The organism is Neisseria sp. HMSC067H09 (assembly GCF_001814135.1).
Lineage (GTDB): Bacteria > Pseudomonadota > Gammaproteobacteria > Burkholderiales > Neisseriaceae > Neisseria.
The window spans coordinates 38,101-79,690 of sequence record NZ_KV814863.1 but is presented as its reverse complement, the minus strand read 5'-3'; the positions used below and the strand labels follow the sequence as shown (position 1 = coordinate 79,690).

At 52.0% G+C, this 41,590-nt stretch carries 39 protein-coding genes, 3 tRNA genes and 1 pseudogene; 19 read left to right on the top strand and 24 right to left on the bottom strand.

What is annotated here, in order from left to right:
• Positions 1-102 precede the first annotated feature (102 nt).
• The 4 genes from HMPREF2954_RS02080 to HMPREF2954_RS02065 all read right to left on the bottom strand — a co-directional run bounded on the left by HMPREF2954_RS02080 (position 103) and on the right by HMPREF2954_RS02065 (position 6,111).
• The gene (locus HMPREF2954_RS02080) at positions 103-918 is read right to left on the bottom strand and encodes an alpha/beta hydrolase (protein WP_045073910.1); all 816 of its coding nucleotides are present in this window, start codon (positions 916-918) and stop codon (positions 103-105) included.
• 328 nt (positions 919-1,246) lie between these two features.
• Complete coding sequence (locus HMPREF2954_RS02075; RefSeq protein ID WP_045073908.1) at positions 1,247-3,355, bottom strand: TonB-dependent siderophore receptor; 2,109 nt, start codon at positions 3,353-3,355, stop codon at positions 1,247-1,249.
• A 167-nt stretch (positions 3,356-3,522) separates the two neighbouring features.
• Positions 3,523-4,854, bottom strand: a complete 1,332-nt coding sequence (locus tag HMPREF2954_RS02070) for an MFS transporter (RefSeq protein WP_039407636.1) — start codon at positions 4,852-4,854, stop codon at positions 3,523-3,525.
• Positions 4,855-5,073: 219 nt separating this feature from the next.
• Positions 5,074-6,111 (bottom strand): LacI family DNA-binding transcriptional regulator, encoded by a 1,038-nt coding sequence (locus HMPREF2954_RS02065; RefSeq protein WP_016686965.1) that lies wholly within the window; start codon positions 6,109-6,111, stop codon positions 5,074-5,076.
• 297 nt (positions 6,112-6,408) lie between these two features.
• Between HMPREF2954_RS02065 and pgi the strand changes: the two genes are divergently transcribed.
• Positions 6,409-8,037, top strand: coding sequence for a glucose-6-phosphate isomerase (pgi, locus tag HMPREF2954_RS02060; protein ID WP_045073905.1), 1,629 nt, complete (start codon positions 6,409-6,411; stop codon positions 8,035-8,037).
• A 124-nt stretch (positions 8,038-8,161) separates the two neighbouring features.
• Here pgi and HMPREF2954_RS02055 read toward each other — a convergent pair whose 3' ends face one another.
• The 3 genes from HMPREF2954_RS02055 to HMPREF2954_RS12815 all read right to left on the bottom strand — a co-directional run bounded on the left by HMPREF2954_RS02055 (position 8,162) and on the right by HMPREF2954_RS12815 (position 11,515).
• Positions 8,162-8,524 (bottom strand): SH3 domain-containing protein, encoded by a 363-nt coding sequence (locus tag HMPREF2954_RS02055; protein WP_052673332.1) that lies wholly within the window; start codon positions 8,522-8,524, stop codon positions 8,162-8,164.
• A 52-nt stretch (positions 8,525-8,576) separates the two neighbouring features.
• Entirely contained in the window at positions 8,577-11,267 is a 2,691-nt protein-coding gene (gene glnE / locus HMPREF2954_RS02050) for a bifunctional [glutamate--ammonia ligase]-adenylyl-L-tyrosine phosphorylase/[glutamate--ammonia-ligase] adenylyltransferase (RefSeq protein WP_045073903.1), read from the bottom strand.
• 98 nt (positions 11,268-11,365) lie between these two features.
• Positions 11,366-11,515 (bottom strand): hypothetical protein, encoded by a 150-nt coding sequence (locus HMPREF2954_RS12815; RefSeq protein ID WP_168165206.1) that lies wholly within the window; start codon positions 11,513-11,515, stop codon positions 11,366-11,368.
• A gap of 11 nt (positions 11,516-11,526) precedes the next feature.
• On the opposite strand from HMPREF2954_RS12815, the gene dapD reads away from it, so the two are divergent.
• From dapD to HMPREF2954_RS02035, 3 genes are all read left to right on the top strand, one after another.
• A complete protein-coding gene (gene dapD / locus HMPREF2954_RS02045; protein WP_036491649.1) occupies positions 11,527-12,348 on the top strand; it encodes a 2,3,4,5-tetrahydropyridine-2,6-dicarboxylate N-succinyltransferase in 822 nt (273 codons plus the stop codon).
• Between the two features lie 322 nt (positions 12,349-12,670).
• The gene (locus HMPREF2954_RS02040) at positions 12,671-13,276 is read left to right on the top strand and encodes a glutathione S-transferase N-terminal domain-containing protein (protein ID WP_016686519.1); all 606 of its coding nucleotides are present in this window, start codon (positions 12,671-12,673) and stop codon (positions 13,274-13,276) included.
• 19 nt (positions 13,277-13,295) lie between these two features.
• The gene (locus tag HMPREF2954_RS02035; protein ID WP_045073898.1) at positions 13,296-13,712 is read left to right on the top strand and encodes a ClpXP protease specificity-enhancing factor; all 417 of its coding nucleotides are present in this window, start codon (positions 13,296-13,298) and stop codon (positions 13,710-13,712) included.
• A gap of 83 nt (positions 13,713-13,795) precedes the next feature.
• Here the strand turns inward: HMPREF2954_RS02035 and HMPREF2954_RS02030 are convergent, their stop codons facing one another.
• Both HMPREF2954_RS02030 and HMPREF2954_RS02025 read right to left on the bottom strand, forming a co-directional pair.
• Positions 13,796-14,293, bottom strand: coding sequence for a GNAT family N-acetyltransferase (locus tag HMPREF2954_RS02030; RefSeq protein ID WP_045073896.1), 498 nt, complete (start codon positions 14,291-14,293; stop codon positions 13,796-13,798).
• Between the two features lie 18 nt (positions 14,294-14,311).
• Entirely contained in the window at positions 14,312-14,845 is a 534-nt protein-coding gene (locus tag HMPREF2954_RS02025; RefSeq protein ID WP_039408444.1) for an isochorismatase family protein, read from the bottom strand.
• A gap of 202 nt (positions 14,846-15,047) precedes the next feature.
• Here HMPREF2954_RS02025 and HMPREF2954_RS02020 point away from each other — a divergent pair, with 202 nt between their 5' ends.
• Both HMPREF2954_RS02020 and HMPREF2954_RS12810 read left to right on the top strand, forming a co-directional pair.
• Positions 15,048-15,296 (top strand): GlsB/YeaQ/YmgE family stress response membrane protein, encoded by a 249-nt coding sequence (locus HMPREF2954_RS02020; protein ID WP_039408441.1) that lies wholly within the window; start codon positions 15,048-15,050, stop codon positions 15,294-15,296.
• Positions 15,297-15,415: 119 nt separating this feature from the next.
• A pseudogene (locus tag HMPREF2954_RS12810) lies at positions 15,416-15,532 on the top strand (IS5/IS1182 family transposase); the annotation flags it as partial.
• A gap of 79 nt (positions 15,533-15,611) precedes the next feature.
• Here HMPREF2954_RS12810 and HMPREF2954_RS02015 read toward each other — a convergent pair.
• The 3 genes from HMPREF2954_RS02015 to HMPREF2954_RS02005 form a co-directional block, all read right to left on the bottom strand.
• Positions 15,612-15,687, bottom strand: a tRNA-His gene (locus HMPREF2954_RS02015).
• Positions 15,688-15,703: 16 nt separating this feature from the next.
• Positions 15,704-15,780: transfer RNA gene (locus tag HMPREF2954_RS02010), tRNA-Arg, on the bottom strand.
• Positions 15,781-15,807: 27 nt separating this feature from the next.
• A tRNA-Pro gene (locus HMPREF2954_RS02005) sits at positions 15,808-15,885 on the bottom strand.
• 240 nt (positions 15,886-16,125) lie between these two features.
• On the opposite strand from HMPREF2954_RS02005, the gene folD reads away from it, so the two are divergent.
• The gene (folD, locus tag HMPREF2954_RS02000) at positions 16,126-16,977 is read left to right on the top strand and encodes a bifunctional methylenetetrahydrofolate dehydrogenase/methenyltetrahydrofolate cyclohydrolase FolD (RefSeq protein WP_039856158.1); all 852 of its coding nucleotides are present in this window, start codon (positions 16,126-16,128) and stop codon (positions 16,975-16,977) included.
• Between the two features lie 154 nt (positions 16,978-17,131).
• On the opposite strand, the gene rfbA is transcribed toward folD, so the two are convergent.
• Positions 17,132-17,998, bottom strand: coding sequence for a glucose-1-phosphate thymidylyltransferase RfbA (rfbA, locus tag HMPREF2954_RS01995; RefSeq protein WP_045075668.1), 867 nt, complete (start codon positions 17,996-17,998; stop codon positions 17,132-17,134).
• 71 nt (positions 17,999-18,069) lie between these two features.
• Complete coding sequence (gene rffG, locus HMPREF2954_RS01990; protein ID WP_045075670.1) at positions 18,070-19,137, bottom strand: dTDP-glucose 4,6-dehydratase; 1,068 nt, start codon at positions 19,135-19,137, stop codon at positions 18,070-18,072.
• 383 nt (positions 19,138-19,520) lie between these two features.
• Here rffG and HMPREF2954_RS01985 point away from each other — a divergent pair, with 383 nt between their 5' ends.
• On the top strand, positions 19,521-20,123 hold the full coding sequence (locus HMPREF2954_RS01985) for a DUF4112 domain-containing protein (RefSeq protein WP_045075672.1): 603 nt from the start codon (positions 19,521-19,523) through the stop codon (positions 20,121-20,123).
• Between the two features lie 230 nt (positions 20,124-20,353).
• Here the strand turns inward: HMPREF2954_RS01985 and HMPREF2954_RS01980 are convergent, their stop codons facing one another.
• The 4 genes from HMPREF2954_RS01980 to HMPREF2954_RS01965 all read right to left on the bottom strand — a co-directional run bounded on the left by HMPREF2954_RS01980 (position 20,354) and on the right by HMPREF2954_RS01965 (position 26,751).
• Positions 20,354-21,958: a sigma-54-dependent transcriptional regulator gene (locus tag HMPREF2954_RS01980; protein WP_045075674.1), complete on the bottom strand. Its 1,605-nt coding sequence runs from the start codon at positions 21,956-21,958 to the stop codon at positions 20,354-20,356.
• Complete coding sequence (locus tag HMPREF2954_RS01975) at positions 21,951-23,540, bottom strand: sensor histidine kinase (RefSeq protein WP_003765319.1); 1,590 nt, start codon at positions 23,538-23,540, stop codon at positions 21,951-21,953. The genes HMPREF2954_RS01980 and HMPREF2954_RS01975 overlap by 8 nt, the downstream gene beginning before the upstream one ends.
• A 163-nt stretch (positions 23,541-23,703) precedes the next feature.
• Positions 23,704-26,013, bottom strand: a complete 2,310-nt coding sequence (parC, locus tag HMPREF2954_RS01970) for a DNA topoisomerase IV subunit A (RefSeq protein WP_045075676.1) — start codon at positions 26,011-26,013, stop codon at positions 23,704-23,706.
• Between the two features lie 459 nt (positions 26,014-26,472).
• Positions 26,473-26,751 carry a hypothetical protein gene (locus HMPREF2954_RS01965; protein ID WP_039408258.1) on the bottom strand — a complete coding sequence of 93 codons (279 nt, stop codon included), beginning with the start codon at positions 26,749-26,751 and terminating at the stop codon, positions 26,473-26,475.
• A 294-nt stretch (positions 26,752-27,045) separates the two neighbouring features.
• On the opposite strand from HMPREF2954_RS01965, the gene HMPREF2954_RS01960 reads away from it, so the two are divergent.
• The 4 genes from HMPREF2954_RS01960 to HMPREF2954_RS01945 all read left to right on the top strand — a co-directional run bounded on the left by HMPREF2954_RS01960 (position 27,046) and on the right by HMPREF2954_RS01945 (position 30,321).
• Complete coding sequence (locus tag HMPREF2954_RS01960) at positions 27,046-27,738, top strand: S24 family peptidase (protein WP_039408255.1); 693 nt, start codon at positions 27,046-27,048, stop codon at positions 27,736-27,738.
• Positions 27,739-27,946: 208 nt separating this feature from the next.
• Positions 27,947-28,285 (top strand): iron-sulfur cluster insertion protein ErpA, encoded by a 339-nt coding sequence (gene erpA / locus HMPREF2954_RS01955; protein ID WP_003680162.1) that lies wholly within the window; start codon positions 27,947-27,949, stop codon positions 28,283-28,285.
• Between the two features lie 332 nt (positions 28,286-28,617).
• Complete coding sequence (locus HMPREF2954_RS01950; RefSeq protein ID WP_039408245.1) at positions 28,618-29,286, top strand: hypothetical protein; 669 nt, start codon at positions 28,618-28,620, stop codon at positions 29,284-29,286.
• A 192-nt stretch (positions 29,287-29,478) separates the two neighbouring features.
• Entirely contained in the window at positions 29,479-30,321 is an 843-nt protein-coding gene (locus tag HMPREF2954_RS01945) for a class II glutamine amidotransferase (RefSeq protein WP_045072472.1), read from the top strand.
• Between the two features lie 53 nt (positions 30,322-30,374).
• On the opposite strand, the gene HMPREF2954_RS01940 is transcribed toward HMPREF2954_RS01945, so the two are convergent.
• The 4 genes from HMPREF2954_RS01940 to tldD all read right to left on the bottom strand — a co-directional run bounded on the left by HMPREF2954_RS01940 (position 30,375) and on the right by tldD (position 35,990).
• Positions 30,375-30,716, bottom strand: coding sequence for a hypothetical protein (locus HMPREF2954_RS01940; protein WP_045072473.1), 342 nt, complete (start codon positions 30,714-30,716; stop codon positions 30,375-30,377).
• Positions 30,717-30,845: 129 nt separating this feature from the next.
• Positions 30,846-31,913 (bottom strand): Fic family protein, encoded by a 1,068-nt coding sequence (locus HMPREF2954_RS01935; protein WP_045072474.1) that lies wholly within the window; start codon positions 31,911-31,913, stop codon positions 30,846-30,848.
• Positions 31,914-32,058: 145 nt separating this feature from the next.
• Entirely contained in the window at positions 32,059-34,329 is a 2,271-nt protein-coding gene (locus tag HMPREF2954_RS01930) for a Tex family protein (protein WP_070688977.1), read from the bottom strand.
• Positions 34,330-34,493: 164 nt separating this feature from the next.
• A complete protein-coding gene (gene tldD / locus HMPREF2954_RS01925) occupies positions 34,494-35,990 on the bottom strand; it encodes a metalloprotease TldD (RefSeq protein ID WP_197067771.1) in 1,497 nt (498 codons plus the stop codon).
• Between the two features lie 190 nt (positions 35,991-36,180).
• On the opposite strand from tldD, the gene HMPREF2954_RS01920 reads away from it, so the two are divergent.
• From HMPREF2954_RS01920 to HMPREF2954_RS01900, 5 genes are all read left to right on the top strand, one after another.
• Complete coding sequence (locus HMPREF2954_RS01920) at positions 36,181-36,681, top strand: hypothetical protein (RefSeq protein ID WP_045072476.1); 501 nt, start codon at positions 36,181-36,183, stop codon at positions 36,679-36,681.
• A 26-nt stretch (positions 36,682-36,707) separates the two neighbouring features.
• Positions 36,708-37,274 carry a hypothetical protein gene (locus HMPREF2954_RS01915; protein WP_045072477.1) on the top strand — a complete coding sequence of 189 codons (567 nt, stop codon included), beginning with the start codon at positions 36,708-36,710 and terminating at the stop codon, positions 37,272-37,274.
• Between the two features lie 123 nt (positions 37,275-37,397).
• Positions 37,398-38,189, top strand: a complete 792-nt coding sequence (locus tag HMPREF2954_RS01910; RefSeq protein ID WP_231574601.1) for a hypothetical protein — start codon at positions 37,398-37,400, stop codon at positions 38,187-38,189.
• Positions 38,190-38,231: 42 nt separating this feature from the next.
• Entirely contained in the window at positions 38,232-38,894 is a 663-nt protein-coding gene (locus HMPREF2954_RS01905) for a PspA/IM30 family protein (protein WP_045072481.1), read from the top strand.
• A 114-nt stretch (positions 38,895-39,008) separates the two neighbouring features.
• A complete protein-coding gene (locus HMPREF2954_RS01900) occupies positions 39,009-39,536 on the top strand; it encodes a hypothetical protein (protein ID WP_045072483.1) in 528 nt (175 codons plus the stop codon).
• Positions 39,537-39,658: 122 nt separating this feature from the next.
• Here HMPREF2954_RS01900 and HMPREF2954_RS01895 read toward each other — a convergent pair whose 3' ends face one another.
• Both HMPREF2954_RS01895 and HMPREF2954_RS01890 read right to left on the bottom strand, forming a co-directional pair.
• Positions 39,659-40,084, bottom strand: coding sequence for a PepSY domain-containing protein (locus HMPREF2954_RS01895; RefSeq protein ID WP_009312449.1), 426 nt, complete (start codon positions 40,082-40,084; stop codon positions 39,659-39,661).
• Positions 40,085-40,243: 159 nt separating this feature from the next.
• Positions 40,244-40,588 carry a hypothetical protein gene (locus HMPREF2954_RS01890; protein WP_070688976.1) on the bottom strand — a complete coding sequence of 115 codons (345 nt, stop codon included), beginning with the start codon at positions 40,586-40,588 and terminating at the stop codon, positions 40,244-40,246.
• 132 nt (positions 40,589-40,720) lie between these two features.
• Between HMPREF2954_RS01890 and HMPREF2954_RS01885 the strand changes: the two genes are divergently transcribed.
• Both HMPREF2954_RS01885 and HMPREF2954_RS01880 read left to right on the top strand, forming a co-directional pair.
• Positions 40,721-40,948 carry a hypothetical protein gene (locus tag HMPREF2954_RS01885; protein ID WP_045072485.1) on the top strand — a complete coding sequence of 76 codons (228 nt, stop codon included), beginning with the start codon at positions 40,721-40,723 and terminating at the stop codon, positions 40,946-40,948.
• A 68-nt stretch (positions 40,949-41,016) separates the two neighbouring features.
• The gene (locus HMPREF2954_RS01880) at positions 41,017-41,499 is read left to right on the top strand and encodes an OsmC family protein (protein WP_045072486.1); all 483 of its coding nucleotides are present in this window, start codon (positions 41,017-41,019) and stop codon (positions 41,497-41,499) included.
• Positions 41,500-41,590 lie beyond the last annotated feature (91 nt).

The window sequence follows — 41,590 nt, the reverse complement described above, 5'->3', positions numbered from 1 at the left end:
GAGGGGATGTCCAACTTTTGGGGTGCAGTTCAAAGCCCCTAACCTCCACCACTCAGGCCGTATTCCTCTTTGTTTGGAATACGGCTTGTCGTTTCTGCCGGTTTATTTCTTCTGCCACGCTTGGCGGAGGTATTCGATGTGGTCGGGGAGGGCGTAGAAGGGGGTGTTGCCGTGGTTGGCGTTGGGGTAGAGGGTAAATTGTGCGTCTGCGCCGAGGTGTTGGAGGGTGCCGGCAAGCAGTTTGGCTTGGGCGACCATTTCCCTGCTGATTTGTTCGGGGCGGTTGCTGCGGCCTTCGTGTTCGCCGACGCTGATGCGGACGGCGGTGTCGGCGGGAAGGGCGGACGGGAGGAAGTCGAGGACGCGGCGGTTGTGCCACCAGACGGAGGGGGAGGCGAGCAGGTTGTGTTTGAAGCGGTCGGGGGCGGTGAAGAGGGAATAGAGTCCGAACAATGCGCCGAAGGAGTGTCCGAACAGGGCTTGTTCTTTGAGGTTGACGGGGTATTTGGCGGCAAGGGTCGGGGCGAGTTCGCGGTCGAGGAAGGCGGCGAAGCGGTCTGCTTGTCCGTATTGGCGGCGGTCTGCTTCGGTGGCGGTTTCGGGCAGGGGCGGGGTGTAGTCGAGGGCGCGTTGGGTCAGGTCGCGGACTTCGCCGTTGGGGTAGCCGATGCTGACGATGAGGCAGGCGGCGCGGCTTCGGGTCATGGGGTTGATGAGCAGGGATTGCGCCATGCTGAGGGCGGCGGGAAAGAAGGCGTCGCCGTCGAGGATATGGAGGACGGGATAGCCTTGCGGGGGCGGGTCGCCGACGGCGGCGGTTTGGATGCGGTAGCTGCGGCCAGTGTGCTCGGAGCGGATATGGGTTTCTTCGGCTTGCAGCAGGCGAGCGGCTTGCCAGTGTACGGTGCGTGAGGTCATGGCGGGGTTGTCGGTTGTGTTGGTGGGGTGTGTTGTGTGTGTTATCGGGTTGTCGGATGTTTCAGACGACCTTTGGGCTATATCTGCTGTTTCTCTATGTCAAACATGAACATATAGTGGATTAAATTTAAATCAGGACAAGACGACGAAACCGCAGACAGTACAGACAGTACGGCAAAGCGAGGCAACGCCGTACTGGTTTAAAGTTAATCCACTATAAATGATAAAACCGGACAGGTGGTGTTCCCTGCCTGTCCGGTCTGTTTCCGTAATGTGTTGGTCTTCTGGTTTTTGGCGGTGATTTGTTTTCCTTTTGCTTTTCCCGTTTTTAGAAGTCGTAGCGGAGGTTTGCCATCAGGCTGCGCTCCGAGCCGGGAATGTTGAAGGTGTTTGCGCTGCCGACGCGGGCGTAGTAGTGGCGGTTGAAGATGTTGTCGGCGTTGATTTGCAGCTTCAGTTTAGGCGTGAAGCGGTATGCTGCCATGGCGTCGAATGTGGCGTAGCCGCCTGCACGCAGCCCTGCAGCCGAGGAGATGCTGCTCATCGCGTTCACGCCGCCGCCGAGGGTCAGCTTGGGCGTAACTTCATAAGTTGTCCACAGGTTTGCGCTGTGTTTGGGCATCAGCAGGAAGATGCCGTCGTCGCGCGAGTTGGCGGCGGTTTTGATTTGGCTGTGCAGATAGCTGTAACCTGCGTGGATTTGCCATTTCGGTGTAATCGCGCCGCTGATTTCGGTCTCAACGCCTTCCATCACGCGTTTGCCCAAGGCGGCGTAACGGGTGTTGCGGTTGTTCGGGTTCAGCGGTGCGGCGGCGTTTTTGTCTTTCAGGCGGTAGAGGGAGACGCGGGTGTTGAGGCGGTCATCCATGTAGCTGCCTTTGTAGCCGACTTCAAACTGGTTGCCTTCGCGCGCTTTAAGCAGGTTGCCGTCGGTGCCGAGGCTGGTTTGCGGCGTGTAGAGTTGGGAGAAGCTGGCGTAGAGGCTGTTGTTGTCGTTCAGGTCGTAAACCGCGCCTGCGTAGCCGGTGAACTTGGTTTTGCTGGCTTTGTGCAACTCGTCGCCGTCGCCCGCTTCGATTTTGTAGTGTCCCAAACGCCAGCCGCCGATGAGCGACAGTCTGTCGACCGGATGGAAGACGGATTTGCCGTAAATGCCGAATTCGTCAAGGTTTTCGGTAGCGACGGTATGGCTGTAACCGCGCGCGCCGGCACGGGCGTTCTGCATCAGGTTGACATAGGGAACGGAGTGGAAATCGCCCAAGGCAACATTACGCGCAACAGCGGCACGGCCTTGCTCGTTGGTGCTGCGCAAGCGGTTGTAGTCCGCACCGACGACGAGTTCGTTTGCGGTGTTGCCCAAGGCAAACGGACGGCTGTAGCTTGCGTCAACCGCGAAGGCTTTTTGTTTGATTTCCGTGCCTAAGCCGACGACGTTTGCCTTATTGTCGGCAGAAAGTTTGTTGGCGGCGAAGGTGTAGTTGGAGTCGGCATCGCGGTCGGAATAGCGCATACCGATTTTGCCGTAGCCGCCGTCGTCAAAATAATGTTTCAAATCGGCGAACACGTCATGGCTGTTCATTTTGAATTTGTTCCAATCCGCGCCGACAAAAGTGTGGTTGGGCAGGGACAGCAAATTGCCACTGCTGCCGACGGGCAGGCCGTTGTACGGCGCGAGGTGGCGTTGCTGGTAGAGATAGCCTACGCCCAAAGTCGTGTCGGGGTTGATGTCCCAATCCGCCGCCGCATAGAAGGTTTCGTGGTGGTTGTTTTTCTCGGCAGGACGGGGAGACGCACCTGAAGTTTGCGCCATCACACGGGCGCGGACGCTGCCGTCGGCGTTCAGAGGACCTGAAACGTCGGCTTCGGCTTTATATTGTTTGTGCGTACCGAACCCTGCTGATGCATGGCCCTGGAACTCTTTGGTCGGGCGTTTGCGCACCAAATTCACAATACCGCCCATCTCGCCGCTGCTGTCGAACAAGCCGCTCGGGCCGCGCATCACTTCGACGCGGTCGAAAGCAAACAGGTTGGGCAGCGTGCCGTTGATACTCTGCATCTGCGCAGGCAGACCGTCGATGTTGTATTCGCTGTATTCGTAACCGCGCGCATAAACTGACGAGCGTCCGTCGTCATTGCTCAACACGCGCAGGCCCGGCGTTTTGCGCGCCAACTGGTCAAAGGTATCGACGTTGCGGTCTTTTACCTGTTGGTTGGTGATGATGCTGACGGATTGCGGAATTTCGCGTAAAGATGCGGGGATTTTTGTGCCGACGGTGGCGGCAAACGAGCTGTAATCGCCGTTTTTCTCGGTGGAAATCGCGTTATACGAACGCTGCCCCTGAACATGGACAGTATCCAGATCGGCCGTTTCGGCGGCAAATACAGTGGAAGATAAAGCGGCCACAACGGCGGCAGCGGTCAAGTTGGGACGGAACATCAATTTCTCCGGTCTTTTACAAATGAGAATTGTTGTATTTTATATTTTTGATGGCTGACATTGTGGAAAAAAACTATCGTTTTCCCGACAATCTTTTGTGAATATGCGACAAGGTCGTCTGAAAACCTCAATTTGGGTTTCAGACGACCTTGTCGCAACTGCTTGAATCAGCTTGCCGATTCTACGCCATAAGGTTTGTTTGACGTTTTGATGGTCAGGGTCAGTACGGCGGCGATGGCGAGGAAGACGCCGGCGAAGGTCATGGCGTTGGACGGGTTTGCACCGAGGAAGGTGTCATAGATCCAACCGAAGGTAACGGTTTCAATCAGCATCGGAATCACAATCATCATGTTGACGATGCCCATATACACGCCGTAGCGTTCTTTCGGGATGGAGTGTACGACAATCATAAACGGCACGCCCATCATACTTGCCCAGCCGATACCGAAGCCGATCATCGGGGCGAACATCAGGTATTTGTTGGTGATGTGCGGGATGGTTAAGAGGGCGAGCGATGCCAGGATAACGGCAAAGGCGTGGACATATTTCGCGGCATATTTACGCGCCATCCACATCAGTCCGAAGGCGGAAACAAAGGTTACGACATTGTAAAAACCGTTGACCAAACCGGTCCATGCCACTGCCTGTTCATAGGCAGCCTGGTCGGCAGATGTCGAACCCCAGACGGATTTGACGATACTGTGGGAGATGTATTGCCAGTAGATGAAGAGGGCGTACCATTGGAAGAGGTAAACCGAGGCGAGCTGCCACAGAGGGGTGGGCATTTCCTTAATGGCTGTGCCGATGTCTTTGACGGCGTGGACGGGGCCTCTGGGTTGGGCTTTGATTGCCGCCATTTCTTCGGGAGAAGGTTCGTGTTCGGGCGTGGACAATACGGTTACTAAAACAGAGCCGATGGAGCAGACGGCGCCGATATAGAACGAGCCGAATACCCAGTAGGGGATACCTGCTTCAGAGGTTTGTTGCAGCCAGCCGATTTGTTGGAAGATGTAGAGCGATACGTTGGCAAGGGTAATGCCCAAGCCGGTGAACACGGACTGCATCAGGAAGCCGGTGGATTGTTGGTGTTCGGGGACGGTATCGGCGATGAAGGCGCGGAAGGGTTCCATGGCGGTGTTGTTGCTGATGTCCAAGAGCCACAGCAGCAATACGGCAACCCACAATGCGGTAACGTGCGGATAGATGAAGAGGCAGAGGCTGCAACCGATGGCTCCGATTAAGAAATACGGGCGGCGGCGTCCCAAGCCGGGAATCCAAGTGCGGTCGCTCATGGCGCCGATAAGGGGCTGAACGAGCAAGCCTGTAATCGGACCTGCCATATTCAGAATAGGCAGTTGGCCGGGGTCGGCATGTAAGAAACTGAAAATCGGGTTGATGGCGGTTTGCTGCAAACCGAAGCTGTATTGGATGCCGAAGAAGCCGAAGTTCATCAGCATAATCTGGCGAAGCGTCATCGATACTTGTGGGGAAATCTTCATTTTGAAGCGACTCCTGGACTTTGTAAGAAGAAAACATGGAACAACAAACTGCGGGAAACACTGCATAGTCGAAGCGGTTGGGCCGCTTTCTTTATTCTTTGGCGTATCGTATTGATACGTTGCAAATAGGTAGAGTGATGCGTTGTTTGTGTTTTCAGACGACCTTTTGTTGTCGTATTGTGTCTGCCTCATAAAGCAGACGTCGTCTGAAATAATGTTTTACTTCAATGCTGTAACCGACTGCCGCCAAATCGTTTCCCCTACAACCCGAACGGGCGGACGGACGGTTTCTTTGGTCTCGATAATGTCGAACAGGATTTCCGCCGCCAGCGCGCCCATGCGCATATAGGGCAGCTCGGTGCTGGTCAGCGGCGGGAACAGGGTTTCGGCAATCGCGCTGTGGTTGTCGTACCCTGCCACCGATACCTGCTCCGGAACGCGTACGCCGCGCGTCCTCAAAATGCCGTAAACGCGGACCGCCATTTCGTCGTTGCCGCAGCAAATGACCGTCGGCGGGTCGGCAAGCGACAATAATTTCAATACTGCCGCAATCAAAGGCTCGCTGTCGTTGGCAAAGTCGGTGATGCCGGTTTGCACCAAATCAGGATCGAACACCATGTCCGATTCATCCAAAGCGCGGCGGTAGCCCGCCAAACGCAGCCGCGTCGCTTCTGCGCCCGCCTGCAAGGTGATATAGGCGATACGGCGGTGTCCGTGACGGATGATGTTGCGTACCAAATCGTATTGCCCGCGCTCGTCGTCCGGCAAAACCGACGGCGTACCCGCCGCGTCGAAACAGTTGACCAAAACCATCGGGCAGCGGTTGGGCATTTCGGGCAGGACGATTTCGCGGTGCGATTCGGTTACATACAAAATGCCTTCCGCGCGGTGTTCCATAAACGTCCTGACCAGAGGGTCGATTTGCTCGTAGCGGTTGTCCGTATCCGCAATCATCAGCGTTTTGCCCGCTTCGCGGATTTTCTGCTGGATGCCTTTGATTAAAAACATATCCGGCAGACCGTGTACCCCGCCGTATTCGCCCGTGCGCGAGATGGCGCCGGTAATCAGTCCGACCAAGTCCGAACGGTTCGACCGCATCACCCGCGCCGCCGAAGACGGGATATAACCCAAAGCCGCAATCGCTGTTTCGACTTTTGCACGGGTTTTATCGCTGACCGGCGCATCGCCGTTGATGACGCGGCTGACCGTTTTGGGTGAGACGCCCGCATAAGCAGCAACATCATAAATTGTAGCCATCTTACGACTCCCGCCTCAGCCCTGTTTCATTTGATTACGAAGCATAGCACACCTGACATCGGTGTCATACTGAAAATTTTAAAAAACCTTGATGAAAATCAAGCACATCATTTGCATATTGCATACAATTCTTAACTAAATTGCTTACCCGTATCCGGCAAACCCGCGCCGTCTTGTTAAACTACATTAAACTACAAAAAAATCATTAAGTAGCGAACCAATCAGCCGCGGTACAATCTATAACTGAATCACATCCCGCCAAATGAGCGGGGCGAACCCAATTCCGAAGGAAACCCGATGACCGCATTTACCGAAGCATGGCAAGCCCTTGAACAACACCGGCTCGACACACAACACATCCACCTGCGCGACCGCTTCGCCGCCGAACCCGACCGCTTCGGCAATATGCACGAAACCCTCGACGGCCTCCTCTTCGATTACAGCAAAAACCGCCTCGGCGAAGACACTTTGCAACTTTTGTGCCGCCTTGCCGAAGCCTCGCCCCTAGCCGGACAGATGCACGCCATGCAAAACGGCGAAAAAATCAACCTCAGCGAACACCGCGCCGTCCTCCATACCGCTCTGCGCCTGCCTGCCGATGCCGCGCCCGTTTACGTTGACGGCGAAAACATCCTCCCCAAAATCCACCGCGAACTCGACCACGCCCTCGCCTTCGCCGAATCACTCAACAACGGCAGCCACAGGGGCATCACCGATAAACCCATCACCGACTTCGTCCACATCGGCATAGGCGGCTCCGACCTCGGTCCCAGAATGTGCGTAGAAGCCCTCAAAGCCTACCGACAAAACATCCGCGTCCACTTCGTCAGCAATTCAGACGACGCCGACATCAGCCGCACACTCGCCCACCTCAAGCCCGAAACCACCGTATTCAGCATCGCCAGCAAATCCTTCCGCACGCCCGAAACCCTGCTCAACGCCTACGCCGCCCGCGCCTGGTATCGGGATGCAGGTTTGCCCGAATCCGGCATCTACCGCCACTTCTGCGCCATCTCCTCCGACGTTGCCGCCGCCCGAAATTTCGGCATCGCGCCCGACAACGTCTTCGCCATGTTCGACTGGGTCGGCGGACGCTATTCCGTCTGGTCAACCATCGGCCTGCCCGTCATGGTCGCCGTCGGCACAGACCGCTTCCGCGAACTCCTCGCCGGCGCGCACGCCATGGACACCCACTTCTTCCAAACCCCCTACCGCCGCAACATCCCCGTCCTCATGGCGCTCATCAGCATCTGGTACAACAATTTCCAGCACGCCGACGGACAAACCGCCGTCCCATACAGCCACAACCTGCGCCACCTCCCCTCGTGGCTCAACCAGCTCGACATGGAAAGCCTCGGCAAAAACCGCACCGCCGACGGCCGGCCCGTCCCCCACACCACAGGTGGCATCGTCTTCGGCGAAGAAGGCGTCAACTGCCAGCACGCCTATTTCCAACTCCTCCACCAAGGCACACGGCTCATCCCCTGCGACTTCATCGTCCCCATGACCACCGCCTACGGCATCAACCGCCAACACCGCTTCACCGTCGCCAACGCCTTCGCCCAAGCAGAAGCCCTGATGAAAGGCAAAACCCTCGAAGAAGCCCGCGCCGAACTTGCCGACCTGCCCGAAGCCGAACGCGAACGCCTCGCCCCGCAAAAAGAATTCCCCGGCAACCGCCCGAGCAACAGCCTCCTCCTCAGCGCCACCGACCCCCGCCGTCTCGGCATGCTCATGGCGGCATACGAACACCGCACCTTCGTCCAAGGCGCGGTTTGGGGCATCAACCCCTTTGACCAATGGGGCGTCGAATACGGCAAAGAACTCGCCAAAACCATCGAACCCGAACTCGACCGCGGCAACCCGCAGCACGACAGCTCCACCAACGGCCTCATCGCCTTCTACCGTGCCAGCCAAAACCGATAGGCAGTTCAAACATAAAAGGTCGTCTGAAAACCTACATCGGGTTTTCAGACGACCTTTTGCTCTGTTATGGGCAGAGTAACTCGGATGATGCTCATACTACGGCTGATTGTCGCGAGTGGAACGATTAATCTATACGTTTTAGCTGGCTTTTGTGGATATATCCTTGAATTGATACATTGTTACCGTCTTCGTTTTTTTCTGTGTAAGCCCCCTGATTGCTGTACCACAACCAGTCGCCTTTTCTGAAAGTTGGGGCAATCTGTACACGCGTTCCGTTTGGGAGTGTTTTGATGATTTCGCCTTGGCTGATCGGTTCTTCGGGGTAGCTGTTGTTACGGACGTTTGCCGAACCATCGCATTCGATATCAGGTAAAAAATAATCAGCGGCTTGGGCTACTACGGTGGCTGATAATAGGGCGGTTAAGAATAGTGCCCATTTTTGTATGCTCTGTCTTTCCTTTGGGGTTGGGGTAAGTTGTGTTGTCACCGTAAGGTGTGGCTATGGGCAGGCATAGTGCGTTAAAAATGCGATGTCTGGTTTATCCAAGCTTCGCTTCCTCACCGAACACTTCCCGCCACAATTTCCTGACATTGCCGTAATGTGCCAGCAATTCGTCGGTTACTTCGGTTTTTTCCGCGTCGCGCAGTTTGGTGTTGTGTTGCTGCTGGCGGTAGAAGCGGTAGGCGGTGCGGCTTTGTTCGGCGAGGGTTTTGTCGATGAGGCCGCAGTCGGCGGCGATGTTCAAGAGGGCGATGTTGCCGTAGTTGTCGAGGAGTTGCGGATATCGGCGGGCATGGGCAAGGATGAGGTATTGGACGATAAATTCGACGTCAACCACGCCGCCGCGCGCGTATTTGACGTTGCTGTCAACCGGCGGATGGGTGGGGAACATTTTTTCGCGCATTTCGATGATTTCGTCTGCCAAGGCGGTTTGGTCGCGCTCGGCGGTGAGGATTTCGGTGCGGATGCGGTCGAAGGCCGTCTGAATTTCGGGTGTGCCGCAGATGAAGCGGGCGCGGGTGAGGGATTGGTGTTCCCACGTCCATGCGTTTTCGTGCTGGTATTTTTCGAAGGCGGCGATGCTGTGGGCGAGGAAGCCGGCGTCGCCGTTTGGGCGCAGGCGCAGGTCGGTTTCGTAGAGGCTGCCTGCGCCGGTGGCGGCGGAAAGCCAGTTGGTCAGGCGGCGGGCGAGGCGGCTGTACACGTCGCCTGCGTCGGGATGGGGATCGTCGTAAAGATAGACCAAGTCGAGGTCGGAGGCGTAGCCGAGTTCTTTGCCGCCGAGTTTGCCGTAGCCGACGACGGCGAATTGCGGGGTGTCGCGGTGTTTTTTGGGCATGTCCGCCCACGCGCACGGCAGGGCGGCGGCGAGGATGGTGTCGGCGAGGGCGGAAAGTTGGTCGGAGAGGGATTCTACCGTCCACAGTCCGGCGAGGTCTTGGACGGCGAGGCGGAAGACTTGGGCGTGCTGGAAGCGGCGCAGGGTGTCCATTTGCGCTTCGGTGTCGCCGCCGCAGGCTTTGAGGTCGTCTGAAAGGGCGGCGGCGAGGGCTTGCCAGTCGAATGCGGTATCCAAAAGCTGCGCACTGATGAGTTCGTCCAGCAGAATCGGATATTTGTTCAGATACGCCGCCACCCACGAGCTTTGGCTCATAATCTGCGCCAGTTGCGCCAAGGTTTGCGGATGTTCGTTGAGAAAGGCGAGATAGGCGGAGCGGCGGCTGATGTTTTCGAGGAAGTCAAACAGCCGCATCAGTGTATCGGTCGGATTGGGTTGCTCTGCCGCCGCCTGTACGAACAGCGGCACAATGGCGTCAAAACGCGGCTGGGCGTGTGCGGAGAGATGACGGTATTTATGGCTGTTGCGGATTTGGTCGAGCCTTGCGGCGATGGTTTCGGCATCGAACCCGTGTTCTTTCAGACGACCTTGCCGCTCTTCTTCGTCGGGCTTTTCCTGCCATGCCCACTGCCATTCGCTGTTGTCCTGTGTTTGCTCTTCGGGTTCGCTCAAAATTTCATTGAACAACTGATTGACTTTGTTTCGATGAACGTTGAGGTCGTCTGAAAAGGCGGTGTAGCTGTCGAAACCCATGCTTTCGGCGAGCAGTTGCTGCTGTTCGGGCGAGGCGGGCAGGGTTTGGGTTTGCTGGTCGTCCCAGTATTGCAGGCGGTGTTCGACGTCGCGCAGGAAGCGGTAGGCGGCGAGCAGGGTTTCGACGTTTTCAGACGGCATGATGCCCAGCTCGGCAAGTTTTTTCAGCGTTTCCTGCGTGCCTTTCAGTTGCAGCGCGCGCATTTGCCCGCCGCGTATCATTTGAAAAATCTGGGCGATAAATTCGACTTCGCGGATGCCGCCTGCGCCGAGTTTGATGTTGTCCGCCATGCCTTTTTTGCTGACTTCGCTGCGGATTTGGCGGTGCAGGTTGCGCATTGCCTCATACGCGCTGTAATCCAGATATTTGCGGAATACGAAGGGGCGCACCAGCGATTTGATGTCGTTCGGATACGGCGTAACTACGCGGCCTTTGCACCACGCATAGCGTTCCCATTCGCGCCCCTGCGTAATCAGGTATTGCTCCAGCGCGGTTTCGCTCAATACCAGCGCGCCCGAATCGCCGTCCGGCCGCAGCCGCATATCGACGCGGAACACCTGCCCGTCGGCGGTAATGTCGTTCAGCAGCGCAATCAGTTTCTGCCCGACTTTGGTGAAAAATTCCTGATTGCCCCGTTCGCGCCTGCCGTCGGTGTCGCCCGATTCGGGATAGACAAAAATCAAATCGATGTCGGAAGACACGTTCAGCTCATAGCCGCCCGCCTTGCCCATCGCCACCACGCTCAAATGCTGCGGCGATTTGGTATAACGCCCGATCGGCGTGCCGTACATGTCCTGATAATAGGCGTAGGCAAAGTCCAACGCGGTATTGACGGCAAAATCGGCAAACAGCGTAATCGTGCGGGTTACTTCGTTCAAATCGCTGATGCGGTTTATATCGCGCACGATAATCTGCGACACCACATAACGGCGCAACTCGCGCAACTGCCGCGCCAATTCTTCCTCGTTTTCTTCCGTGCGGATTTTGTCCCAGTCGGCAAAGGCTTGGAAATCTGCTTCGGTCAACACCTTGTCCAACATGGGCAGGAAAATTTCGGGCTTGAGTTTGCCGTTGTCGAGCTGGCGGGCAAGGAACAGGGAATGGCGGCGGGCGGTGTCGAGGCGGTTGTCGGACATTTCGGATTCCGTTTGGAAGGATGACGGGAGTGGGATAGTGGATTCACTTTAAATCAGGACAAAGCGAGGCAATGCCGTACCGGTTTAAAGTCAAGCCACTATATCATAGCAATCTTGGAGGTCGTCTGAAACAGTAAAACACCTTTCAGACGACCTTTGCAAAAGCTGACGGCAAAGCGTTTACATGGCAAAATACCGCCTGTTTGCGGGTCATCCGAATTTTTCAGACGACCTTTTACCCTCTTCAAAAGGAATCCCCATGTCTTTGCAAAACATCATCGAAACCGCCTTTGAAAACCGTGCGGACATCACCCCGACCACCGTTACCCCCGAAGTCAAAGAAGCCGTGTTGGAAACCATCCGCCAACTCGATTCAGGCAAATTGCGCGTCGCCGAACGCTTGGGCGTGGGCGAATGGAAAGTCAACGAATGGGCGAAAAAAGCCGTATTGCTGTCGTTCCGCATTCAAGACAACGAAGTCCTCAACGACGGCGTAAACAAATACTTCGACAAAGTGCCGACCAAGTTTGCCGACTGGTCTGAAGACGAGTTCCGCGCCGCCGGTTTCCGCGCCGTACCCGGTGCCGTTGCGCGCCGCGGCAGCTTTGTTGCCAAAAACGTCGTCCTGATGCCGTCTTATGTCAACATCGGCGCATACGTTGACGAAGGCGCAATGGTCGATACTTGGGCGACCGTCGGCTCTTGCGCCCAAATCGGTAAAAACGTCCACTTGAGCGGTGGCGTCGGCATCGGCGGCGTACTCGAACCCCTGCAAGCCAGCCCGACCATTATTGAAGACAACTGCTTCATCGGCGCGCGTTCCGAAATCGTCGAAGGCGTGATTGTCGAAGAAGGCAGCGTGATTTCCATGGGCGTGTTCATCGGACAATCCACCAAAATCTTCGACCGTACTACCGGCGAAATCTACCAAGGCCGCGTACCGGCAGGTTCGGTTGTCGTGTCCGGCAGCATGCCTTCCAAAGACGGCAGCCACAGCCTCTACTGCGCCGTTATCGTCAAACGCGTAGACGCGCAAACCCGCGCCAAAACCAGCGTCAACGAATTGCTGCGCGGTATTTAACCGGCGAACAGAAAAGGGGAGGTCGTCTGAAACAGCCCGAAACATAAACGGGCTTCAGGCAAACGGTTTCCCTGTTTGAATAGAAAAAGGTCGTCTGAAAAACCGGATTTCGGGTTTTCAGACGACCTCTTTATTTACGGTATGCAGCGATATTGCGTTGTATGACTTAAGATAGAGAAGTCGAAAAATATAATTTAAAACAATATATTATCCTGTTTTTCTAGAATTGTTGTATGCAATCGCGTATAATTCTGCGATTAATTTGTTTAACGGTCGTATCAGACGCATGCCGTCTGAAACCGGATACAGGAGCCCAATTACCATGATGACCTTATATTCAGGCATTACCTGCCCGTTCAGCCAACGCTGCCGTTTCGTGTTGTACGAAAAAGGCATGGATTTTGAAATCAAAGATGTCGATATTTTCAACAAGCCCGAAGACCTTGCCGTCATGAATCCGTACAATCAAGTACCTGTTTTGGTTGAACGCGACCTCATCTTGCACGAGTCCAACATCATCAACGAATATATCGACGAACGTTTCCCGCATCCGCAACTGATGCCCGGCGATCCCGTAATGCGCGGACGCGGGCGTTTGGTGTTGTTCCGCATGGAAAAAGAATTGTTCAACTTCGTCCATGTTTTGGAAAACCCCAACGCGACCAACAAAGAACAGGCTAAAGCGCGCGAAGCCATCGGTAACGGGCTGACAATGCTGGCTCCTGCTTTTGCGAAGAGCAAATACATCCTCGGCGAAGATTTTTCTATGATTGACGTAGCGCTGTCTCCTTTGTTGTGGCGGCTTGATCATTACGACATCAAACTCGGCAAATCCGCCGCACCTTTGTTGAAATACGCCGAGCGCATTTTCCAACGCGAGGCTTTCATCGAAGCACTGACGCCCGCCGAAAAAGCCATGCGCCGATAAGCTTCCGAAAGGAGATACCATGACGACTTCGACCAAGCCCTATCTGCTTCGTGCCTTATATGAATGGTGTATCGATAATAGCCAAACGCCGCATCTGGTCGTTTGGGTTAACGAACATACCCGCGTACCCATGCAATATGTCCGCGACAATGAAATCGTACTGAATATCGGCCCGACCGCCAGCCATAATCTGAATATCGATAACGATTGGATCAGCTTTTCCGCCCGTTTCGGCGGCGTGGCGCACGATATTTGGATTCCCGTTGGTCATGTCATAAGCATCTTCTCACGCGAAAGCGGGGAGGGGATGGGGTTCGAAGTCGAGCCTTACGAGGCGGATGCTTCCGGTAAGGAGGCGCAGCAGGAGCCGGCGGCAGATAAGCCAACTGACGGAGAGCCCGCCAAGTCAGGCAAGGTATTGAAGTTCGTCAAATAAAATGAAAGGTCGTCTGAAAGTAGATTTCAGACGACCTTTTTACTCATATGCATGATCTTTCAGGTTGGGTTCTTTAGAGGAAATTACGTTATCCGTTTGCCCAAGATAACCACATCCGCTTCAAATGTTTCCAAATCGCACACTGCGGGCAATCTGCCCCATTCTTGAAAACCGAACGAGTGGAAAAGATGCAGGCTGGGGTGGTTGTGTCCGAAAATCACGGCCAAAACATTTTTAATACCCAAGGAGGGCGCGCGCTCCAACATATTGCGCAGCAGGATTTTACCCACGCCGACCCCGCGCATATTGTGTCGGACATAAATACTGATTTCTGCGCTGATGTGAAACGCGGGGCGCGGATAATAATCGCTGAAGCTGCCCCATGCCAGCAATTCGCCGCTATGGTTTTTCAAGACATAAAGCGGACGTTTGCCGGAATGTGCTTCAAACCAAGGCTTGCGGGTTTCGATGCCGACGGGCGATAAATCGGCGGTGGATTGGCGCGCTTCAATCGTACTGTTGTAGATTTCGACAATGTCGGGCAGGTCTTCTGTTTTCGCTAGAGTAATCGTATATTCCATTTTCAGGCGACCTGACGGCTATTGGATGAGTTTGGAAATGGTTTTAAAGGCAGGATGTTTCGCATCACCCATCAGGTTGAATAATAGGCTCTCAACGTTGGATACGGCGGCTCCGGCAGTAAGCATCTGCTGCAAGGCATTGTCTTTGTTAAGCGCGTTTCTGGAGGTGGTGCATTCGTAAGGAATGTGGACGCGGATATTGTGCTTGAGCAAGTCCAAGGTCGTCTGAAGCATACAGATGTGCGCTTCCGCACCGATTAAGATGATGTTTTCGATTTGTTTCTCTTTCAGAATAGCCATGACTTCGGGTGATGCGGCGGAAAAACGGGTCTTTTCAAATATCGGCGTATTGTGCAGAAGCAGGGATATGGCGGGAGTCGTTTTACCCAAACCCTTCGGATATTGTTCCGTTGCTGCAAACGGTATGTTTAGAGCCGACAAGCCTTGCAGCAGGATGCGGCAATGTTCGACCATTTGTTCGCTGCCATGCAATGCGGGCAGCAGGCGTTCTTGAATATCGACAATCAGGCAAAGCGTATTTTCCGTGTTCATTTGGATTTCCTTTCAGACGACCTTGGGAAGAGGTTGTTTGTGTATATGCTGCATCAAAACGGTAAAAGTACTTAAAGTCTGTTTATTTTAAGAAAAACAAGAGGGAGAGGTAAGACGGTCGGTCAAACTGTTCTGTATTATACAGAGGCCTTTCTAAGGAAAGCCAATTAAAACAACTTGCATATCACACGGAGGTAATACTATGGGATGGATCGTTACGATTATTATCGGTTTCATCATTGGTGCTTTGGCAAAATTCCTGCATCCGGGTAAGGAAAATTTCGGATTCATTATGACGACTCTGTTGGGTATTGGCGGGTCGGCGTTGGCAGGATTTGTGGGGCAAAAATTAGGTTGGTATCACGTGGGTGAACCTGCCGGATGGATTGCCTCAACCATTTTCGCCGTAATCATTTTGGCGGTTTATACACGGTTTTTGAAAAACCGCTAATCTGATATAGATGATTAAAGCAGGCTGGAATATCGGTCCGTATTTAGGATTGAAATGGAAAAGCCCATGTTGTTATTTCCTGTATAAGCGGGAATGGCAGCTTGGGCTTTTTGGTTTGAACTTTGTATAGTGGATTAACTTTAAATCAGGACAAGACGACGAAACCGCAGACAGTACAGATAGTACGGCAAGGCGAGGCAACGCCGTACTGGTTTAAAGTTAATCCACTATATATTTGAAAGAAAAATGGGGGGATAGATAATGAAACAATATAAAAAGTAAAAGACCTGCATATTTTATGCAGGTCTTTTATTTTGGGGTGGCTGATGGGGCTCGAACCCACGACAACTGGAATCACAATCCAGGGCTCTACCAACTGAGCTACAGCCACCGTAAAACTAAAATTTTGGCACGCCCGACAGGAATCGAACCTGTAACCCCCGACTTAGAAGGTCGGTGCTCTATCCGGTTGAGCTACGGGCGCTCATGCCGATTCGTGCTAAAGCATTATTGGTCGGGGCGGTGGGATTCGAACTCACGACCCTCTGCTCCCAAAGCAGATGCGCTAACCGGGCTGCGCTACGCCCCGACTTGAAGAATGAAACTATACAGATAGGTTGGTGAAAGGTCAACTGTATTTTTAAGTTTGTTTTTATTTATTTTCCTATCTTTCTATTTTTTATTAAGATTTATTTTTATGGGTATGTCAGGAAACAGAATGGGAATATGAGTTTGAATGTGCAGGAATGTGGTTTTACGGGATGTGTCAAACCGGTTTAAAAATGCGATAATCGCCGATATTGTTCATTTTGATTGGGAAGGAAGGTTTATGGCTGCACAATTAATCAACGGTAAAGAGGTGTCGGTCAAAAGATTGGCAAAAGTTGCCGAAGCGGTGGTAAAGCGTCAGGAAGATGGTTTGCGCGAACCTTGTTTGGCGGTCATTCTGGTGGGTAATGATCCTGCCAGTGCGGTATATGTCCGCAATAAAAAGCTGGCTTGCGAAAAATGCGGTATCCGTTCTTTGTCTTATGAGCTGCCCGAATCGACTTCCCAAGAAGAGTTGTTGGATTTGGTCGGGCGGCTGAATGAGGATGATGCTGTGGACGGTATTTTGGTGCAGCTTCCGTTGCCGGCACATATCGACAGTCAGGCCGTTCTGGAAAATATTGTTCCACATAAAGATGTGGACGGCTTTCATCCTTACAATATAGGACGGCTGGTGGTGAAAATGCCGCTGATGCGGCCATGTACGCCCAAAGGCGTAATGACGCTTTTGGAAGAATACGGGGTCGATCCAAAAGGGAAAAAAGCGGTTGTTGTCGGTGCTTCAAATATTGTAGGCAGGCCCCAGGCTTTAGAACTATTGTTGGCACGCGCGACGGTAACGGTATGCCACAGTGCGACGCAGAATCTTGCTGATGAAGTGGCTGCGGCGGATATTTTGGTCGTCGGCGTGGGTATCCCGAATTTTGTTAAAGGCAGTTGGATTAAGCCCGGTGCGGTTGTAATTGATGTCGGTATCAACCGTTTGGAAGATGGCAGTTTGTGCGGTGATGTGGAGTTTGATGTGGCAAAAGAACGGGCGGGCATGATTACCCCTGTTCCCGGCGGCGTCGGTCCGATGACGATTGCGACGCTTTTGGAAAATACCTTGCACGCGGCTGCTCTGCATGACTGAATGATTTAAATTGTTATGGAAAAGCCAAGTCGGAATACACAGGAGGAATACGGTCTCCCCCGCGTGTTTCAGCTTGGCTTTTTGATGTCGTGGTAAAGGTCGTCTGAAATCAGTCGGTATATTATTGTCCCTTACGATTTCAGACGACCTTTTTTTATTTTTTCAACAGGTGCAACAGATATTGACCGTATTGGTTTTTTGCCATCGGGCGGGCGAGTTCTTCCAAACGCTCGTCTGAAAGCCAGCCGTTGCGCCAGGCGATTTCTTCGAGGCAGGCGACTTGCAGGTCTTGGATGTTTTGCACGGTTTGGACGAATGAAGCGGCTTCGTGCAGGCTTTCGTGAGTACCGGTGTCCAACCATGCAAAGCCGCGTCCCAAAAGCTGGACGGACAATGAACCGTCGTCAATATACATTTGGTTGAGCGTGCTGATTTCGAGTTCGCCGCGTACGGACGGTTTGACTTGTTTCGCAAACTCGATGACGCGGTTGTCGTAGAAATATAAGCCCGTTACCGCCCAGTCGGATTTGGGTTGTTTCGGTTTTTCTTCGATGGATAAGGCGTTGAAGTTTTCGTCAAATTCAACGACGCCGAAACGTTCGGGGTCTTTGACTTGGTAGCCGAACACGGTGGCGCCGTGTTTTTTGGAGGCGGCTTGTTTCAGGGTTTGGGTAAACGATTGGCCGTAGAAAATATTGTCGCCCAAGACCAAGCAGACGTTGTCGTTGCCGATAAACTCTTCGCCGATGATGAATGCTTGCGCCAAGCCGTCGGGGCTGGGTTGTTCGGCGTAGCTGATGGAGATGCCGAAATCGCTGCCGTCGCCGAGCAGTCGTCTGAAAGAGGGATTGTCTTCAGGGGTGGTGATGACCAAGATTTCGCGTATTCCCGCCAGCATCAATACGGACAGGGGATAGTAAATCATGGGTTTGTCGTACACGGGCAGGAGCTGTTTGGATACGCCGCGCGTGATGGGGTAGAGGCGCGTGCCGCTGCCGCCGGCAAGGATGATGCCTTTCATAAGTTTCTCCTGAAGGGGTGTGTTTTTTGATTTTCAGACGACCTCTCTGACTGAGAAGGTCGTCTGAAAACTTATTTTCCTGTTCCTAAGCGTTCCAGACGGTAGCTGCCGTTCAATACATTTTGCCACCAGGTTTTGTTGTTCAAATACCATTGCACCGTTTTGCGGATGCCGGATTCGAACGTTTCCTGCGGTTTCCAGCCCAGTTCCCTGCCGATTTTGGCGGCGTCGATGGCGTAGCGTACGTCATGACCGGGGCGGTCTTGCACGAAGGTAATCAAGTCTTCGTAGCGCGCCACACCGGCTGGTTTTTCGGGAACGAGTTCTTCCAGCAGTGCACAGATGGTTTTGACCACTTCGATATTGGCTTTTTCATTGTGCCCGCCGATATTATAGGTTTCTCCGACAACGCCTTCGGTAACAACCTGATACAGCGCGCGGGCGTGGTCTTCGACAAACAGCCAGTCGCGGATTTGCATCCCGTCGCCGTACACGGGCAGGGGCTTGCCGTCGAGCGCGTTCAGAATCATCAATGGAATGAGTTTTTCAGGGAAGTGGTACGGACCGTAGTTGTTCGAACAGTTGGTTACGATGGTCGGCAGGCCGTAAGTGCGCAGCCATGCACGCACGAGATGGTCGCTGGAAGCCTTGGACGCGGAATAGGGGCTGGACGGGGCGTAGGGCGTAGTTTCGGTAAACAAATCGTCCGTACCGTGCAAATCACCATAGACTTCGTCGGTGGAAATATGGTGAAAACGGAAAGCTTCACGTTTTTCAGACGACATCTGTTGCCAATAGGCGCGCGCAGCTTCCAGCAGGTTGAATGTGCCGACGATGTTGGTTTGGATAAACTCGCCTGCTGAATCAATCGAGCGGTCGACATGACTTTCCGCTGCCAAGTGCATCACAGCATCAGGCTGGTGTTGCGTAAACACGCGGTCAAGTTCGGCACGATCGCAAATGTCCACTTGCTCAAAAGCGTAACGGGGACTGTCGGCTACGTCAGTCAGTGATTCGAGATTGCCCGCGTAAGTTAATTTGTCGAGATTGATGACGGAATCTTGGGTATTTTGGATGATGTGGCGGACAACTGCCGAGCCGATAAAGCCCGCACCGCCGGTAACGAGGATTTTTTTCATGGGATGGGTCTGAGATACAGTACAGCTTTGAATTATAACTGTATATATATTTTTTGTATCTTGGGTGTCAATTAATATCACGGCATTATTTTGATATTTCGGTAGATCATCTCATTTAACTCTAAGAATATCATGAATATATTTTCTATGATTATTTTGGCGTATCTTAAACGTTTTACTATAATTTAATTTCAGCAGTATGAATCTCAACAGTCCTGCCATCTTAAATCTGCAATCAGATTACCCCCTTAAAAGATAATCGAATTTTGCATCGTCCCTGAATGAAAATTTGTATAAAATGCTATTGGCAATATCGAAGAAGAAATTATTAAAATAAATTTTGTTTCAAAACCCTTTTATCAATCCACTACAATAAAATCATTATGAAACACACACCTGTACCTTATGAGCGTCAGGAAATCATCCGGCGTGAGCGCGAGTTGGCTAAATATGCCAATACTATGGATAGTTTGTTTTGCATTCCTTTTACCAAACAAGGAATCGGCGTTGATGCCATATTGTCGCTGATTCCTTTTGTCGGGGATATTGCCGGGCTTTTTTTGACGATGAAGGCTTTTCGTATGGGGCGGGAGTTGGGCGTACCGGATCATAAAATGCGTCCTGCTGTAAATCTTGCTTTTGCCGATATGGTGCTCGGTATGATTCCTGTTGTCGGTACGCTTATCGATATTTTCTTGCAACCGAGCCGCCGTACTTTGAAAGTCATCAATGAATATGTGCGCAGCGAGTATGGCGTGGATTGTGACCTGCATTTGGAGCGCCCGTTTATGCACGCGGCTTTGGAGAAGAAACAGCAACAATCAGATTTTTGGCGCAAACCTGTTGCGGCTTGGTTTTATCTGCATCTACCGGATTTTTTTGGTTTGATTGTGTTGGTGTTGATGGGCTGGATAACGGTTGCAGTAAGTAAGTGGGCGTGGAGCGGTATGACTTATTTGTTTCACGCTGTTGCCGGTTGGTTTTGAATGTTTGTGATCTGAATGGAGATATATAGCAGGTTAAGTTTAAATCAATATTGTGTTGCAATGTCTCAGTATAGAGAGAATGACTCTCTAAGTATTAGTGCACCAAGTGGACTGGTTTCGTACTGTCTATACTATCCGCGATTTTGTCCTAATTTAAATTTAACCCGCTATATCTAAAACCTACGTTTAGGTTTTACTTCCTAACCGTTCAGACAATGCAAAGTGCAAGCTTAATTGATGTCCAAACGTTCCATACGGTAGCGCATGGAGCGGAAGCTGATGCCTAAAAGCTTGGCTGCCTGAGTGCGGTTGTAACGGGTTTGTTGCAACGCCTGTTCGATAATGCCACGCTCGATTTGGTCAAGGTAATCTTGAATCTGCATGGTGCGCGGGTCAAACGGCGGAAGCGGCTGGTGATCCAACGTTTCGCCTTTTCGTGTTTCGGAATCGGCGATCTCGTCAAGACTGAGGGTTGGATGGTCGTTTTTGGGCGCCGTCGTGTTTTGGATTTGCAAATCATCCAACTGGATAACTTGTCCGACAGTCAGGGCGACGGCGCGTTCGAGGATGTTTTCGAGTTCGCGGAAGTTGCCGGGATAGCTGTAATGCAGCAGGGCTTCTTGCGCTTTGGGGCTGAGTTTGTAGGTTTGCGTACCGTGGCGGTGTTTATAGAGCAGGTACAGAATCAGCGCCCCCAAGTCTTCACGCATTTCGCGCAGGGGCGGCATGTGCAGGGTAACGACGTTGAGGCGGTAATATAAGTCTTGACGGAATGCGCCGCTATCAACAAGGGCTTCAAGGTTTTTATGGGTGGCGCAGATGATGCGGACATCGACGAAAGTTTCGCGGGCATCACCGATGCGGCGCACGGCTTTTTCTTGGATGGCGCGCAGGAGTTTGACCTGCATGGCTAGCGGCAAGTCGGCAACTTCGTCGAGGAACAGCGTGCCGCCGTCGGCGTGTTGGAAGAAGCCGAGACGGTCTTGGTCGGCGCCGGTAAAGCTGCCTTTTTTATAGCCGAAGAATTCGCTTTCCATCAGGTTTTCAGGAATCGCGCCGCAGTTGACGGCGATAAAGGGCTTGTCGGCGCGATCAGACAATTCGTGGATGGTACGCGCTGCCTGTTCTTTACCCGTACCCGATTCGCCGGAAATATAGACGGGCACGCCGCTGCGGGCGAGGCGGCGGATCAGGTGGCGGACTTCGACCATTTGGGGTGAACTGCCAAGCAACCGCGGCATATCTTCTTCGCCGCCCAATTCGGGCACGTCTTCGTTCGCACGCATGGCGATTTCGCCGGTGGCAAAGCGTTCTTTCATGGAACGCAGGCTTTCGGGTACGGAGACAGAACCGCTCAAGTCGCGTTTGGGCGGCTTGGGCGGAGTTTTGGGCTTGTTGAATGCGGCAGCGACAGGCGCGGACGGTTTTTCGGTTGGCGGCTGGGCAATTTCGTCCGTGCTGTTGGAAACAGAAACGGCAGATTTAACCAACGAGCGAAGTTGGGAAAGGGTAATCGGCTTTTGCAGGTAGTCGAACGCGCCCGCATTAAGGGCTTCGACCGCCTGGTCGGCATTACCGAAGGCGGTAATGACGGCGACAGGTGTGTCGAGCATGAGTTCGTCTATGTATTGGACGACTTCGAGGCCGGAGCCGTCGGGCATCCGCATATCGGTCAAGACAAGGGAATAGTCGTTGTTGTCGAGCTTGTCTTTGGCATCTTCTACGCCGACGGCGGTCTGCACGCGCAACCCCATCTTCATCAGCGTCATTTCCATCAAGTCACGGATGTCGGCCTCGTCGTCGACGACCAATACTGGGTCTTGCAGCTTACTCATTGTGTTCTCTCGGTAAAATCAGTTCGAATCCGTTCATTTCGGGGTGGTAATGGAGTTGACCCATATTGGCGTGCGCCAGTTCGCGGGCAACGTACAATCCCAATCCCGTACCTTGTTTTTCAGTGGTGTAGAACGGCTCAAAGAGATGGTTGCGGACTTCGGGCGAAATGCCTTTGCCGTTATCGGCAACGACGATGGAAATGTGCATCCTGCCGCTGGGACGGATCAGGACGGTAATCGCATTCTCGTCCTGACGGCTGTGCCGCCACGCGTTATTGCAGAGGTTCCACATGATTTGTTGGATGTGCATCACATCAGCGAGGACGGTAAGGTTGTTGCCGTCCATGTTCATGCGCAGGCAGCCGATGGCTTCGGAATTGTTGAGCGTGAACTCTTGTTTGAAGTCGAGCCAGAATTTCATCAGGTTGATCGGCTCGCGGCTGATGTTGTCGCGCTTGTTGAGCAGGGAGATGTCTTCCAGCATTTTGTCGATGCGCTGGATGTTGCTGTCGATGATGCCGCAAAGCTTGGCTTTAACGGGATCGGGTTCGGCATCGTCATCACTTTCTTGCAGCAAATCGCTGGCATGACGGATGGCGGACATCGGATTGCGGATTTCGTGGGCGAGGTTCGCGGTAAGCTGTCCGAGCGAGGTGAGCTTGGTGGACATGGCCTCTGCCGCGACTTCGCGCAGCGAACGGACATACAGCATGAGCAGTTCCGTCTGTTCCTGAATCAGCGGGACGGCGCGGACGTGCATGGCGTGTTGGAAGATGTGGATATCGGTTTCAAACGGTTTGTCGGGATGATATTGCCAGCGTGTAACCAATTCGCCGAACACGACTTCCTGCTGGTCAACCACCAAACCGGGGAAATAGGTTTTTGCCTGTTTGTTGAAAAGCCAGACGCGCTGGGTACTGTCGATGACGATAACGGCTTCCTGCACGCGGTTGAGGACGAGGCGGTTCAACCCGCTGATGCGGCGGTAGGCAAGCTGATGGCGGCTGGCGGATTCGGTCGCTTGCTCCAAATAGCGGGCGGCGAACGAAGTCAGCATGGCGACAAGGTAACACGCGCCGCAGAGCAGGACCGTAGTAATCAGGGGCTGCGTATCCCAATCAAACGGATGCAGGCGGATACTGCCGTCGAGCAGCAGATTGAAGAAGAACAGCATGGACGCGTAGCCCGCGTACAGCATGGGATAATGCCCGTAGCTGAGGAGGCAGGACGTCGCGACGAAAGGAAGGACAAGGATGCCGAAGCCCGAATCGACTCCGCCGGCAATATACACCAGTATCATCATCATCGAAATATCGACGACTGCGCTGGCATTGGGCAAATCCAAAGTCTGCCATTGCCAGTCCGGACGGGCGACGGATAACAAGATGAGGAAAGAATACAGCGCTGCCCAGCTGTAAAATTCGACGGGAGGGAATGACATGCCGATATGGGTGCCATTACTGTAAACGCCGAAAGCATGCATGACCAACAGCGGCAGCACGATGGCAATGCGGGCAATATTGATTAAACCGGGTATCCGCTCGCTCAGGTTTCCCAGTTCCTGAAAGCCGGACTTACTCATATCCGCAACCCTTTTTGTTTATTTTTATCATTATTAGTACCTGTTTTTGAAATCGTTCTGCAATATTTCCGCAGACGGTCGTAAATATTTTTTAATTTTGTCAGCATAACATAAAACGACCGTGTTTTCTAGGTTTTCAATGTGTTATCGTTTCCTCTGTTGCTTATTCGGAAGCTGCGGATAAGGTTTTCAGACGACCCGAGATGTCCAAAACCTTCCCTTTTTTGCCGCGTTTGCCCTCGATATCGCAAATGCGCAATTTTTCCTGATGCGCCGCACCGCGCTTGCCGACGGTTTCAACGATGAATTCCGCAGCCGTGGTCACGAGGACGTGTTCCAAAGACGCGCCGTCGGTCAGCGACATCAACTGCAAGCCGCGCCCTTTGGGCATGACTTTGAGTTCGCCGATGGAAAACGCCAAGAGGCGGTGGTCGCTGCTGGCCAGTACGACTTTGCAGTCGGGGTTGATGAGCGAGGAGGCATAAACCGCAATCGGCGGCAGGACGGTTTCGCCGCTATCCACGGTCATCACCACTTTGCCCGCTTTCACGCGTCCGACCATGTCGCCCAGCTTGGCGATGAAGCCGTAACCGCCGCTGCCTGAGAGCAGGTAGTGCTGTTCGGGCTGGCCGGTAAGCATGGCGACGGGTTTCGCGCCGTTTTGCAGCTCGATTAACGATGAAACCGGCACGCCGTCGCCGCGTCCGCCGGGGATTTCGGCGGCATCGAGCGTGTAGGTTCTACCCAATGAATCGAGAATGACGACGGGCAAAACGGTGCGGCCTTCAAGGGTTTGTTTGAGGCGGTCGCCTTCTTTGAAGGCGGTTTGGCTCAAATCAAGGTTGTGCCCGGCACGGCTGCGTATCCAGCCTTTTTCCGACAGAATCAGCGTGATGGGTTCGTCGGCGGTGGTCTGTGTCAGCACGGCGCGTCCGGCTTCTTCCACCAGCGTGCGGCGCGCGTCGCCGAACTGCTTCATGTCCGCCTGCATCTCTTTGATAATCAGCTTGCGTTTTTCGTTTTCGTCGCCCAAAAGGATATTCAGACGACCTTGTTCCTCGCGCAATTCATTCAATTCTTTTTCGAGTTTGAAACCTTCCAAACGCGCCAGCTGACGCAGGCGGATTTCCAAAATGTCTTCCGCTTGAATTTCGGTCAATCCGAACGCCGCCATCAGGTCGGCTTTCGGGTCGTCTGATTCGCGGATGACTTTAATCACTTCATCAATGTGCAGAAAGACTTTCAGACGACCTTCAAGGATGTGCAGCCGTTTTTCCACTTGGTTCAAACGGAATTTCAGACGACGTGTTACGGTAACGATGCGGAAATCCAACCATTCCTGCAAAATCGTTTTCAGGTTTTTCTGCGCGGGACGGTTGTCCAGCCCCATCATCACCAAGTTCATGGACACATTGCCTTCCAGCGAAGTCTGCGCCATCAGCGTGTTGATGAAGGTATCGGTATCGATGCGGCTGGATTTCGGCTCGAACACTAGACGCACGGGATGTTCGCCGTCGGACTCGTCGCGTACGCGGTCAATTAAATCCAGCATCAGCTTTTTGGTGTTGAGCTGGTCTTGGTTCAGCTGCTTTTTACCTGCTTTCGGTTTCGGGTTGGTCTGTTCTTCGATTTCGGCAAGGATTTTGGCGGAATTGGCGTTCGGCGGCAGCTCGGTCACAATCACGCGCCACTGTCCGCGCGCCAGCTTCTCGATTTCATAACGCGCACGCACACGCACGCTGCCCTTGCCGGTTTCGTAAATCCGGCGCAATTCGTCCGCCGGCGTGATGATTTGACCGCCGCCAGCAAAATCAGGCGCGGGAATATATTGCATCAGGTCGGCGGTTTCCAGCGTCGGCTTTTTCAACAGCGCAATCGCTGCCTGGGTGACTTCGTTCAAATTGTGCGACGGAATTTCGGTCGCCATGCCCACAGCGATGCCCGACGCGCCGTTGAGCAACACCATGGGCAGGCGGGCAGGCAGATGCAGCGGTTCGTCAAACGCGCCGTCGTAGTTCGGCACGAAATCCACCGTCCCCTGATTGATTTCGGACAACAGCAATTCCGCAATCGGCGTCAGCCGCGCTTCGGTGTAACGCATCGCCGCCGCCCCGTCGCCGTCGCGCGAACCGAAGTTGCCGATGCCGTCGATTAAGGGGTAGCGCAAGGTAAAATCCTGCGCCATCCGCACCATCGCTTCATAGGCGGAACTGTCGCCGTGCGGGTGGTATTTACCCAAAATCTCGCCGACCACGCGCGCCGACTTCACCGGCTTCGCCCCCGCCGTCAAGCCCATATCGCGCATGGCAAACAAAATGCGCCGCTGCACGGGCTTCTGGCCGTCTGAAACTTCAGGCAGCGCGCGGCCTTTGACCACGCTCATAGCGTATTCGAGATAGGCGCGTTCGGCGTATTGACCTAAGAGCAGGTAGTCTTCGCCGACAGGGGATGGGACGGAAACGTGTTCGTTCATAAGGAAGCTGGAAATAAAGGTAAAGGGCGATATTGTAAGGTATAGTGGATTAACTTTAAACCAGTACGGCGTTGCCTCGCCTTGCCGTACTATCTGTACTGTCTGCGGCTTCGTCGCCTTGTCCTGATTTAAATTTAATCCACTATAAAAATGGGGTTTCTGTTAGAGAAGGGCAGTTTGTACTGAGTTTTGATTGGGCATTGGCGGGAAGTTTATTGAATTTTAGACATTAAGGGTCGCCTGAAAATTTTCAGACGACCCTTAAATATACAGTAGTGGTCAATATTTCAGTACGGATCCAACCGGTTTGTTAGCCTCATGCCTGTACGTTGGATATAAATGCCTAGTTGGGTCGGAGAAAGTATTTTCAGACGACATAGAAGGTCGTCTGAAAAGCTTTGGTTTGAAAAAGTAGGTATCGGCATTCTATAAAACTGCACAGTTCCGGAAATGCAGCAGTTATTCGTACACAATGCCTGCAATTATCTCGTGTTCGTTCAACCCGCCGTATTGTTGTTCCCAATCGTGTGAGGCTTCGAGTGTATCGCATTCTTGGGCGACGGATAATTGGATACCGTCCATTTTGTCGGAGGCCATTCCGCTAAGGCGGTCGCACATCTCGGCAGAGAGATGTTGTTCGGAAGATTGATGGGCTTCTGAATAACTGTAAGGGAATGCCAAAAATCCTAAAACGAAGGCAGTAACGGCGAGCCATGCATTTTTACGGTAACGGGTCATTATATCCTCCAATCAAATGAAACTAAGATTTTTCTTACTTGCTTGTGTCAAACAGCCTTTGCTTCATGAAAATCTGATTACAATCATCGTAATATATGCCATGTTTTACCTGATTATGGCTGAGGAAGGCCTGGTTTGTTTGAAGCGTTAGAAGAATCATACTAAGCAAAAACAAAAAATGCAATACTTTTTCTTAATTCAACTAATATTTTTCTTACATTTTTAATAAAACTAAGGTAAAATAAACCCACAAGTGCTTCATTGTAGGAGGCGCATTTCAGCCTGAGGATCGATATGGATACATTTAAAGACAGATTGGTGTTTTTGTGGAAAGACGAAGCGCGCCAAGCCAAAATTGCCGCAGACATTGATATGACCATTGCGGGATTTAGTAGGATTTGGAACGAAGGCGGTTTGCCGAAATCGGAAACTCTAAAAAAAATCAAACAACTGAAAGGTTGCAGTATTGACTGGCTGTTGACTGGGGAGGGGAGTCCGTTCCCTAATGTGCAAGTTCCGTCTTCTACTGCAGTTGCTTATGATACATTGGGTAATCCGGTTGATATCGACGAGTTTGTCTTTGTTCCGCGTTATGATATTCAGGCTGCCGCCGGACATGGGCGGTTAGTAGGTGATGAAAAACCTGTTTTTACCATGGCATTCCGTCGGTATTGGGTAGAAAATTATGTTACCCGTGATACTAAAAACCTTTCCGTTATTTCGGTCAAGGGGGATTCTATGGAAGGGGTTTTGAATGATGGGGATACTATTTTAATCAATCATGCTGAGACTGCGCCGAAGGATGGGCTGTACGTTTTGAGGCTTAATGAGAATTTGTTGGTAAAACGATTACAGCTGATGCCAGGCGGGGTGGTGAATGTGATTTCCGCCAATGAGGCTTATCCGACTTTTGAAATTGATTTGAATAATTTGACTGACGATGTTGCCATTATCGGGCGTGTCGAGTGGTTCGGGCGAAATATTTGAATGGTGTAGTCCTTGTATTTTCAGACGACTTGTTAAGTAGTGGTTTATGGTTTTTATCTCTATTGATAAATATAGAAGTGGACTCCATCTTGCATGGAGAAGTCCGTGAAGCTGCAACTCTTGATGCCGGTCAATCTGAGGGCAGACTTGCTTTAGGTTAAGGTTTGCAGGACAATATCGAAAATATTCATATAAAAGGAAACACATCATGTCAGACGAAAGTCCAATTATTTTCACTGATAGCTGCTGTACCAAGGTTGCCGATTTGATTGCAGAAGAAAACAATCCCGATTTGAAATTACGCGTGTTTGTTAATGGCGGAGGTTGTTCGGGATTCCAGTATGGTTTTACTTTTGATGAAATCAAAAATGATGACGATTTTGAAATTCAGAAAAACGGCCTGACTTTCTTGGTGGACCCGATGAGCTACCAATATTTGGTTGGTGCGGAAATTGATTACACTGAAAGTTTGCAAGGATCGCAATTTGTTATTCGTAATCCGAATGCGGAAACGACTTGCGGTTGTGGTTCATCCTTCTCAGTTTGAACCATATGTAGATAAAAAAAGGCCGTTTGTTTATACAAACGGCCTTTCGTTTGTAATTGCTTTCCAATAAAAATCATCTGTCTTATAATCTATAATTCCCTTTGGGAATATTTACTCATGTACTATCTGTTATTTGATTTACATTCGGCTTGGTGCCGATAGGTTGCATACCCAAAGCTAATTATCAGATAGTTGGGTAATTTAGGAAGTTTCGGGAGTAGTGTCTAAGTCAGATGATAGGTTGACGGATCGCTGCCGTGTATCATGGTATAAGCAAAATCAAGCCGGTTTCCGTGAATGGGATTAAAAGTTCGGTTTGTTCTAGGATAACAATGAAAAACTCTGACAAACTTTACGATGTTTATGTTTCTTATCCGCCAGATGTTGATCATGAGCGTATCAATGCATGCCTATATGATAACTTGCCGGAAAAAGAAGCAGAAGATTTGGTTCAGGCACTTTCTGAACGTCCGCAAGCGATTATTGCCGAGAATTGTACGCAGGATGAGCGCGAGAATGCGCAGCAGTATTTCAACTACTTGGGGCTTGATGTTATTGTGCGTCAGTCCATGGAGTTGCAGGTAAGTGAGGACGAAGGTAAAAACGAGGAAGCGTCTTTAAAGCAATGTCCCGTTTGTATGACGATTACGGAGGATGTGGCAGCAGAGGAATGTGCCGTCTGCCATTTCCATTTTGCCAGTGCAACCGAGCAAATCATCCAGCGTAAACGTATTGAGTGGCAGGAAAAGGTGGCGTTTGAGCATAAAAAACAAGCTGAAATCGCTCACAAATTGCAACTTGAAAAAGAGCGGGAAGAAAAGTTGATGCGGAAAGAAATCCGTGCCGAACTTGAAAGCAAATTGCGGCAGGAGTTGGGGCAGGATCCTAGACTGGAAGCCCTTACTTCCAAGCGCAATATGATTGTTCTAGTTTCTGTTTTGGGTGTGTTGGCTATGTTCGGCTTGGTAGCGGCAGGATATTTGGCAGCCAAATATCTTTGATGAATGCTTTTAAATTTGAATATATCGTAGGCCGGATTTCATTTTGAAATCCGGTTTTTATTATTGGGATGTCCTGCTATGAAGAGTTATATTGATTTTATGAGGATGCTGTATCGTGTCTATTGAAACGGACTGTCCAATGTACCATAATCCGATTGTTCCATTCCTATTAAAGCAATAAAGGTCAAAATCATGTGCCAACTGCTCGGCATGAATTGTAATACCCCAACGGACATTATGTTTTCCTTTGAAGGCTTCCGCCGCCGCGGCGGTATTACCGACCATCATGCAGATGGATTCGGTATCGGTTTCTTTGAAGGGAAAGGTGTACGCTTGTTCCACGATGACAAGCCCAGCGCAAATTCCCCGGTTGCCGACCTGGTTCGCGCCTATCAAATTAAATCTGAAAACGTCATTGCCCACATCCGTAAAGCCTCGCAAGGGCAGACCTCTTTGGCCAATACCCATCCTTTTATGCGCGAAATGTGGGGCGAATATTGGCTCTTTGCGCATAATGGGCATTTGATTGATTTTTATTCGGAACAAGGCGAGTATTACCATGCTGTCGGTACGACCGACTCCGAACGTGCATTTTGTTATATCCTCAACCGGCTTCGCAGCCGCTTTGCTGAGAAACCTGATTCCGATACTTTGTTTGATGCCGTTGCTGCGCTAACTCACGAAATTCGCCGCTTCGGATTGTTCAATTTTGTGATGTCCAACGGAGACTGCCTGTTTGCCCATGCCAGTACGCTGCTGCACTATATCGTGCGTAAAGCTCCTTTCGGCAAGGCACGGCTTTTGGATGATGACGTGATGATTGATTTTTCCGCAGTTACCACCCCGAATGACAAAGTCTCCGTTATTGCCACATTGCCCTTGACCCGAGACGAAACTTGGTCGCAATTAGCTGTTGATGAATTAGTCATGTTCCGAGACGGCGATATTGTCCGCAGCGACCGCCCTGAAAGCCCTGTTTACATGAGCGCGGAAGAGGGGTTGGCAATTGCCCGCGCAGTCGGCGTGTCCGTATAAATATGAAAGGTCGTCTGAAAAATGTTCAGACGACCTTTTTCATGCTGGTCGTATCAATAATTGGTCGAGCAGAACTGCTCACGCTTGTCCGCATCGGCGGCATAACACGTCAAGCCCATGCCTGCCGCGTTACTGTTGTTCGCCTTCGCTCCCGGTTTTTTGTTCACCAAAACTTTGCCGTTTTTCCCGATTTCCACGGTTACGCCTTTACCGTTTTTCAGCTTCCACTTCAACACCTGCGCATCGGCATTCTGACACTTGTTGACCGAACAGCCGCCTTCAGTCGCCACATTGCCGTTTTTATAAATCACACACTGCTGCTGGCTGTCGGCGCAAGCCGCATAGGCAGCAACGGAAAAACAGGAAATCAGTGCGGCAAACAAAACAGGTTTCATAGTTTGGACTCCTTGGGTGGTGATGATGGGTTTGCAATATCTCAAACTATACGCCTGTTCGTATCGATAAGCCATTGGGCGTCAGGTAAGCAATATATTGATTCGATATTGGGTAAGTTTCAAATGTTATCAATCAGTTGGTAATAAAATATTCATCAGCGCGATATTGATATAGTAGTTGCTTCTGCCTATCTTTTCTTTGTGCAGGAATCCGCCTTCTGTCAGTTCGTCCAGGTATTTGGCGGCACTGGGGCGGGAAACTTTCAGCGTTTTCATCAGGAAATCGATTTTTGTGTAGGGATGATTGAACAGGTGGTTAATCAGGTCTTGGCTGTAGAAGTTGAAGTTTTCCCTGATGCGGTGTTTGTAGTCCAGCATCGCCTGATGGATGTGCTGCACGGTATCGATGCCGTCCTTGGCGGTTTGTTCCACGGCTTCCAGCATATACAGCAGCCAACCTTCCCATTCGCCCGTATCGCGTACGTGTTGCAACAGGCGGTAATATTCGCTTTTGTTCCGCACCAGATAGCGGCTGAGGTATAAGACGGGAATATCCAGCAATCCGGTTAAAACCAGATACAGCACATTGATAATCCTGCCTGTTCTGCCGTTGCCGTCGTAAAACGGGTGGATACTTTCAAACTGGTGGTGGAGCAGTGCCATGCGGATAAGCGGATCGATAGGTTTTTCTGTGTTGTCGTCGTTGATAAATGCTTCCAATCTGCTCATCAGGCGAATGATGTCGTCCGTATGTTGCGGCGGCGTATAAACGGTTTCGTCGGTACGGTCGTTTTTCAGCATCGTCCCCGACTGTTTGCGGAATCCGGCATGGTTCTTTTCCAACTCGGCCTGTATCGTCAAAATATGATTGTTAGTCAGCATTCCGTGTTTTTGGATAAGGCCGAAGCCGCAATGCAGTGCTGAAGCATAATTCTGCACTTCTTTGATGGCAGGGCTAGACGGGCTTGCCGATATTCCTGCACGGAACAGTTCGTCATGGGTGGTAATGATATTTTCGATTTCGGAACTGTCTTTGGCTTCCTGCAAAGACAGCGTGTTAATCAGAATGCCTTGGTTGGGAATACTGCGGCAGATGCCTTTTAATTCGGCCAGATAACGATGGGCGGAAGCCAGTTTTTTCAAGATGGCGACTGTTTCGAAATCTATTTCGGGAGGAAATTGTTCGATTGAGTACATTTTAGGGTTTCGGTTAAATGATAAAAAAATCCCGTTTTTTTGCTATATCGCTTCGATATGATAAAAAAACGGGATTTTTTTTACAATTTAATTTTATTTATTTGTTTCAAAACGGTTTTACTTTAAATAGCACTTCAGACTACTGTTACCGCTTCAACTTCGCAAACGCATCCGCCATCGCCGAATTGGTCGGGGCGCGGTCGTTGCGTTGGGGTTTGCGGTCGCGGCGTTCGGAGTGTTTGCTTTCAGACGGCCTGTTGCCTTTGGTTGCGCCGGCTTCGTCATCCAGCCGCATGGTCAGCGCAATCCGTTTTCTGGCGGCATCGACTTCCAGCACTTTCACTTTCACCACGTCGCCGGCTTTCACCACTTCGCGCGGGTCTTGGACGAATTTATTGGACAGGGCGGAGATGTGCACCAAGCCGTCCTGATGGACGCCGATGTCCACGAATGCGCCGAAGTTGGCGACGTTGGAAACCACGCCTTCGAGTATCATGCCGACTTGCAAGTCGCTGATTTCGTGGATGCCTTCGGCGAATGAGGCCGTCTGAAACTCGCCGCGCGGGTCACGGCCGGGTTTTTCCAGCTCGGACAGGATGTCCAGAATGGTCGGCAGGCCGAAGCGTTCGTCGGTGAAGTCGGACGCTTTGATTTGCTTCACGCGCTCGCGGTTGCCGATGAGTTCGGCGGCGGTAATGCCTTGTTGCGCCAGCATTTTGGCGACGACGGGATAGGCTTCGGGGTGGACGGCGCTCGCGTCCAGAGGTTCTTTGCCGCCGTTAATCCGCAAAAAGCCCGCCGCCTGCTCGAAGGTTTTTTCGCCCAAACGCGGCACTTTCAGCAATTTTTTGCGGCTGTCGAATGCGCCGTTTTCATCGCGGTAGGCGACAATGTTTTGGGCAAGGGTTTGATTTAAACCGGAAATCCGCGCCAAGAGCGGGGCGGAAGCGGTATTCACGTCCACGCCGACGGCGTTCACGCAGTCTTCGACCACCGCGTCCAGCGATTTGGCGAGCTGGCTTTGGTTCACGTCGTGCTGATATTGGCCCACGCCGATGGATTTGGGGTCGATTTTCACCAGCTCGGCAAGCGGGTCTTGCAGCCTGCGGGCGATGGATACTGCGCCGCGCAGGGAAACGTCCAAGTCGGGGAACTCGCGCGCCGCCAATTCGGACGCGGAATAAATCGACGCGCCGGCTTCGGACACGACGATTTTGTGCAGCCCCATTTCCGGCATTCCGCGCACCAGTTCACCCGCAATTTTGTCGGTTTCGCGGCTGGCGGTACCGTTGCCGATGGCGATGAGTTTCACGCCGTGTTGTTTAATCAGGCGCGACAGCGTTGCCAACATATTGTTTTCTTGATGCAAATAGACGATGACGGTATCCAGCAGCTTGCCCGTGTCGTCCACTACGGCGCATTTGACGCCGTTGCGGTAGCCGGGGTCGAGACCCAAAGTGGTCAGCCGTCCGGCGGGCGCGACGAGCAGCAAGTCTTTGAGATTGCGGGCAAACACGGTAATCGCGTCGGTGTCGGCGGCTTCTTTCAGACGACCTAAGGCTTCGAGTTCCAGCGATAAAAAGATTTTCGCGCGCCAAGTCAGGCGCACGGTGTCGCGCAGCCATTTGTGGCCGTCTGAAACCTTGAAGCGGCGGGCGATGATTTGCTCGTATTCGCTTTGCTGCGTAATCGGCGTGTCGTCGGGCTGGTATTTGAGCGCGATGTTCAACACGCCTTCGTTGCGGCCGCGCAAAACCGCCAGCGCGCGGTGGCTGGGCATGGCGCGGACGGGTTCGCGGTGGTCGAAATAATCGCTGAATTTTTCGCCTTCGGTTTCTTTACCTTCAACGACTTGCGCGTGGATTTCGGCTTCGTTCCACAGCTTGTCGCGCAGCATGCCGATGAGTTCCGCGTCTTCGGCAAACTGCTCCATCAGAATCGCGCGCGCGCCGTCCAATGCGGCTTTGGTGTCGGGGACGTTTTCGTTCAGGTAGCCCTGCGCGGCGGCTTCCACGTCCTGCGGCTGTTCGGCAAGCAACACGTCCGCCAGCGGCTGCAAACCGTGTTCGCGCGCGATTTGCGCTTTGGTGCGGCGTTTGGGCTTGTAGGGCAGATACAGGTCTTCCAGCGCGGTTTTGTTATCGGCGGCTTCGATTTGCGCCCTGAGGTCGTCTGAAAGCTTGCCTTGCTCTTCAATGCTTTTTAAAACAACGGCTTTGCGCTCTTCCAACTCGCGCAGGTATTGCAGCCGCTCGGCAAGCTGGCGCAGCTGCGTATCGTCCAGCCCCCCTGTGGCTTCCTTGCGGTAACGGGCGATAAATGGCACAGTCGCGCCGTCGTCCAAAAGCTCGACAGCGGCGGTGATTTGCGCGGCGGTGGCGGAGAGTTCTTGGGAGAGGATTTGGGTGATGTTCATGGGGATAGGTCGTCTGAAAAAGTAATTATTATATCAATGGGAGAGGAGGGCGGAGGCGAAGATTGTGTTTTGAATATGAAGCTTAGTCCTGAACCTTCTGAAAACAAAACGTCGTCTGAAAACCCCAAATACAGTTTTCAGACGACGTTTTATTTTTACTTGCCTTAAATCTCACTACCGCCGACGGTCAGTCCCGAATCAATCCGCAAGGTCGGTTGTCCGACACCGACAGGAACGCTCTGTCCGTCTTTGCCACACACGCCGACACCGCTGTCCAACGCAGTATCGTTGCCTATCATGGAGACGTGTTTCAACACTTCAGGGCCGTTGCCGATGATGGTTGCGCCTTTGACAGGATATTGCAGTTTGCCGCCTTCGACCCACCACGCTTCGGATGCGCTGAAGACGAATTTGCCGCTGGTGATGTCCACCTGTCCGCCGCCGAAATTGACGGCGTAAATGCCTTTATCGATGGACGCGATGATTTCGTCGGGTTCGTAGCCGCCGTTTTCCATAAAGGTATTGGTCATGCGCGGCATAGGGGCGGAGGCGTAGCTTTCGCGGCGGCCGTTGCCGGTGGGTTGCGTACCCATCAGGCGGGCGTTGGTTTCGTCCTGCATATAGCCGACCAAGATGCCGTCTTCAATCAATACGGTGCGGCGTGTTTCGTTGCCTTCATCGTCGATATTGAGCGAACCGCGTCTGTCGGCAATGTCACCCTGATCAACGACGGTAACGCCTTTGGTGGCAACGCGCTCGCCGATTCTGCCTGAAAAGACACTGGTTTCTTTGCGGTTGAAATCGCCTTCCAAACCGTGTCCGACGGCTTCATGCAGCAACACGCCCGGCCAGCCGTTGCCCAAGACAACGGTCATTTCGCCTGCGGGTGCAGGGCGGGATTCGAGATTAATCAGGGCTTGTTTGACGGCGGAATCGACAAACTGCCGCACCAAAGTTTCATCAAAATAAGCCAAGTCGTAGCGACCGCCGCCGCCCGCGCTGCCCTGTTCGCGCCGGTCGCCCTGTTTGGCGATGACGGTAACGTTCAGGCGCACCATCGGACGGATGTCGGCGGCGTGCCTGCCGTCGAGGCGGGCGATGTAAATCATGTCGTATTCGCAAGTCAGCCCCGCCATCACTTGCACGATGCGCGGATCGGCGGCTTTGGCAAGCGTTTCCACTTTGTTCAATAAGGCAACTTTGGCGGCAGAATCGAGACCGATAATGGGATTCAGCACCGCATGGACGGATTTGCCGTATGCGGCGGACGGCACTTTGACAGAAGCTTCGCCGCCTGCCGCGCCGATGACGCGGACGGCTTGGGCGGAACGGTTGATCGAATCGATACACAAACTGTCCGCATAGGCAAAAGCGGTTTTTTCGCCCGAAACAGCGCGCACGCCCACCCCCTGATCAATTTGGAAGCTGCCCGATTTGACGATGCCCTCTTCCAAATGCCAGCTTTCAAAAGCAGTGCGCTGGCAGTAGATGTCGGCGTAATCGACGTGATGCGCGCCGATGATGCTCAGGCTTTTGGCGAGCAGCTCAGGGGAAAGGTGATTGGCTTCGAGCAAATCGCGCTGTACGGTAGCGTAAGTTGAGTGCATGGTTTTCAGACGACCTTCAAGGCTGGGGAAACTTGGGGCTTGATTATACGGCATTTGTTATGGCTTTGGATATGTCGATTGTTTGTATTTATAAGGGGTTAGGATCGTCTGAAAACAAGGGGCGGATAGGGATGATTTCTCAGATGGACCGGTATTTACATAATTAAACTGTTTTAAACATTGCATCTTGTCATTTCATGCTGTACATTTGTATTCAAATGAATACAAAACAAATCAAACGAATATGAATGCGACAAACCGTATCCCCGTCAGCGTGAGAATTACTCAGGAAGACGCTGATTTTATTGCCGAATTAAAAATCGAAGGCGCGAATACGCCGTCTGAAAAAATCCGCGAGCTGCTCAAGCAGGCGCGTTTGGCGCATACGCAGACGCACGATTACGGTTCCGCGCTGACGGCGCAGGAGCAGTTTTTCCAAGCGGCGAAACATGATGTATTGCACGCGGAAAAGCAGGCGGGGGCGCATTCGCATATCGTCGCGCGCTTGTTTGAGCAGTTGCCCGACTTGGGCGCGACGCTTGCCGCCGACCTGCCCGAAGAAGCTGACCTCGAAAGTTTGAAAAAATACGAACGCGAACTGATGTGGCGCATCGTCCGCCTCACCGACAGCATCTTGCAGCTCGCCGTAACCGGCAAAGGTGCGGCATACGACGATACCGTGTTGCAACAGCTTGAAAACACTTTGAAACTGGCGAAGATTGTGCAGCAGGCGGGCGAGGTTTGAGGTGTGAAGGAAGGGCTGACTGAAAAATGGAGTACGGCAGCGAGAAAAGTGGGCGCATGATACCCAAAATAAGCAAAACAGATTTGATTGCCGCCGTGATAATGCTAAGTGTACCGCTGGTTTTAGCGGGCAGTACGATGGCACTAAGTCTGTTCCAGCCTGTACGTGAAGAAGCTGTGCACCTGAGTGGCGATATTCAATATATTCCACCCAAACGCCCTCCCTTTGCTGCACTGGAGTATGGTGGGAAGCATTATTCCGTGAATACTGCTCGGTTTGTTGACGGGCAAGGACTCAAGTTTTTCGATAACCACCGTCCGGAAAAAATCATCAGCATTGAAGGCTTCCGCTTCTATACGCCGTTAAGCTATCGAGACACGCCACAGGGTTTGGTGATACAGCAGATAGAATATGTAGAGGATGGCAGACATCAAGTGTTGGTTGTACCGCCGGAACAATTGGCTGTTGCATTGAGAGATAAGCGGCTTGAGCCTTGGCTTGACCGCCTGGTTTGTTATGGCATGTATCTGGCTGCTTGCGGCAGTTTGTATGTGTTTTATCGAAAAGAAAAATTAAAAGGAAAATCCAAATGAGCGAAACCCTATCTCGCAGATTGGGTTGTTTAGTGAGTGGCGATTTTCATGCCTTGATTGTGCAGCAGGCGAGGAAGGTTTGAGGTCGTCTGAAATCCGCTTCCCTCTCATTCCTAAACATTCATGTCGGACATCAAAGACAGAGGCAACAAGATGGAAAAATGGATAGCAGAAGCATACGAATTATTTGCACCTTACAGCGTGCGCTTCCCGCTGAATATCTGCACTTGCAACAGCTGCTCTCCCGAAGATTTCCAACAGGCGTTGTTGGAATATCCGTTACGCGAGATTCCTACCGATATGTTGCAGGCGTATTTGGGCAGCGTGCCTTTGGACAAAGGAACTGCGACGGCTTTAGACATGAAACATTTTCTGCCGCGTATTTTGCAGGCTTTGGTCAACGAGGAAGATGTCCGATCACTTGATGAAACGTTGCTCGATAAGTTGTGTTGCCATTTTCCCGAATGCTGGACAAAAGAAGAAATCGATTGGTTAAAGCGTTTCGCCGTCGCTTGGTTTGACTCGCAACTGACTGCGCCCCGCTACGAAGGCTGCTTGGTCGTTTGGCTGAATATGTTTCAATTTGCCGGATTGGATGTTGTCGACGAACTGCTGGCAGTGTGGACGGAACAGGCGGATAAAACGGCAGCTTTACGCGAATTTGTCGACTTGTACTTAGAAATTCCGTATGGAAGCGACGAGCCGGATTGGTACAAAGTCTGCTATCTGCCCGAGCATTGTCCGAATAGAACGCAATTCGCCGCCCGACTGTCGGCTTGGTTTACCCGCCCGGATACCCGCGCCACATTCAGACGAGCTTTAGAACAAGCCCTGCTGGAAGGGAAAGAAGACGAAAACGAAACATTGTCATGGGAGCAATGTTACGACTGGTTGGCACAATCGGATGCCGGCTAAACACAATATTTCTCATGATTTCATAAAGAAAGGAAAATCCAAATGAGCGAAACCCTATCCCGCAGAGTGGGCCGTCTGGTGAGCGGCGGTTTTCATGCCCTGATTGATGCGGCGGAAAACCTTGCGCCTGAGGCGGCAATGAACGAGAGCATCCGCGAAATCGAGCGGGCGGTGGACGAAGTGCGTGCCGAATTGGGCAAAGTGTTGGCGCAGAAACATCTTGCCGCCAAGAAAATGGCGGATGAAAGCAACCGCCACGAAGCCATCGATGCCAACCTGCAAGCCGCCGTAGCCGCTGGGCGCGACGACCTTGCCGAAGCGGGCATCGCCGAACAGATGGACATCGAAGCGCGTCTGCCTGTTTTGGAAAACACCATCGCCGATTGCGCCGCGCAGGAAAAAGAACTTGAGGGCTTTATCGCCGCCTTGCAGGCGAAAAAACGCGAGATGCAGCAGCAGTTGCAAGACTGGCGTGCCGCGCAGCAAAGCGCGGGCGCAGGCAAAGCGGCAGGCGGCAGCGACCTCAACCGCATCGCCCGTGATGCCGAAAAAAGCGGCAACGCTTTCGACCGCGTGATGGGACGTCAGAACGCGGTACACAGCAGCACCGATGCGGCGCAGTTGGCAAAATTGAAGGAGTTAGAAGACTTGAGCCGCAACAACCGTATTGCCGAACGATTGGCGGCACTGAAGGCTGGAAAATAAGTTTTCAGACGACCTTCTTTATCAGAAAGGGTCGTCTGAAAACGGTACGATGAAGGTTACTACAGGTTGATACGGAAATGCTTCGTTAAATTGTAAATGGGAACGGTATTATTTATGCACAAACCCTTTGTCCTAATTCGGAAGCATTCCCTGTTTCGCCCTGTGGCAGCGGCAGGCAGCATTCTTCTGTTTGTATTAGCGGTTTTCAATCCTCCAAACTGGTTTTATGTTTTGTCCGCTATCGTACTGCTTCTGATGTTGTATTTCTTATGGCGTCAGAATAGGGGGATTTCGATCATTTTTCATACTGACGGACAAATTTTTGTCGGTAAAAAACCATATTCCCTTACTCTTGGCGAATTTAAAGGTGTTGCATCTGCATTCTGCCGTTGTGGACAAACTAACTTTTGCCTGAGGATTGCGCTGATTCCGAAAAATGTCTGCCATCCTGTGCTTATTGTGCAAGAAATTTCCGATGTCCCGATGACGTGGCGCAGTGTTCCAAAGCCTCCTCCTGCGGAGTTTGATAACTTACGGGCAGAACTTGCTGATCGCTTGAATCTGCAAGACTTCGGATTTCTCGGCATTATGGGAGACGATGAATGGCACTTTGCCGTAAACCGTCTGCCAAAGGTACACTAAAATACAGATGTAATAATTGAAGGCGGGGAAATAAGTTTTCAGACAACCTCCTTTGTCAGAAAGGTCGTCTGAAAAGAAAAACGCCGCGCGGAGCTTGTCCTTGCGGCGTGTGGCGGAACGAATCAGTAGTCGATGCGTTCGCTGATGATGCGTAAATCCGGCCATGAGAAAACGATATCGTATTCGCGTCCGTTTTTGAAGGCTTCGGCTTTCAATACGGGGCGGCCGCGGCGGTCGTCGGCTTCGATTTCGTGAACTTGGTAGCCGCGTCGTTCGAGAATCCGCATCACTTGTGCGCGTTTTTGCTCGAAAGACGGATCGCTGTAAATTTGGTGTTCGATGTAGTCGTCATCGTAATACTTGCCGTCGCGGTAACGGTAGTCGTCATTACGGTCGTAATCGCGCTCATAGCGGTCGTCGTAACGGTCATAACGCTGCTCGTAGCGGTCGGTACGATAGTCGTCATCGTAATAGTCGTAAGGATAAGGGGCGGCACAAGCGGTCAGTGCGATGCTGCCTAAGAGTAATACCGGTAAGAGTTTTTTCATGTCGTATCCTTTCGGGACGTGGGGTAAGTCAAATCAAGAATATTCGGAAGCGGATTATATAGTGGATTAAATTTAAATCAGGACAAGACGACGAAACCGCAGACAGTACAGATAGTACGGCAAGGCGAGGCAACGCCGTACTGGTTTAAAGTTAATCCACTATAAATCGACGCGTTCTACGAGAATGTTCAAATCGGGATAAGACATCACGATTTTGTATTCCAAGCTGCCTTTGTAGGCCTCAAATTCCAAAACGGGTCTTGCCCAATAGAGGTCGGTGTCGGAATCGTGGACTTTGTAGCCTCTGTTATGCAGGATGGACAAAGCGCGGTCGTGGTGTTGCGCGAACGCAGGGTCTGTCTCCATGCGGTATTGGGCGTAGTCTTCGTAAAGGTCGAAACCTTCTGCTGCAAGAAAAATGGCGCAAACAGCGGCGACAGGAAGCAGCAATTTTTTCAAAAGCGGTTTGGACAGTTTTGTATATTGCGACTGAGAATGTTTCATTTCGTTCCCTTTGCGTCTGTTGTCGGTATAGACATTTAAACACGCAGGACTTAGGGAAAAGTTAGGAGCGTTTTCAGACGACCTTTCTTTACGGTACGCACAGGCCGTCTGAAAACGGATAGGGATAATCCCATGATTTTTGCTGTTTTGATTGCCTTGATAACCGCCGCAGTACTTTATGTCCTGCTGTTTGAGGATTGGGATGAATTCCTTGAATGCGTAAAATTCTGTTTCACCCCCGAAATCATCAGCGCACTGCGGGGGCGGTATTGGGATGACGTATGGGCGGAAACCAAAATCCTGCTGTGGCTGGGCATCAGTTTGGCGGCGGGCGCATCGGCTTATGCCTGGCTCAACTAGAGTCGGCGTTTCAAGGCGGATACCGTCTTTATTGCTGCGAACAGTAAATAATTGAAAGGAATGTCAAAATGAGCAAAAAACACACCTACCGCACCGCGACAACATGGACGGGCAATCTCGGCGAAGGCACTTCGTCCTACACCGCTTATTTGCGCAATTTTACCGTTTCCGCCGAGGGCAAGCCCGACCTGCACGGTTCCGCCGACCCGGCCTTCCGCGGCGATGCGGGCCGCTGGAACCCCGAAGAAATGCTGTTGGCCGCCGTTTCTGCCTGCCACAAACTATGGTACCTGCACCTGTGTGCCGACGCGGGCATCTGCGTTACCGCCTACACCGATCATGCCGAAGCGGTGATGGACGAAGGCGGGAATGGGAGCGCGGGGCGTTTCGTCTCCGCCGTACTGAAGCCGCGCGTTACCATCGCCGCAGGAAACGACCGCTCCAAGGCTTTGGAATTGCATCACGAAGCGCACCGCCTGTGTTTCATCGCCAACTCGGTCAACTTTCCGATTGAATGCCGCGCCGAAATTGAGAGCGGAGAGGTCGTCTGAAAACCGAATGTCTGTTTGGGATGCACGGATAGGTCAAATTCAAATAAGGCATACCTAATGCCGTCATTCCCGCGCAGGCGGGAATCCAGAC

Bases quoted from the DNA above. Each gene is read 5' to 3' on its own strand.
- HMPREF2954_RS01930 (WP_070688977.1), bottom strand. From the start codon at position 34,329: ATGAACATCACCCAAATCCTCTCCCAAGAACTCTCCGCCACCGCCGCG.
- parC (WP_045075676.1), bottom strand. From the start codon at position 26,013: ATGAACGAACACGTTTCCGTCCCATCCCCTGTCGGCGAAGACTACCTG.
- HMPREF2954_RS01920 (WP_045072476.1), top strand. From the start codon at position 36,181: ATGAATGCGACAAACCGTATCCCCGTCAGCGTGAGAATTACTCAGGAA.
- glnE (WP_045073903.1), bottom strand. From the start codon at position 11,267: ATGTCCGACAACCGCCTCGACACCGCCCGCCGCCATTCCCTGTTCCTT.
- dapD (WP_036491649.1), top strand. From the start codon at position 11,527: ATGTCTTTGCAAAACATCATCGAAACCGCCTTTGAAAACCGTGCGGAC.
- tldD (WP_197067771.1), bottom strand. From the start codon at position 35,990: ATGCCGTATAATCAAGCCCCAAGTTTCCCCAGCCTTGAAGGTCGTCTG.
- HMPREF2954_RS01895 (WP_009312449.1), bottom strand. From the start codon at position 40,084: ATGAAAAAACTCTTACCGGTATTACTCTTAGGCAGCATCGCACTGACC.
- HMPREF2954_RS01915 (WP_045072477.1), top strand. From the start codon at position 36,708: ATGGAGTACGGCAGCGAGAAAAGTGGGCGCATGATACCCAAAATAAGC.
- HMPREF2954_RS02030 (WP_045073896.1), bottom strand. From the start codon at position 14,293: ATGGAATATACGATTACTCTAGCGAAAACAGAAGACCTGCCCGACATT.
- pgi (WP_045073905.1), top strand. From the start codon at position 6,409: ATGACCGCATTTACCGAAGCATGGCAAGCCCTTGAACAACACCGGCTC.
- HMPREF2954_RS01900 (WP_045072483.1), top strand. From the start codon at position 39,009: ATGCACAAACCCTTTGTCCTAATTCGGAAGCATTCCCTGTTTCGCCCT.
- rfbA (WP_045075668.1), bottom strand. From the start codon at position 17,998: ATGAAAGGCATCATCCTTGCCGGCGGCAGCGGCACGCGCCTCTACCCC.
- HMPREF2954_RS01890 (WP_070688976.1), bottom strand. From the start codon at position 40,588: ATGAAACATTCTCAGTCGCAATATACAAAACTGTCCAAACCGCTTTTG.
- HMPREF2954_RS02025 (WP_039408444.1), bottom strand. From the start codon at position 14,845: ATGAACACGGAAAATACGCTTTGCCTGATTGTCGATATTCAAGAACGC.
- HMPREF2954_RS02020 (WP_039408441.1), top strand. From the start codon at position 15,048: ATGGGATGGATCGTTACGATTATTATCGGTTTCATCATTGGTGCTTTG.
- HMPREF2954_RS01880 (WP_045072486.1), top strand. From the start codon at position 41,017: ATGAGCAAAAAACACACCTACCGCACCGCGACAACATGGACGGGCAAT.
- rffG (WP_045075670.1), bottom strand. From the start codon at position 19,137: ATGAAAAAAATCCTCGTTACCGGCGGTGCGGGCTTTATCGGCTCGGCA.
- erpA (WP_003680162.1), top strand. From the start codon at position 27,947: ATGTCAGACGAAAGTCCAATTATTTTCACTGATAGCTGCTGTACCAAG.
- HMPREF2954_RS01945 (WP_045072472.1), top strand. From the start codon at position 29,479: ATGTGCCAACTGCTCGGCATGAATTGTAATACCCCAACGGACATTATG.
- HMPREF2954_RS01980 (WP_045075674.1), bottom strand. From the start codon at position 21,958: ATGAGTAAGCTGCAAGACCCAGTATTGGTCGTCGACGACGAGGCCGAC.
- HMPREF2954_RS01975 (WP_003765319.1), bottom strand. From the start codon at position 23,540: ATGAGTAAGTCCGGCTTTCAGGAACTGGGAAACCTGAGCGAGCGGATA.
- HMPREF2954_RS01885 (WP_045072485.1), top strand. From the start codon at position 40,721: ATGATTTTTGCTGTTTTGATTGCCTTGATAACCGCCGCAGTACTTTAT.
- HMPREF2954_RS01905 (WP_045072481.1), top strand. From the start codon at position 38,232: ATGAGCGAAACCCTATCCCGCAGAGTGGGCCGTCTGGTGAGCGGCGGT.
- HMPREF2954_RS01985 (WP_045075672.1), top strand. From the start codon at position 19,521: ATGAAACACACACCTGTACCTTATGAGCGTCAGGAAATCATCCGGCGT.
- HMPREF2954_RS01960 (WP_039408255.1), top strand. From the start codon at position 27,046: ATGGATACATTTAAAGACAGATTGGTGTTTTTGTGGAAAGACGAAGCG.
- HMPREF2954_RS02075 (WP_045073908.1), bottom strand. From the start codon at position 3,355: ATGTTCCGTCCCAACTTGACCGCTGCCGCCGTTGTGGCCGCTTTATCT.
- HMPREF2954_RS01950 (WP_039408245.1), top strand. From the start codon at position 28,618: ATGAAAAACTCTGACAAACTTTACGATGTTTATGTTTCTTATCCGCCA.
- HMPREF2954_RS02040 (WP_016686519.1), top strand. From the start codon at position 12,671: ATGATGACCTTATATTCAGGCATTACCTGCCCGTTCAGCCAACGCTGC.
- HMPREF2954_RS01935 (WP_045072474.1), bottom strand. From the start codon at position 31,913: ATGTACTCAATCGAACAATTTCCTCCCGAAATAGATTTCGAAACAGTC.
- HMPREF2954_RS02080 (WP_045073910.1), bottom strand. From the start codon at position 918: ATGACCTCACGCACCGTACACTGGCAAGCCGCTCGCCTGCTGCAAGCC.
- HMPREF2954_RS01965 (WP_039408258.1), bottom strand. From the start codon at position 26,751: ATGACCCGTTACCGTAAAAATGCATGGCTCGCCGTTACTGCCTTCGTT.
- HMPREF2954_RS02070 (WP_039407636.1), bottom strand. From the start codon at position 4,854: ATGAAGATTTCCCCACAAGTATCGATGACGCTTCGCCAGATTATGCTG.
- HMPREF2954_RS02035 (WP_045073898.1), top strand. From the start codon at position 13,296: ATGACGACTTCGACCAAGCCCTATCTGCTTCGTGCCTTATATGAATGG.
- HMPREF2954_RS02065 (WP_016686965.1), bottom strand. From the start codon at position 6,111: ATGGCTACAATTTATGATGTTGCTGCTTATGCGGGCGTCTCACCCAAA.
- folD (WP_039856158.1), top strand. From the start codon at position 16,126: ATGGCTGCACAATTAATCAACGGTAAAGAGGTGTCGGTCAAAAGATTG.
- HMPREF2954_RS01910 (WP_231574601.1), top strand. From the start codon at position 37,398: ATGTCGGACATCAAAGACAGAGGCAACAAGATGGAAAAATGGATAGCA.
- HMPREF2954_RS01940 (WP_045072473.1), bottom strand. From the start codon at position 30,716: ATGAAACCTGTTTTGTTTGCCGCACTGATTTCCTGTTTTTCCGTTGCT.